Annotated in this window: 62 protein-coding genes (1 of these 62 running past the window's edge); 34 read left to right on the top strand and 28 right to left on the bottom strand. The window is 35.7% G+C overall.

The genetic code is table 11. The annotated features are described in order from the left end of the window. Positions 1 to 50, bottom strand: the start of a protein-coding gene (dapA, locus tag ACTF48_RS01125) for a 4-hydroxy-tetrahydrodipicolinate synthase (protein ID WP_438961296.1). 832 nt of this gene lie to the left of the window's left edge; only the first 50 of its 882 coding nucleotides appear in the window; its start codon is at positions 48 to 50; the stop codon falls past the left edge of the window. A 1-nt stretch (position 51) separates the two neighbouring features. Continuing rightward, positions 52 to 567: a DUF6913 domain-containing protein gene (locus ACTF48_RS01120; protein ID WP_438961295.1), complete on the bottom strand. Its 516-nt coding sequence runs from the start codon at positions 565 to 567 to the stop codon at positions 52 to 54. Between the two features lie 39 nt (positions 568 to 606). Between ACTF48_RS01120 and ACTF48_RS01115 the strand changes: the two genes are divergently transcribed. The 3 genes from ACTF48_RS01115 to ACTF48_RS01105 all read left to right on the top strand — a co-directional run bounded on the left by ACTF48_RS01115 (position 607) and on the right by ACTF48_RS01105 (position 3,925). Continuing rightward, positions 607 to 1,392, top strand: a complete 786-nt coding sequence (locus tag ACTF48_RS01115) for a 5'-nucleotidase C-terminal domain-containing protein (protein ID WP_438961294.1) — start codon at positions 607 to 609, stop codon at positions 1,390 to 1,392. 22 nt (positions 1,393 to 1,414) lie between these two features. Next, entirely contained in the window at positions 1,415 to 2,341 is a 927-nt protein-coding gene (locus ACTF48_RS01110) for a bifunctional metallophosphatase/5'-nucleotidase (protein ID WP_438961293.1), read from the top strand. Between the two features lie 300 nt (positions 2,342 to 2,641). Beyond that, positions 2,642 to 3,925 carry an ammonium transporter gene (locus tag ACTF48_RS01105; protein WP_438961292.1) on the top strand — a complete coding sequence of 428 codons (1,284 nt, stop codon included), beginning with the start codon at positions 2,642 to 2,644 and terminating at the stop codon, positions 3,923 to 3,925. Here ACTF48_RS01105 and ACTF48_RS01100 read toward each other — a convergent pair. The 6 genes from ACTF48_RS01100 to ACTF48_RS01075 all read right to left on the bottom strand — a co-directional run bounded on the left by ACTF48_RS01100 (position 3,918) and on the right by ACTF48_RS01075 (position 9,661). Beyond that, complete coding sequence (locus ACTF48_RS01100) at positions 3,918 to 4,721, bottom strand: hypothetical protein (RefSeq protein ID WP_438961291.1); 804 nt, start codon at positions 4,719 to 4,721, stop codon at positions 3,918 to 3,920. The genes ACTF48_RS01105 and ACTF48_RS01100 overlap by 8 nt on opposite strands. 292 nt (positions 4,722 to 5,013) lie before the next feature. Continuing rightward, a complete protein-coding gene (ligA, locus tag ACTF48_RS01095) occupies positions 5,014 to 7,068 on the bottom strand; it encodes an NAD-dependent DNA ligase LigA (RefSeq protein WP_438961290.1) in 2,055 nt (684 codons plus the stop codon). Further along, positions 7,068 to 7,484, bottom strand: a complete 417-nt coding sequence (locus tag ACTF48_RS01090; protein WP_438961289.1) for a PIN domain-containing protein — start codon at positions 7,482 to 7,484, stop codon at positions 7,068 to 7,070. Before ACTF48_RS01090 ends, ligA begins: the two co-directional genes overlap by 1 nt. Beyond that, positions 7,474 to 7,710: a DUF6364 family protein gene (locus tag ACTF48_RS01085; RefSeq protein ID WP_347195492.1), complete on the bottom strand. Its 237-nt coding sequence runs from the start codon at positions 7,708 to 7,710 to the stop codon at positions 7,474 to 7,476. The genes ACTF48_RS01090 and ACTF48_RS01085 overlap by 11 nt, the downstream gene beginning before the upstream one ends. A 349-nt stretch (positions 7,711 to 8,059) precedes the next feature. Beyond that, positions 8,060 to 8,905 carry a peptide chain release factor N(5)-glutamine methyltransferase gene (prmC, locus tag ACTF48_RS01080; protein ID WP_438961288.1) on the bottom strand — a complete coding sequence of 282 codons (846 nt, stop codon included), beginning with the start codon at positions 8,903 to 8,905 and terminating at the stop codon, positions 8,060 to 8,062. Positions 8,906 to 9,184: 279 nt separating this feature from the next. After that, positions 9,185 to 9,661, bottom strand: a complete 477-nt coding sequence (locus ACTF48_RS01075; protein WP_438961287.1) for a GNAT family N-acetyltransferase — start codon at positions 9,659 to 9,661, stop codon at positions 9,185 to 9,187. Between the two features lie 146 nt (positions 9,662 to 9,807). Here ACTF48_RS01075 and ribD point away from each other — a divergent pair, with 146 nt between their 5' ends. From ribD to ACTF48_RS01060, 3 genes are read left to right on the top strand one after another with little or no spacing between them, the layout of a single operon-like run. Beyond that, a complete protein-coding gene (gene ribD, locus ACTF48_RS01070) occupies positions 9,808 to 10,821 on the top strand; it encodes a bifunctional diaminohydroxyphosphoribosylaminopyrimidine deaminase/5-amino-6-(5-phosphoribosylamino)uracil reductase RibD (protein ID WP_438961286.1) in 1,014 nt (337 codons plus the stop codon). Then, entirely contained in the window at positions 10,818 to 11,684 is an 867-nt protein-coding gene (locus tag ACTF48_RS01065; RefSeq protein ID WP_438961285.1) for an EamA/RhaT family transporter, read from the top strand. Before ribD ends, ACTF48_RS01065 begins: the two co-directional genes overlap by 4 nt. A 5-nt stretch (positions 11,685 to 11,689) precedes the next feature. Next, positions 11,690 to 12,295 (top strand): IMPACT family protein, encoded by a 606-nt coding sequence (locus ACTF48_RS01060; RefSeq protein ID WP_438961284.1) that lies wholly within the window; start codon positions 11,690 to 11,692, stop codon positions 12,293 to 12,295. Between the two features lie 14 nt (positions 12,296 to 12,309). Here ACTF48_RS01060 and ACTF48_RS01055 read toward each other — a convergent pair whose 3' ends face one another. Continuing rightward, positions 12,310 to 12,714, bottom strand: a complete 405-nt coding sequence (locus ACTF48_RS01055; RefSeq protein WP_438961283.1) for an acyl-CoA thioesterase — start codon at positions 12,712 to 12,714, stop codon at positions 12,310 to 12,312. Positions 12,715 to 12,906: 192 nt separating this feature from the next. Here ACTF48_RS01055 and dnaA point away from each other — a divergent pair, with 192 nt between their 5' ends. Both dnaA and ACTF48_RS01045 read left to right on the top strand, forming a co-directional pair. Further along, the gene (gene dnaA / locus ACTF48_RS01050) at positions 12,907 to 14,334 is read left to right on the top strand and encodes a chromosomal replication initiator protein DnaA (RefSeq protein WP_438961347.1); all 1,428 of its coding nucleotides are present in this window, start codon (positions 12,907 to 12,909) and stop codon (positions 14,332 to 14,334) included. A 9-nt stretch (positions 14,335 to 14,343) separates the two neighbouring features. Next, complete coding sequence (locus tag ACTF48_RS01045) at positions 14,344 to 14,811, top strand: low molecular weight protein-tyrosine-phosphatase (protein WP_438961282.1); 468 nt, start codon at positions 14,344 to 14,346, stop codon at positions 14,809 to 14,811. 84 nt (positions 14,812 to 14,895) lie between these two features. On the opposite strand, the gene ACTF48_RS01040 is transcribed toward ACTF48_RS01045, so the two are convergent. Genes ACTF48_RS01040 through ACTF48_RS01030 form a run of 3 tightly spaced genes read right to left on the bottom strand, consistent with a single transcriptional unit; the run spans position 14,896 to position 17,961 of the window. Beyond that, a complete protein-coding gene (locus tag ACTF48_RS01040) occupies positions 14,896 to 15,945 on the bottom strand; it encodes an AMP-binding protein (RefSeq protein ID WP_438961281.1) in 1,050 nt (349 codons plus the stop codon). A gap of 6 nt (positions 15,946 to 15,951) precedes the next feature. Continuing rightward, positions 15,952 to 16,914 (bottom strand): lysostaphin resistance A-like protein, encoded by a 963-nt coding sequence (locus ACTF48_RS01035; protein ID WP_438961280.1) that lies wholly within the window; start codon positions 16,912 to 16,914, stop codon positions 15,952 to 15,954. Positions 16,915 to 16,917: 3 nt separating this feature from the next. Continuing rightward, positions 16,918 to 17,961, bottom strand: coding sequence for an o-succinylbenzoate synthase (locus ACTF48_RS01030; protein WP_438961279.1), 1,044 nt, complete (start codon positions 17,959 to 17,961; stop codon positions 16,918 to 16,920). 128 nt (positions 17,962 to 18,089) lie between these two features. Between ACTF48_RS01030 and ACTF48_RS01025 the strand changes: the two genes are divergently transcribed. Further along, complete coding sequence (locus tag ACTF48_RS01025; RefSeq protein WP_438961278.1) at positions 18,090 to 20,561, top strand: DUF7619 domain-containing protein; 2,472 nt, start codon at positions 18,090 to 18,092, stop codon at positions 20,559 to 20,561. A gap of 162 nt (positions 20,562 to 20,723) precedes the next feature. Here the strand turns inward: ACTF48_RS01025 and ACTF48_RS01020 are convergent, their stop codons facing one another. Next, on the bottom strand, positions 20,724 to 21,176 hold the full coding sequence (locus ACTF48_RS01020; RefSeq protein ID WP_438961277.1) for a DUF4442 domain-containing protein: 453 nt from the start codon (positions 21,174 to 21,176) through the stop codon (positions 20,724 to 20,726). A gap of 158 nt (positions 21,177 to 21,334) precedes the next feature. On the opposite strand from ACTF48_RS01020, the gene ACTF48_RS01015 reads away from it, so the two are divergent. The 4 genes from ACTF48_RS01015 (at position 21,335) to ACTF48_RS01000 (ending at position 24,819) form a co-directional block, all read left to right on the top strand. After that, positions 21,335 to 21,829 carry a DUF4870 domain-containing protein gene (locus ACTF48_RS01015; RefSeq protein WP_438961276.1) on the top strand — a complete coding sequence of 165 codons (495 nt, stop codon included), beginning with the start codon at positions 21,335 to 21,337 and terminating at the stop codon, positions 21,827 to 21,829. Further along, entirely contained in the window at positions 21,826 to 22,167 is a 342-nt protein-coding gene (locus ACTF48_RS01010) for a PadR family transcriptional regulator (protein WP_006795574.1), read from the top strand. The genes ACTF48_RS01015 and ACTF48_RS01010 overlap by 4 nt, the downstream gene beginning before the upstream one ends. Then, complete coding sequence (locus ACTF48_RS01005; protein WP_438961275.1) at positions 22,164 to 23,885, top strand: PspC domain-containing protein; 1,722 nt, start codon at positions 22,164 to 22,166, stop codon at positions 23,883 to 23,885. The genes ACTF48_RS01010 and ACTF48_RS01005 overlap by 4 nt, the downstream gene beginning before the upstream one ends. 115 nt (positions 23,886 to 24,000) lie before the next feature. Beyond that, the gene (locus ACTF48_RS01000; protein ID WP_438961274.1) at positions 24,001 to 24,819 is read left to right on the top strand and encodes a GIN domain-containing protein; all 819 of its coding nucleotides are present in this window, start codon (positions 24,001 to 24,003) and stop codon (positions 24,817 to 24,819) included. 162 nt (positions 24,820 to 24,981) lie between these two features. Here ACTF48_RS01000 and trxB read toward each other — a convergent pair whose 3' ends face one another. Continuing rightward, positions 24,982 to 25,959 carry a thioredoxin-disulfide reductase gene (gene trxB / locus ACTF48_RS00995; protein WP_438961273.1) on the bottom strand — a complete coding sequence of 326 codons (978 nt, stop codon included), beginning with the start codon at positions 25,957 to 25,959 and terminating at the stop codon, positions 24,982 to 24,984. 439 nt (positions 25,960 to 26,398) lie between these two features. On the opposite strand from trxB, the gene ACTF48_RS00990 reads away from it, so the two are divergent. The 6 genes from ACTF48_RS00990 (at position 26,399) to ACTF48_RS00965 (ending at position 31,412) form a co-directional block, all read left to right on the top strand. Then, positions 26,399 to 26,947 (top strand): cupin domain-containing protein, encoded by a 549-nt coding sequence (locus tag ACTF48_RS00990; RefSeq protein ID WP_438961272.1) that lies wholly within the window; start codon positions 26,399 to 26,401, stop codon positions 26,945 to 26,947. Positions 26,948 to 27,005: 58 nt separating this feature from the next. Beyond that, a complete protein-coding gene (gene nhaC, locus ACTF48_RS00985) occupies positions 27,006 to 28,526 on the top strand; it encodes a Na+/H+ antiporter NhaC (protein WP_438961271.1) in 1,521 nt (506 codons plus the stop codon). A gap of 412 nt (positions 28,527 to 28,938) precedes the next feature. Further along, positions 28,939 to 29,574, top strand: coding sequence for a peroxiredoxin (locus ACTF48_RS00980; protein WP_438961270.1), 636 nt, complete (start codon positions 28,939 to 28,941; stop codon positions 29,572 to 29,574). 80 nt (positions 29,575 to 29,654) lie between these two features. Beyond that, complete coding sequence (locus ACTF48_RS00975; protein ID WP_438961269.1) at positions 29,655 to 29,966, top strand: thioredoxin family protein; 312 nt, start codon at positions 29,655 to 29,657, stop codon at positions 29,964 to 29,966. Beyond that, positions 29,947 to 30,195, top strand: coding sequence for a DUF6952 family protein (locus ACTF48_RS00970; RefSeq protein WP_438961268.1), 249 nt, complete (start codon positions 29,947 to 29,949; stop codon positions 30,193 to 30,195). The genes ACTF48_RS00975 and ACTF48_RS00970 overlap by 20 nt, the downstream gene beginning before the upstream one ends. 326 nt (positions 30,196 to 30,521) lie before the next feature. Then, positions 30,522 to 31,412 (top strand): DUF6268 family outer membrane beta-barrel protein, encoded by an 891-nt coding sequence (locus tag ACTF48_RS00965; protein WP_438961267.1) that lies wholly within the window; start codon positions 30,522 to 30,524, stop codon positions 31,410 to 31,412. 130 nt (positions 31,413 to 31,542) lie between these two features. On the opposite strand, the gene ACTF48_RS00960 is transcribed toward ACTF48_RS00965, so the two are convergent. Further along, positions 31,543 to 32,109 (bottom strand): hypothetical protein, encoded by a 567-nt coding sequence (locus ACTF48_RS00960; protein ID WP_438961266.1) that lies wholly within the window; start codon positions 32,107 to 32,109, stop codon positions 31,543 to 31,545. Between the two features lie 96 nt (positions 32,110 to 32,205). On the opposite strand from ACTF48_RS00960, the gene ACTF48_RS00955 reads away from it, so the two are divergent. Further along, positions 32,206 to 32,916, top strand: a complete 711-nt coding sequence (locus ACTF48_RS00955) for a DUF4197 domain-containing protein (protein WP_438961265.1) — start codon at positions 32,206 to 32,208, stop codon at positions 32,914 to 32,916. Positions 32,917 to 32,948: 32 nt separating this feature from the next. Here the strand turns inward: ACTF48_RS00955 and ACTF48_RS00950 are convergent, their stop codons facing one another. Beyond that, on the bottom strand, positions 32,949 to 33,740 hold the full coding sequence (locus ACTF48_RS00950; protein ID WP_438961264.1) for an ABC transporter substrate-binding protein: 792 nt from the start codon (positions 33,738 to 33,740) through the stop codon (positions 32,949 to 32,951). Then, positions 33,740 to 33,892: an SsrA-binding protein gene (locus ACTF48_RS00945; protein WP_438961263.1), complete on the bottom strand. Its 153-nt coding sequence runs from the start codon at positions 33,890 to 33,892 to the stop codon at positions 33,740 to 33,742. Before ACTF48_RS00945 ends, ACTF48_RS00950 begins: the two co-directional genes overlap by 1 nt. A gap of 443 nt (positions 33,893 to 34,335) precedes the next feature. Between ACTF48_RS00945 and ACTF48_RS00940 the strand changes: the two genes are divergently transcribed. From ACTF48_RS00940 to ACTF48_RS00930, 3 genes are all read left to right on the top strand, one after another. Further along, complete coding sequence (locus tag ACTF48_RS00940; protein WP_438961262.1) at positions 34,336 to 34,713, top strand: hypothetical protein; 378 nt, start codon at positions 34,336 to 34,338, stop codon at positions 34,711 to 34,713. Between the two features lie 330 nt (positions 34,714 to 35,043). Continuing rightward, the gene (locus ACTF48_RS00935; RefSeq protein WP_438961261.1) at positions 35,044 to 36,390 is read left to right on the top strand and encodes a dihydroorotase; all 1,347 of its coding nucleotides are present in this window, start codon (positions 35,044 to 35,046) and stop codon (positions 36,388 to 36,390) included. Between the two features lie 23 nt (positions 36,391 to 36,413). Then, positions 36,414 to 37,250 carry a DUF6671 family protein gene (locus ACTF48_RS00930; RefSeq protein WP_438961260.1) on the top strand — a complete coding sequence of 279 codons (837 nt, stop codon included), beginning with the start codon at positions 36,414 to 36,416 and terminating at the stop codon, positions 37,248 to 37,250. 71 nt (positions 37,251 to 37,321) lie between these two features. On the opposite strand, the gene ACTF48_RS00925 is transcribed toward ACTF48_RS00930, so the two are convergent. Then, complete coding sequence (locus ACTF48_RS00925; protein ID WP_438961259.1) at positions 37,322 to 38,161, bottom strand: 1,4-dihydroxy-2-naphthoyl-CoA synthase; 840 nt, start codon at positions 38,159 to 38,161, stop codon at positions 37,322 to 37,324. Between the two features lie 33 nt (positions 38,162 to 38,194). After that, complete coding sequence (locus ACTF48_RS00920) at positions 38,195 to 38,461, bottom strand: hypothetical protein (RefSeq protein ID WP_438961258.1); 267 nt, start codon at positions 38,459 to 38,461, stop codon at positions 38,195 to 38,197. Between the two features lie 282 nt (positions 38,462 to 38,743). Here ACTF48_RS00920 and ACTF48_RS00915 point away from each other — a divergent pair, with 282 nt between their 5' ends. Together ACTF48_RS00915 and ACTF48_RS00910 are read left to right on the top strand one after the other, a co-directional pair. Then, the gene (locus ACTF48_RS00915; protein WP_438961257.1) at positions 38,744 to 39,154 is read left to right on the top strand and encodes a DUF2452 domain-containing protein; all 411 of its coding nucleotides are present in this window, start codon (positions 38,744 to 38,746) and stop codon (positions 39,152 to 39,154) included. 206 nt (positions 39,155 to 39,360) lie between these two features. Beyond that, a complete protein-coding gene (locus tag ACTF48_RS00910; protein WP_438961256.1) occupies positions 39,361 to 39,795 on the top strand; it encodes a c-type cytochrome in 435 nt (144 codons plus the stop codon). Between the two features lie 138 nt (positions 39,796 to 39,933). Here ACTF48_RS00910 and ACTF48_RS00905 read toward each other — a convergent pair whose 3' ends face one another. From ACTF48_RS00905 to ACTF48_RS00890, 4 genes are all read right to left on the bottom strand, one after another. Continuing rightward, entirely contained in the window at positions 39,934 to 40,269 is a 336-nt protein-coding gene (locus ACTF48_RS00905) for a DUF2853 family protein (protein ID WP_438961255.1), read from the bottom strand. 59 nt (positions 40,270 to 40,328) lie between these two features. Next, positions 40,329 to 41,999: a 2-succinyl-5-enolpyruvyl-6-hydroxy-3-cyclohexene-1-carboxylic-acid synthase gene (menD, locus tag ACTF48_RS00900; protein WP_438961254.1), complete on the bottom strand. Its 1,671-nt coding sequence runs from the start codon at positions 41,997 to 41,999 to the stop codon at positions 40,329 to 40,331. 333 nt (positions 42,000 to 42,332) lie between these two features. Continuing rightward, positions 42,333 to 43,409: a chorismate-binding protein gene (locus tag ACTF48_RS00895; RefSeq protein ID WP_438961253.1), complete on the bottom strand. Its 1,077-nt coding sequence runs from the start codon at positions 43,407 to 43,409 to the stop codon at positions 42,333 to 42,335. A 20-nt stretch (positions 43,410 to 43,429) separates the two neighbouring features. Next, on the bottom strand, positions 43,430 to 43,849 hold the full coding sequence (locus tag ACTF48_RS00890; protein WP_438961252.1) for a hotdog fold thioesterase: 420 nt from the start codon (positions 43,847 to 43,849) through the stop codon (positions 43,430 to 43,432). A 34-nt stretch (positions 43,850 to 43,883) separates the two neighbouring features. Here ACTF48_RS00890 and ACTF48_RS00885 point away from each other — a divergent pair, with 34 nt between their 5' ends. From ACTF48_RS00885 to ACTF48_RS00865, 5 genes are read left to right on the top strand one after another with little or no spacing between them, the layout of a single operon-like run. After that, a complete protein-coding gene (locus tag ACTF48_RS00885; RefSeq protein WP_438961251.1) occupies positions 43,884 to 44,099 on the top strand; it encodes a hypothetical protein in 216 nt (71 codons plus the stop codon). 38 nt (positions 44,100 to 44,137) lie between these two features. Then, entirely contained in the window at positions 44,138 to 44,527 is a 390-nt protein-coding gene (locus tag ACTF48_RS00880; RefSeq protein WP_438961250.1) for an alpha/beta hydrolase, read from the top strand. Position 44,528: 1 nt separating this feature from the next. Next, positions 44,529 to 45,101: a non-canonical purine NTP diphosphatase gene (locus tag ACTF48_RS00875; protein ID WP_438961249.1), complete on the top strand. Its 573-nt coding sequence runs from the start codon at positions 44,529 to 44,531 to the stop codon at positions 45,099 to 45,101. 60 nt (positions 45,102 to 45,161) lie between these two features. Then, a complete protein-coding gene (locus ACTF48_RS00870) occupies positions 45,162 to 45,956 on the top strand; it encodes a carboxypeptidase-like regulatory domain-containing protein (protein WP_438961248.1) in 795 nt (264 codons plus the stop codon). Positions 45,957 to 45,984: 28 nt separating this feature from the next. Then, positions 45,985 to 47,022 carry a M28 family metallopeptidase gene (locus ACTF48_RS00865; RefSeq protein WP_438961247.1) on the top strand — a complete coding sequence of 346 codons (1,038 nt, stop codon included), beginning with the start codon at positions 45,985 to 45,987 and terminating at the stop codon, positions 47,020 to 47,022. 104 nt (positions 47,023 to 47,126) lie between these two features. On the opposite strand, the gene ACTF48_RS00860 is transcribed toward ACTF48_RS00865, so the two are convergent. Continuing rightward, positions 47,127 to 48,641 (bottom strand): DEAD/DEAH box helicase, encoded by a 1,515-nt coding sequence (locus ACTF48_RS00860; protein WP_438961246.1) that lies wholly within the window; start codon positions 48,639 to 48,641, stop codon positions 47,127 to 47,129. Positions 48,642 to 48,794: 153 nt separating this feature from the next. On the opposite strand from ACTF48_RS00860, the gene ACTF48_RS00855 reads away from it, so the two are divergent. Continuing rightward, on the top strand, positions 48,795 to 49,415 hold the full coding sequence (locus ACTF48_RS00855; RefSeq protein WP_438961245.1) for a YqaA family protein: 621 nt from the start codon (positions 48,795 to 48,797) through the stop codon (positions 49,413 to 49,415). Positions 49,416 to 49,814: 399 nt separating this feature from the next. Here ACTF48_RS00855 and ACTF48_RS00850 read toward each other — a convergent pair whose 3' ends face one another. The 3 genes from ACTF48_RS00850 to ACTF48_RS00840 form a co-directional block, all read right to left on the bottom strand. Continuing rightward, on the bottom strand, positions 49,815 to 50,687 hold the full coding sequence (locus tag ACTF48_RS00850) for an OmpA family protein (RefSeq protein ID WP_438961244.1): 873 nt from the start codon (positions 50,685 to 50,687) through the stop codon (positions 49,815 to 49,817). A 471-nt stretch (positions 50,688 to 51,158) separates the two neighbouring features. Continuing rightward, a complete protein-coding gene (locus ACTF48_RS00845) occupies positions 51,159 to 52,172 on the bottom strand; it encodes a glycosyltransferase family 2 protein (protein WP_438961243.1) in 1,014 nt (337 codons plus the stop codon). Beyond that, a complete protein-coding gene (locus ACTF48_RS00840; RefSeq protein WP_438961242.1) occupies positions 52,169 to 52,612 on the bottom strand; it encodes a type I restriction enzyme HsdR N-terminal domain-containing protein in 444 nt (147 codons plus the stop codon). Before ACTF48_RS00840 ends, ACTF48_RS00845 begins: the two co-directional genes overlap by 4 nt. A gap of 33 nt (positions 52,613 to 52,645) precedes the next feature. On the opposite strand from ACTF48_RS00840, the gene holA reads away from it, so the two are divergent. The 3 genes from holA (at position 52,646) to ACTF48_RS00825 (ending at position 55,062) form a co-directional block, all read left to right on the top strand. Next, positions 52,646 to 53,653, top strand: a complete 1,008-nt coding sequence (gene holA, locus ACTF48_RS00835; protein WP_438961241.1) for a DNA polymerase III subunit delta — start codon at positions 52,646 to 52,648, stop codon at positions 53,651 to 53,653. Further along, positions 53,653 to 54,675, top strand: a complete 1,023-nt coding sequence (gene menA, locus ACTF48_RS00830) for a 1,4-dihydroxy-2-naphthoate octaprenyltransferase (protein WP_438961240.1) — start codon at positions 53,653 to 53,655, stop codon at positions 54,673 to 54,675. The genes holA and menA overlap by 1 nt, the downstream gene beginning before the upstream one ends. A gap of 189 nt (positions 54,676 to 54,864) precedes the next feature. Continuing rightward, on the top strand, positions 54,865 to 55,062 hold the full coding sequence (locus ACTF48_RS00825) for a hypothetical protein (RefSeq protein WP_438961239.1): 198 nt from the start codon (positions 54,865 to 54,867) through the stop codon (positions 55,060 to 55,062). 327 nt (positions 55,063 to 55,389) lie between these two features. Here the strand turns inward: ACTF48_RS00825 and ACTF48_RS00820 are convergent, their stop codons facing one another. Beyond that, positions 55,390 to 56,220 carry a tyrosine-type recombinase/integrase gene (locus tag ACTF48_RS00820; protein WP_438961238.1) on the bottom strand — a complete coding sequence of 277 codons (831 nt, stop codon included), beginning with the start codon at positions 56,218 to 56,220 and terminating at the stop codon, positions 55,390 to 55,392. Between the last annotated feature and the right edge of the window lie 242 nt (positions 56,221 to 56,462).

The following is a 56,462-nucleotide window of genomic DNA, read 5'->3' as shown; positions in this document are numbered from 1 at the left end:
TTTTTAAATGGAGTAATTAAAGCCACACCTGTACCTATTAATTCTTGCATGTTACTGAGTTAATATTTTTAAATATTTCTGTAATTCTTTAAAAAAAGCACTATAATCATTAAGCGGAACATCTATAGAAAGATCAAATAAAGATTCATCACTTAAAACCCTATAAGCAACCTTTAATCGAGATGGCAAAGCCAGACTTATAAAGTCAAGCAAATCATTCTGTGTATCATAATAATTAACCTGAAGGTCAAAAGGTCTTTTAATCAATTCTTTAATCTCATCATCAGTAATCCCGCCAGACCATTTAATAAGTTTACGATCTACTAAATGCGCGCCTTGCACGGTCGATTTATTTTTATCACGAACATAAGCAACAAGAACCACAGACTCTTTTTTAATTCCTAATTCCTTTGCCCATTTATAAAAAGGCTCAAAATCAACTGTTTGCTCACCATTAAAAATCACCACAAGCGATTCTGGCCATTTAATAAGCGGCCTATCTTGCAAATTTTGCAATTTCTTAATCTCCTTGCGCAGCCAGCGTCTCTTAATTCCGTTAAAAATCATGTACTTTTACTAACATTACAAATGTAGTACAAATAGGTTATGAAAACATCCATTTATAAACGGGCTGGAAAAGCTTTTTTCTATCTCGCTTTCGCGAAAGCGTTATTCATCACAACATCTTGCAAACCAGACCACCTACACCTGGTAAAGGTAGAAGCATCACAGACCTCTATAGACAGCACCCTGCAAAGCGTAACTGCCATTGAGGACTACATTGCTCCCTATAAAAAATCCCTAGATGCACAAATGGATGAGCAATTAAGCTACAACCCAGTTTCTATGCATAAAAATGATTTTGAACTCAACACTCCTATAGGGAACATGATGGCCGAAATTGTGATGAAGCAAGGAAACCCTATTTTTTTAAAACGATCTGGTGAACAAATAGACGTAGTACTCATTAACCACGGCGGTATAAGAGCTCCACTTCATAAAGGAGCAGTCACCATGCGCAGCGCTTATGAAATCATGCCTTTTGAAAATAGTATCGTAGTAGCGCAGCTCAATGCAGTACAAATGACATCTCTGATCAACTATCTAGTAAAAAGAAAAAGAGCTCACCCCATAAGTGGTTTAACAATTAAATTAGATAAAAACGGCAAGCTCCTAGAAGCCCTCATAAATGGAAAACCACTGAGTGATAATGAACATTATTATGTAGCAACAAATGACTATTTATATAATGGCGGTGATAACATGAGCTTTTTTAAAGACACACCTATCACCCAGTTAGATTACAAAATTAGAAACGCCATGATTGATTACTTTAAAGAAACTGACACCTTAAAGTTTAAACGAGACGATCGATTTACAATGGTTCACTAAAAGAGCAGACAACAAGAATAACATGGAAAGAAGAAAATTTATACGCAATACAAGTACAGGAATCGTGGCAGGTGCAGCGCTATGGTCTAATTATGCACTTGCAAACTCCATTTTTACAGGACCAGAACTAGAACCTGGAACTAAGAAAATCACAATACTTCACACTAACGACACACATTCCCACATAGAACCTATTCAAGGTGGTCGTAATGATGGTCGTGGCGGCGTGGCACGACGCGCGGCAATTATTAATAAAGTGCGAGAAGAAAACCCTAACACCTTACTACTAGATTGTGGCGATATTTTTCAGGGAACACCCTATTTTAATTTCTATGGTGGTGAGCTAGAAATTAAACTCATGAGCATGATGGGTTATGACGCAGCTACGATAGGAAATCACGATTTTGACAATGGAATAGATGGGTTATACAAGCAATTACCGCATGCCACTTTTGACTTTGTAATTTCTAATTATGACTTTTCAAATACCATCATGGATGGGAAAACATTGCCACATAAAGTGATTGAAAAAGATGGCGTGCGCATCGGTCTTTTTGGCGTTGGGATTCAATTAAGCGGTCTTGTAGATCCTAAAATGTTTAAAGAAACAGTATATCACGATCCTATAGAAGTAGCTAAAGATCAGGCACGTATTTTAAAAGTAGAAAAAAAATGTGATATCATTATTTGTATGTCGCATTTAGGATATGCTTATAAGCATGATAAAGTTTCTGATTTAAAACTGGCTGAAGCAACTTCTGATATCGACCTAATTATAGGAGGTCATACACATACCTTTCTAGATGCGCCTGAGATTGTAAAAAATGCCATGGATAAAGATGTTATGGTGAATCAAGTAGGTTGCTATGGAATTAATTTAGGTCGTATAGATTTTTACTTGAATGAAGGGAAACTCAACAACAATCAAAACACTATTTACAGTATTTAACACCCATTTATATTTTTAATGTCGCTCAAATAAATTGGTGTTTTTTGATTTTTTGAAATACAGAATTATTTAAGTAGCAGTATCTATGGGGAAGCTTTAAGCAAAAAGTGAATAAAAAAGAACAAACTCCTCAAAACACGATAAAAAATCAAATAAACCCCATCAAAAATAGGGTTGAAATACAAAAAAAATAAACCTAATTATGATTCAACCCTATATTTTCAAGGGTTAATAGATGATTTTTATAAATATTAAACTTTTCAACCCTATATTTGAATCAATAATTCAATACGTATAGTTATGGGTAAAAAACTTAATTTTATAGTTCTCACCTTTTTAGTTCTTATCAGTTTAATATATAGTACGCCCTATAAAGAGCTCGGCGATATGAGTGCCATAGATAGCGGTGATACGGCATGGATGCTTATCGCATCAGCATTTGTATTATTAATGACACCAGGACTTGCCTTTTTCTATGGTGGTATGGTTAATAAAAAATCTATGATATCTACTATGTTACAAAGTTTTGTAGCACTAGGAGTAGTTAGCGTTATTTGGGTTTTATTTGGATTTTCACTGGCATTTGGCGAGAGCTGGCACGGTATTATAGGAAACCCGATGACCTATTTCAATTTTAGAAATGTAGGTCTTGCGCCTCATCCAGATTTTGCTGGAACGGTACCATTTTTAGTTTTTGCTTTATTTCAATTGAAATTTGCCATCATCACACCAGCACTCATATCTGGAAGTTTTGCAGAACGCGTGCGTTTTAGAAGTTACATTCTTTTCATGGTTCTATTTACCATATTCATTTACACACCACTAGCACACATGACCTGGCATCCAGATGGATTACTACGCAATCTAGGTGTCCTCGATTTTGCTGGTGGAACTGTAGTCCACATGAGTGCCGGTTTTGCAGCACTTGCTGGAGCTGTTTATTTAGGAAAACGTAAAAAGATTACTCACGACCCAGCAAATGTCCCTTATATCATTTTAGGTACAGGACTGTTGTGGTTCGGTTGGTTCGGATTTAATGCTGGTAGTGCTCTAGCTGCCAATGCTGATGCAGCTATCGCCTTTGCAAACACAAATATCGCGAGTGCTACAGCCATGATTACCTGGATGTTTTATGAACGTTTTAGAAATCGTAAAATGAGTGCTGTAGGTGCCTGCATAGGCGCCATTGTAGGTTTAGTCGCTATTACACCAGCCGCAGGGTTTGTGACTATTTCTCAAAGTATTTTCATAGGTTTTGTAGCAGCTATAACAAGTAATCTCGCTATTTCTTGGTTTTCAAAAACTGGAATCGACGATACGCTAGATGTGTTCCCTAGTCATGGTGTAGGCGGTATAGTGGGCATGATCTTAACAGCCGTTTTTGCAAAAGATGTAGGACTCGTCGCTGGTGAAACAGAAACCTTTATATGGCATATCACAGCTTTGGTTGCTGTTGCTGTATTCACCTTTGGTGGAAGTCTCGCCTTTTATAAAATTGTAGATATCTTAATTCCTGTGCGCGTGAGACTGGATCAAGAAGAACGTGGTTTAGATGCTAGCCAACATGGTGAAGAAGTTAGTTAATGCGTTTAAACCCTTTTTCTGGAAAAGCAACATCATAGCTTACTGGCGACTCTTCCATATAATCAAAACAGCTTTGTATTTTCTCGCTGTCGCTGTAGATTAATTTATCTTCTTCATTTAATCGTAAATAGAGCATATATATTTCTTCTCCAGCGCCGCACATACCACGACCATTACCACCAGGTCTGCTAGGTACGGCTATTTCTATCAATAAATGGTTGACATCGTTAAATATCTTTTGCCCTACAACATCTACATGATAGGCATATTCAAATCCTAAAACTCCTATATCTAAAAGAACGCGATCATCTTTAGTTAAATAAACCTTTTGATCGCCCAGTTCCCAAAACTTCTTTTGTGGATCGCCTTGAAAGGTAACTTTTAATCCAGTAGTAGAATCTTGCTTTTGCCAGTTGAGATTATTAAATAATCCATTTTCTGTAGTTCCTGTAAAGACCTCATCAAAGGCTATGATATGACAATCAAATTCTTCTGTGATTTCAGTTTCAAAATCGCTATCATATTTGGCATAAATTTTAAAATTTTCATCCTCAGGATAGCTGGAATAATAGAATAAAATAGGAATAGAAACATTACTGCTATCGTATTTGTACCAGCCTGTATATTCATGCTCGTATTCACAAAAACCAGTATATTCTACATACATAGTGATAGGATACTCACCTATAAATCCATGAATAAGCATGGTGTCATTTGCAATAATTTTTGAGGAATAGGTTTGCGCTTGCGCGAAAGCGAAACATAACAACGTCCCTAATAATATTAACTTCTTCATGCTATTTAATCATATTTAAAAAATCCTACTCACTAATCATAGTGATGCCTAGCTTTCCAATATCCTATCCTAAATCCTTTCTAAAGGAAAGGACTTTAAAAAATCCTCTTGCTCTATTTGAACAACATAAAAATATGGTGCAATAAATTTTCATAGGTGCGGACACGATCAAGATCATGTGAAATTTCATTTATAGGTGCGGACTTAAGTCCTCACCTATAAGTACGAAAATTATGTGTTTGACCTTTTATGATAAAACCGCACCTATGAATGAAATAATAAAACTAAATCTCTAAACCATCCCTAAAAACTCTTGCTCACTAATCATCTTTATCTCCAGTTTTTCAGCTTTGGCAAGTTTAGATGGCCCCATATTTTCTCCTCGTATGAGAAAATCTGTTTTACTGGAAAGCGAACTACTTACCTTACCACCATTATCTTCTATGAGTTTTTTAAGATCGTTTCTAGACATTTCAAATATTCCAGAAATGACAAAGCTTTTACCGACTAACTTATCTGTCTGACCTTGTAATTGTTCTTCACTTAAGGCAAATTGTAATCCAGCATCTTTTAATCGTTCCACCAGTCGCATGTCCTCTTCATTTTGAATAAACTCAACAATAGACTGTGCTATGCTCGTTCCTATTTCTGGAACTGCAGTAAGTTCTTCTATTTTTTTATCGGTAGCGCTGGTGAGGTCTGCAAATAGATCTAAGTTTTCTTTTTCTGGTGCTGCTGGCATGGCTAGTAAAGCGTCTATATTTTTATAATGCTTAGCCAGTTTTTTTGCCATAGTTTCTCCGACATACCGTATCCCTAGCGCAAACAACACACGCTCAAAAGGAACGGTTTTACTAGCTTCAATTCCTTGCACCATATTTTCAGCACTTTTTTGTGCCATACGCTCTAGCGGTAACACTTGCTCTGCGGTCAGTTCATATAAATCGGCATAGTTAGTGATTAAGCCTGCATCTACTAATTGACCTACGGTTTCTGCTCCTATCCCATCGATGTCCATCGCTTTGCGAGAGATAAAATGCTCAATCCTACCTTTTACTTGTGGTGGACAGCCCATTTCGTTAGGGCAATAATGCTTAGCATCGCCTTCTTTTCTAATTAGTTTGGTTTCACATTCTGGGCATTGTGTGGCATAAATAGTTGGTTGTGAATACTCCGATCGTTTAGCTAAATCCACCGCAACGATTTTAGGTATGATTTCGCCGCCTTTTTCTACGTAAACCTCATCACCTACTCTTATGTCTAGTTTTTCAATCTGGTCTGCGTTGTGCAAGCTCGCACGACGTACTGTTGTTCCTGAAATCTCAACAGGTTCTAGATTTGCGACTGGTGTTATGGCTCCTGTACGACCTACTTGATAGGTGATTTCTTCTAGTCGTGTAGCAACTTGCTCTGCGGCAAATTTATATGCCATGGCCCATTTAGGAGCTTTGGCGGTAAAACCTAATTCTTCTTGCTGGCGCAATGAGTTGACCTTTACTACTACTCCATCAGTTTCATAAGGTAACTCTTTGCGTGCTGTGTCCCAGTGCTTAATAAACTCAAAAACTTCTTCTATACTCGATGCTAGTTTTGATTCTGTTGGAGTTTTAAAACCCCATTTTCGCGAAAGCGTTAAACTATCAAACTGTGTTGTTATAGGTAAATTATCGCCAGCGAGCTGATATAACAAACAGTCCAGCGGTCTTTTTGCCACCTCTGCACTATCCTGTAGTTTTAAACTACCACTAGCCGTATTACGAGGATTGCGGTACAACTCCAGTCCTTGTGCAGCGCGTTCTTCATTCATTTTATGAAATCCATCCCAAGGCAATACGATCTCACCACGTATTTCAAACTTAGCAGGAATATCATCGCCTTTTAACTGTAACGGCACTGATTTTATGGTGCGCACATTTGCGGTCACGTCATCTCCTTGATTTCCATCACCACGAGTTACGGCTTGTGTAAACTTACCATTTTCATAGTGTAACGAAATACTAGCGCCGTCATATTTTAACTCACAAGTATACTGAATGTCGCCGTCCACGATTTTTTTAATGCGCGTTTCCCAATCCTTTAAGTCCTCGATGGAATAAGAATTATCCAGCGAGTACATACGGTTGATGTGCTTTATGGTATTGAAATTCTTAGTAATCTCTCCACCTACACGTACTGAAGGACTAGTCGCATCATAAAACTCAGGATGCGCAGCCTCTAGCCTTTTTAATTGCTCCAGTTTTTTATCAAATTCAAAATCTGATATCGTGGGATTATCGTTTACGTAGTAATTATAATTATGCTCACGCAATTCATCACGCAAGGATTCTATTTGAGTTTTAACGTCCATTAGTTGTTGAATGGGTTGATGATTTGAAGGCCTTCAATAGACTGACCGTTATTGAGGTCTTCTGAATATAATCGTGTACAGTTATTTTCTATTGCGGTAGCTACTATTAAAGAATCATAAAAAGACAATTGATATCTAAATTTAATTCTGATAGCTTCTTTAATTATATCCTCACTGATAACACCTACTTCTAGATTAGCCAAACGATTGACGTAATCTAACAATTCATTCTTATCTAAAAGACTCTTTTTAATTGCAACATTTGAAATTTCCTGAATTACCTGTGTTGATATTACTATTCTAGTCTCTTTCTCAAGTGATAAAAGTGTTTGTTTTGACTTTTCAGACCTTATATCTTCTGATTTGTTCAAAGTATAAATAAAGATATTTGAATCAATAAAACTTCTATCTTTCATTTGCTTCATCTCTATCAAAATCAAACTTACCTACATATTTACCATGCTCTTCAGCGAAATTAAGAAGCTTATCTACAGAAGACTCATATTTTTTAGGCTTCCTAACGTTGTTTTCAAGAAATTCTCTTATCACTTCATTCAAGGATTTCCCTTGCTTCTTTGCATATTCCTTACTCGCTTCTATCAGCTGATCTGATAATCGTATCGTTAAATTTTTTGTTGCCATGGTTCAGTTATTTGTTAACTGTTAATAGTTGCTCCGAAACCTTTTCCCCAGCCTTAAAGGGTGAGGTTTCTAATCAAAAAGTATATCAATTTATTTTTACTGATGTAACTCTTAATCACTCTTCTGTTTTCGCACCCTTAAGTGTTGAGGAAAGAAAAACAAATATACAATTTGCACAGCAGCTGTGCAATTCAAATTTAAAGGTAAGAATATATTGATAGTTCCGTAACCTTTTCCCTAACTACTTCCACAAGAACAGCGCATGATCTAAAGCGTGAGGTTTCTATACCTGCTGTAAGTTTTGATGTTCCTTAATCGATATTAAGGATTACAGTTTTTGAGTTTGATTTCAATTTCTTTCACACTTCATCATCCTATAATTACCGCTTAAATCTCTATAAACATGAGAGGTAAAACCTAGCTCAGTGGCTAGAGATTTCATTTCGGCAGCTAGATATTGATTGATTTCAAAATACAGAACTCCTTCTGGTTGCAGAGCTTTTTTAGCAAGTTCCATAATCTTACGGTAGAAAATTAAAGCATGATCATCATCTACAAAAAGAGCTAGATGCGGCTCGTTTTCTAATACATTTTTATGGATCTCTACCTTTTCTAATTCCCGCACATATGGCGGATTGCTAACAATGACATCATACTTCTCTGGTAGTTCTTCAAGTACTAGAACATCTTGTAACAGCATTTTTACAGGTGTTTTTAAACGGTCGGCATTTAATTGCGCCGTAGTAAGTGCTTCTTTTGAAACATCCATTACAGTCACGCTACAGTCTGGTTTTGAAGCTTTTATAGATAGTCCTATACAGCCAGTTCCTGTTCCTATATCTAGAATATTTAAATAAGATTCGGTTTTATGATTTTTAATAATCATGTGAACCAGTTCTTCTGTTTCTTGTCGAGGTATTAATGTATGTTCATTAACAGCAAACACATGCCCATAAAAATGAGCTTTACCCGTGATGTATTGCACCGGCTTAGAAGTACATAATTCTCTCAAAGATTTTTGTAATACTTCTACTTGTAAATGACTCAGCTCTAAGCTATCATTCATTAAAAAATAAGTGCGCGACCAGCTGAATAGATCTTCACAAAGGATTTGTAAAATGCTGTGAATCTCATTTTCTGGATAAAGAGGTGCCAGTTGTTCTTGGTAAAGAGATTTTAGTTGATTCAATGTCATTTGGTAAAGGTAAAATCATTTTTCAACCTTTCTGATCAAATTTCTGCAAACTACAATTTACCCACGTATATATTCCTTTTAATCCGTAAACTTCGATAGTCAGATACAGATTCTAAGAAAAGGAGTCTTTTCATTTTTAATTTAGGTTTAGAAAACGAAACCTTTTCCCCAACCCTGAAGGGTGAGGTTTATATAAAGTTCTTAAAAAAAACTTGATAAAACTGCACTCGAACTGATATTGAGACACATAAAAACAGGCTCTACATCAAGTGCGTAATGTCAGAATCTTAAAAGCATCTGAACTGGACATGAAAAATGACCAGTATCACCTAATGGTGCATCCAGTAATTTAAACCCAACATGTTCATATAAACGTTGAGCCATATACATATTATCCATAGTTTCAAGGTAAACACTTTCAAATTGTAATTCTTTGGCGCGTTCTAAACAGACTTGCATCATTTTCTTGCCATAACCCTTTCCACGCACTTCTGGTTTAAAGTACATTTTTTGTAGTTCGCTCACATTACCCTTATAATTATCTAGTGGTGCAATTCCTGCTCCACCTGCCACTACTCCATTGATTTCAAGAACGTAGTAGGCTCTGCGAGGTTTTTGGTATTGCTCATACATCGCTTGAGTAGCAGCATCGCTGTAAGCGGTTCCTATTTTAGGCGCTCCATGTTCCATGATAGAAGCTTGAATAATTTCTTTAACAGCTTGATTATCTCTAGGAAGAATTTTACGGATTTTCATAAAGCTAATTTAAAATTAAAATTCACTTCAATTATCAAAACGTTCTCAAACTCTTGCTCGAACTTATACCAATTTACATCTTGAATTGTTTTTGATTTTATTTTTGATGTTGCTTTAAATTTTAATTAGGTCTTACCTTTGCTCAAATGACTACTCACGAGAAATACATACAGCGTTGCCTACAACTGGCTCAAAACGGTTTGGGGACTACATATCCTAATCCGCTCGTGGGAAGTGTGATTGTTTCTGAAAATGATAAAATTCTTGGTGAAGGATGGCATCTCAAATCTGGAGAACCGCATGCTGAAGTAAACGCTGTGCGTGATGCAGAGCAAAAGAGTTGTGGTAGAGACGCTTTCGCGAAAGCGACATTATACGTCAATCTAGAACCATGTTCACATACAGGTAAAACACCGCCATGCGCCTCTATGATTGTACAAAAAGGATTTCAAAAAGTAGTGATAGGAACGCTGGATCCACATGATAAAGTTGCCGGAAAAGGAATTTCTATTTTAGAAAATGCAGGAATCGAAGTTGTGGTAGGTGTTTTAGAAAATGATTGTAACGAACTCAATAAACGATTTTTTACATTTCACAAAAAACGACGTCCTTATATCATCCTGAAATGGGCCGAAACTGCTGATGGTTTCATAGCTCCAAAACAGAAAAACGAGCAAAAACCTGTATGGATTACAAATTCCCACTCACGACAGCTAGCACACAAGCTAAGAGCTGAAGAACATGCAATTTTAGTAGGTGCTAAAACAGTGATCGATGATAATCCATCGCTTACCTGCCGGGACTGGTCAGGAATTAACCCTACCCGAATAGTGCTTGATTCTAAAAACAGTATTACTGATGATTATAAGGTAATGAATCATGACGCTGAAACCCTAAAACTTACTTACAGCTCCTCAAAGATTTATGAAATCGTTGAAGAACTCTATAAAAAGAATATACAATCTATTATTGTGGAAGGTGGATCAACGACTATTCAATCTTTTATAGACACTGGTTTATGGGATCAAGCCTATCAATTCATGGGAACTGAAGTCTTATTCTATCAAGGATTAAAAGCTCCTGTTTTAAATGGAAATTACCGACTGCAAGAGCGCAAACAGATGAATAATGATGTTTTAAAGATTTTCAGAAACGTATGATCTGGTTACTTTTAAGCATCGCTACCTCTAGTTTACTTTATGTCATATTTAAGTATTTTCAAGTCTTTAAAGTAAATACACTGCATGCGATAATTGTAAATTATCTGGTAGCTTTTATTACCGGATTTATAGCCTATGGAAGTGTTCCAGATGTAGAGGTAATTGTAAAGACTTCGTGGCTGTATTATGCACTTTTTCTGGGTGTGTTATTCATCACTATTTTTAATGTCGTGGCATTAACAAGTCAAAAAAACGGCTTATCTGTAGCTGCTGTGGCCAGCAAAATGTCTCTAGTTATCCCAGTAATAGCTGGTTTCTGGTTGTATAATGAATCAGTAGGATGGATTAAAATCCTGGGGATTTTACTTGCGTTAGTGTCAGTTTATTTAAGTTCGGTAAAATCTAAAAGTGGCTTAAAGCTGGATAAAGGCTTATTAATTTTACCGGTTTTATTATTTTTAGGAAGCGGTATTATTGACACCACTTTAAAATATGCTGAGAAAACTCATGTTCCTGATGGAGAGGAACCGCTTTTTAGCGCTGTTTGCTTTGCGATGGCGTTTGTCGTAGGGATCGCTGTTTTAATTTATGAAGTCTTTAAAGGACGTTTCTTGAAAATTAATTCTGTAATCGCAGGTATTGCCCTAGGAATTCCTAACTACTTTTCTATTTTCTTTATTATTAAAGCACTCAAAAGTGGTATGGAGAGTAGCATCTTGTTCCCTATTAATCACGTGGGCACTGTTCTTTTAACGACTCTATTTGGATTGCTTATATTTAAGGAACGACTTATTTTTAAAAACTATTTAGGTATTGTACTCGCGATTATTGCTATTCTAGTGATTGCTTTCGCGAAAGCGTAACCATTATGAAAGATTCTTATAAAACCATTATCACGCCTACTGAAGAAATTCTATACAAAGATCGCGGAAGCAAATTTTATGGTAATGCATTTCCTTTAACTAACGATTATCAAGTAAATGACCTCATCGCTCCATTGCGCAATAAACACCCTAAAGCAGGACATCATTGTTATGCATGGAAATTAGGTCCCGATGATAATAATTATAGAGCAAACGATGACGGCGAGCCTAGTCACAGTGCTGGAGATCCTATACTAGGACAGATCAACTCTCATGAATTAAGTGATATTCTGGTGGTAGTTTCAAGAATATTTGGAGGAACTAAACTAGGAGTAGGCGGCCTGATAAGCGCATACCGAGAGACCGCAAGAATTACTTTAGAAACTGCTGAGATCAAGTTACGCACTATAACTGCCGAAGTAAAAATAAATTTTGAATATGCTCAAATGAGTCAAGTAATGCGTTTTATAGATGAGCATGATTGTAAAATAAAAAAGCAAGAGCTAACCGAGCACTGTATAATAACTATTGCAGTTCCAAAATCTCAACAAGAAAAAACAGTGGCACAAATCAATAAATTATACCCTATAAGAGCACAAGCAGTTGAGTAAAAGATAATTTTATTTTAAAATAATCTTTTACAAGCAGCTAGAAAATCTGGAAGTGGTTTAGTAGGTCTAAAAGTATTACCATCAGTAAACACCAAAGTCAGATCTGCTGTAGCGCAAATATCTCCTTTAAAATTAATAATTTCATACTCAAACAACACTCTTGTTGTAGGTATGTCTTTAAGAATTGTTTTTACCGTAATCTCTTCACCAAACTTGATCGGTTTTTTGTACTTGATATCGATTTGATAGACCGGAAGCAATACTTTTTGACTCTCCATTTTTGCATAGGAAAACCCTAAAACATCTAACCAGTCTAACCTAGCTTGCTCCATATAAATCAAATAGTTAGAATGATGAATAATCCCCATTTGATCTGATTCTACGTATCTGGTTTTAATTTTTGTAAGTGTACTCCTCATTATTTTTGTAATATTATTTTCACATCAAAGGAAATCAGTTTCCTTGCAACAAAATTTTCAATAATTCAAACCCTTTTATAGTTTTTTTTAAGGTTTTTTATGCACATATTTGTAGGTCGATTAAAAAGAAGTGATTTCACATTATTTTCATTTTTAAACGATCTTTTTTTAATCACTAATGTAACTTATTTTATGACAACTACGGCAGCATCGGTATGGGGAAATTGCCTACTATTTATAAAAGATAATATTAATCCACAAGCTTATAAAACATGGTTTGAACCAATAAACCCTGTAAAGCTCACAGAGACGGCTTTAAGTATTCAAGTTCCAAGTCGTTTTTTTTATGAATGGTTAGAAGAACATTATATAAAGTTACTAAAAACAGCCCTAACTCGCGAGCTAGGTGAAGGAGCAAAGTTAATTTATGCCATTAAAATGGAAAATACTTTAAAAGGTATGGAGCCATTTACTGAAAAAATACCTAGTAGCAATCGCTCTATACAATCCTCACAATCTGTAGATGCGCCAGTGAGAAGTAAGAGTCCAGAATTAAAAAACCCGTTTATTATTCCTGGAATAAGAAACGTAAAGATCGAGTCCCAATTAAATCCATCTTATAACTTTGACAGCTTTCTTGAAGGAGATTCTAACAGACTAGCGCGTAGTGCTGGTATGGCGGTCTCTAACAAACCTGGAGGAACTTCTTTTAACCCATTATTGATTTTTGGTGGTGTAGGGTTAGGTAAAACTCACTTAGCACACGCTATAGGTGTAGGTATTAAAGAAAATTATCCAGATAAGACTGTTCTATATATAAGTGCTGAGAAATTTACACAACAATATATAGAGTCTGTCAGAAAAAATAATAGAAATGATTTCATTCACTTCTATCAAATTGTTGATGTTCTTATCGTAGATGACATTCAGTTCTTTGCTGGTAAAGCGAGTACTCAAGATGTATTCTTCCATATTTTTAATCACTTACACCAGAACGGTAAGCAAGTGATTCTTACCAGTGATAAGAAGCCAGTAGATATGCAAGATATTGAACAGCGCTTACTTTCTCGTTTCAAATGGGGACTTAGTGCAGAACTTAATCACCCAGATTATGAAACTCGTGTTTCCATCATTCAAAATAAACTGTATCGAGATGGTGTAGAAATGGATGAAGATATCATTAACTACCTGGCTGATAATATTAAAACTAACATACGTGAATTAGAAGGTGCTATCATTTCTTTAATAGCGCACTCCTCTTTTAACCGCAAGGATATTACTATAGATCTGGCTCGCAAGATTGTAGAAAACTACGTTAAGAATACTAAACGTGAAATCTCTATTGATCAAATACAGCAAGTAGTAAGTGATTATTTCCAAATGGATGTAGAAACCTTACAGTCTAAGACCCGTAAACGTCATATAGTACAAGCTAGACAACTAGCGATGTACTTCTCTAAGAAAATGACTAAAGCCTCTCTAGCAAGTATAGGTTCTCAAATAGGAAAACGTGATCACGCCACCGTACTTCACGCTTGTAAAACAGTTGATAATCTAGCCTCTACAGATAAGCAGTTCAACAAATATGTTGAAGACTTGAGTAAAAAGCTGACTAATTAAGAATTATTGATGAGCAATAAGACATCTATTTTAATGGTGTGCTTAGGTAATATTTGCAGGTCTCCACTTGCCGAGGGAATTCTGCGTTCTAAACTTAATTTTACTAAGTTTAATATAGACAGCGCTGGAACTAGCGGTAGCCATCGTGGTCAAGCTCCAGATAGACGATCTATAGCTGTAGCCCAAAAGAATGGCATAGATATATCAAGTCAGGCGAGTCGTAAACTAACAACTGCTGACTTAGAGACCTATGATTACATTTTTGTGATGGATAATTCTAATTATAGAGACACCATTGCACTTGCACAAAACGAAACGCAAAAAGCCAAGGTTCACAAAATTCTAGATTGGGCTTTTCCTAATGAAGACCTAGATGTTCCCGATCCTTATTATGGTGGCGATTCTGGCTTTGATAACGTTTATCGCATGCTAGATCATGTTACTGATGTCATAACAAGTAATTTACAAGGTAAGTAACAGGTCATCATTTAACCCGAGTACTCCTAAGAAAACAAGAATAGGAACTTGAAGTCTATGCACTCCAAATTATTATGTTCCATGTTATTTTCTAAACAACCTTTCTAAGGTAGAGCGCTTATCTACTTTTTTAGTATGCGTTTCTTCAAAAACATCTACAAAATAAACCTCTCTAGGCACTTCATAGGTATCTAAATGATTAAAAGAATCATTATACTTAGACTCTTTTCCTTCCACAATAAGCACTACTTTTTCTCCTAAATCTTCATCATTCATTCCCGTTATAAAGAAACGCTGCGTGATATGTGCTGCTAGTTTCTGCTCCACTTGATCAGGATGAATTTTAATTCCACCACTATTGATCACATCATCGATACGTCCTAAAATTCTAAACTGTCGTTCATTAACGAGATCTACGATATCATTAGTGACTAAGTTTTCTTTCCCTAAAGATGCTGCATTAATAACTAAACAATCTCTATCATCTTTATGAAAAGTCACATCACCTATAGCTGTATACTGGCCTTCTAAATCGGGATATAACTCTTTAATAGCCACATGAGAAGCCGTTTCAGTCATTCCATAAGAATGATATGCTCTGGTATGTTTGTGCTGTAAATCATTAATCAATTGTTCTCGTACCGCTGCTCCACCTATGAGAACAGTTCTCGTTTTATGAATATTTTTTAAAGACTTAGTAACTTGTAAAGGAGTCATGGCCGTAAAGTCATAACGTTTATCAGCTTTTTTCAACGGTTTAGAGCTGGGTTTTACTAAATCTATTTCCCAACCGAGCATGAGGGCGCGCACCATCATCATTTTACCTGCGATATAGCTTAATGGTAAACAGCAAAGCGCCTCAGTTCCTGGACCTAATTCAAAATGCTGTCCAGTCATTTGAGCACTATGAATCATGTGCTGTTTATTAAGTTTATACTGTCTAGGAGAACCTGTAGAACCACTAGTAAAAACGGTCATGACCTCAAAATCGTCGAGCCAGTTTAATAAAAAGTCACCTACTTCTTTTTCCCATTCTTCACCTTCTTTTACATAAGAATAAGCAACAGTCATCACTCCATTATAGTCTAGTTTGCGACCATTAAGTTTAAAACTTGGGTGTATTTTGGGAATCATATTTTTCTAATCTTGAAATTCATTTACCTCAACCTTATTTTCTTTCAGCGCAAAAAATTCTTCTTTACTCATTACTCGACCAAATAGCTTTTCCTTCCAGTTAGACCATTTGTATATTTTGCCCAGAATAATCAGTATTACTGGATAACCTATGAGAATGGGTAACATATCTATGAGTCCAAAACTAGGTGCAGAAACATCTAGGAAAACAGAATCAGTCTGAATAGCTGTCCAGGTAGAGGTCACCATAAGAGCTGCAGTAATATTATTTGCAGCATGAAAACCTAGCGCTAGTTCTAAACCTTCATCCATTAAGGTCATAGCTCCTAGTAAAAAACCTGTACCTATGTAAAAAATCATCACTTCCATACCTAGTTTTTCTACCTCAGGATTTGCTGCGTGCATCACACCAAAAAGAATAGAAGTAAGCATAAAAGGAACCCATCTATTTTTAGTAAGAATACCTAATCCCTGAAGCAATTGCCCACGAAACAAATATTCTTCAAAACTAGTCTGAAAAGGAAACAATAAAAAAGAAACTATAACTAGTGGAATAAATTGAGACCAATTCAAATTATACTGAAAATTCTCTGGTGCGCTATACACACTTAACAATATCATAGCAATAGAGACAACAGACCAAAAAATAAACATCATAAAAATGCGTTTCCAATCTATTTTCTTACGACTTGTTGTTAAAGCTGTTAACGACTGCTGGTGAACAAATTTCACCCATATAAATATGGCTACAATTCCCGCAACAAATATTAAAAGGTTCAGAATTAAAAATGGCATTTTACCCATCATTTCAATCATTTGAGCCATCATTTGTTCTACAGACTGCCCTTGATTTTCTACTAACATTAAAGTAGAAAAGTAATTAAATACCATAAAAAGCATAAAGCCTACCGGTATGAGAAAAAAATTCCAAACTCCTAATTTGCCTTTATAACCTTGTTCTATATACATTTCTTAAAAATTTAGTGCATTAGTATCCCATTGAGAGATATTGTTACATCTCAACGTTCCGTTTTTAATTTCTAGTGGTGCCGTAATATTATTAGTATACAAACCACCAGTTCCTAGTCCTTGCGGCATATCATTTCCTAATGTGTAAGTAAATTGAGCAATCGCATTTAGTCCTACATTTGATTCCAGCGCACTGGTCATCCACCAGCCCACATTCTTTTCACCTGCGATATTAATCCACTCTCTACAACTTTGAAAACCACCTACCAGAGCCGGTTTTAAAATAATATATTGTGGTTTTATAGTTTCAACACATCGCTCCTTTATAGCCATATCATACAGTCCTATTAATTCTTCATCCAGAGCAATGTCTACAGGAGACTGCTCACACAGCATTGCCATTTCTTGCCATTGTCCTTGTGCAATAGGTTGTTCTATGCTATGTACTTGATATTTATGAAGCAATTCTAGCTTGCTCATAGCATTTTGAGGAGTAAAAGCTCCGTTTGCATCTACTCTTATGGTGACTTCGCTTTCGCGAAAGCGTGATCTTACAGCCTCAAGCATCTCTAATTCTTTATCAAAATCTATAGCACCTATCTTAAATTTAATACAATTAAAACCGCTTTTCAATTTCTCCTCCAATTGTTGAAGCATGAAATCCTGGTTACCCATCCATACTAAACCGTTAATATTGATCACATCCTCACCAGCCGTAAACATAGATGGGAATAACGTGAACATGTCTTGAGACTGTAGGGATTTTAAAGCCATTTCATAGCCAAATAATATAGAAGGCCACTCTTTTAATTCTTGAAATAAATCAGCTGGTTTTTGAGAAATGTTATCGCACAACCACTGTAATTTTTGCTCATAGTCTGGGCGATCATCTATGGAAAGCCCCTTGAACAGATTGCACTCGCCTATTCCTTTTTTAACTCCATTATCTAGATATAAAAAATAAGTTTCCTTCACTTTTAAAACACCTCTAGAGGTGCCAGCTGGCTGTTTAAATTTAAGTATGTATTTTTTAAAGTATGCTTGCATAGACGCAATATAATCATGATTCTACAGGGAATACTTAATCACTTCTTAAAAACTAAGTTGTATTTTTATAAAAATCTACGCAACCTTTTGCATTTTAATGCATCTTACTGGTAACCAACTTAAAAGCTATGAAAAGATTTTTACTTATCCTATTAATAGGGTGTTTTTCAAACCTTACAACTGCACAGTGCCCTACAGGTTTAATCACATTACTTAATCAAGCCGAGGTAGATAGTTTTCAAACCACTTATCCTAACTGCACACAAATTTTAGACGGCTTGCAAATAGGCCCTGATAATGGCAGTTCTAATATTACCAACTTAAATGCTCTAACTGGAATCACCCAGCTCGATGGTGGATTAAATATATTAAACAACCCATCACTTCAAGATTTAACGGCTTTTTCCACTTTAACTCAATTAGAGGACATTTACCTGTTCAATAACCCACAAATTACTAGCTTTAATGGATTGCAAGGAATCACTTCAATTAATGATATTAAACTAGAACAATCTTTTGTCACAGATTTTAGTGCGTTATCAAATATAGATGACGTACATAAATTATGGATTGTTGATGATACCGCTATTACAGATCTATCAGGTTTGAGTCAGTTGCTTATTCTTAATTTTCTAGAGTTAGATAACACTCGCATTACAAGCATTAACTCATTTGATTTAGTCGGCTACTCAGAGTGGATCACTATTAAGGATAATGACTTTTTAACTTCCATAAATGGTTTCGGCAGTGTGGATCTAGTAGATAACTTAACCATTTTAAGAAACACCCAATTAACGACATTAAGTCAGTCATTTCAATCCTTAGAAAACATTCAAGATAATCTTATTATTAAAGGAAATACTAATTTAATGGACTTTGGTGCTTTTAGCTCCTTAGAAAGTGTAGATACTATTCAACTGGATCAAATGCCTGGAGAGCAAGATTTATCTGTGTTTAGCTCGTTAACTTATTTGAGAGTATTAAGAGTTACACGTGTGAATAACATCACAAGCCTCAACGGACTTCAAGGAGTGCCTAGACTTACATTTATAAGTATAGAAAATAATCCTTTACTAAATTCTATAAATGCAATAGGTGGCAGTGATGCTATATGGTTAACAGGTTTGCGCATTATAGGAAATCCTCTTCTCGCTGTTTGTGATATTCCAGTAGTCTGTAATTATTTAGGAAGTTCTAATTCAAATGCTACTATAAATGGTAATGCCACTGGTTGCGCTAGTGAACAAGAAATAGCTGCAGCATGTGACCTCAATATTATAAGTGGTGTGGTTTATTATGACACAAATGGAAGTGGTGATTACTCACCAGCGACTGATGCCATTGTGCCGTTTTATAAAGTGTTCAGCACATCATCAAACGGGAACAGCACCACATTTACAAAAACAGATGGTACTTATAATAACTTTGTAGGTACTGGAGCCATAAATACAGATGTAGAAGACTTACCCATGTTTGCATTTACTCCAGGTAGCGGTTATAATGAGAACTTTACAGGTTACGGTAACCTGGGAACTGGGAACTTTGAAGCACAAACCACTACAACGGTTCAAGACGTAGCTATAGATTTTATAGCAAGTATAGAAACACGACCAGGATTTACCGCAGGCTATAAAATTATAGCAGTTAATAAAGGTTCTGTTCCTGTAAGTGGAACCATAGACTTACCCTATAACAGCAACCTGTTCACTTATCAAACTAGTGTTCCCGCGGCTACTACAGTATCACCTGGATTGCTTAACTGGTCTTATACCTTAGGACCGTTTGAACGACTGCGCATAGATGTAGAATTCTTAGTAGCTCAACCACCAGCGCTTATGGGTGGAGAATTTATTCCTTGGACTGTAACTATTAATCCTATCGCTGGAGATGCACTTCCAGAAGATAATACTTTTATCTATGAAAATGCAATTGTTAACTCCTATGACCCTAATGATAAAACTGTTTTTGAAGGCTCTGAAATTCTACCTACTGAATTAGATGACTATTTACATTATAGAATCCGTTTTCAAAACACAGGAACAGCAAGCGCTATTAACGTAAAAGTAACTGATACACTTTCTTCTAATTTAGACTGGGACACGTTTGAACCTATAGATATGAGCCATGACGTGGGCGAAATACACATTAAAAATAAACGTTTTGTGGACTTTGACTTTCCTAATATTAACCTGCCGGACAGTACAAGTAATGAGCCGTTAAGCCATGGATATATCTATTACCGCATCAAGCCTAAACAAAATTTAGTAGTAGGTGATTATATAGATAATAGAGCTCATATTTTCTTTGACTTTAATGAGGCGATTATAACTAACACTACTGTAACCACAGTGGTTCAAACACTTTCTGGAACAGATGAGGAATCACTAGCTATTAGTATATACCCTAATCCTACTCAAGACCAGTTGCATATTCAAACATTGAACACTATTGATATGGTTCATATTTACAACCTTCAAGGTCAAGAATTATTATCCTCAAAGAGTAAAGATATTAATGTAAGTGAATTATCTTCTGGCGTTTACTTTGCTCGAGTAAACTCTGGAAATCAATCTCAAGTATTGAAGTTTGTTAAGGAATAAAAGTTGTACTTAAATTTAAACTTTTAAAGTTATACCTAAAACACCCATCCTATCTTTCCCTCCAGGGAAGGAACTTTTTAAATTAAGAAAGTCTTTCATGAAAAATCAAAATTTCACGTGTTGAGAAGAAAATAGGCGATTTAGAACTTGAATTTTGGGATTTTAGTTTTTCCTCTTAACGGTCCATTCAAATTTAAAATGGCTCACTTCTACTCCTTCTTCATTCACACCACGAGATTCCATCCACACGGTTTGTCCTTCTCCAGTAGCTACGGTTTTTTCAATGGCTTGTTGAATGGCGTGTCCATCATTACAGGTAAATGTGATTTTTCCTGTTGCTTTTTTTGTAAAAACAGCTTCATTTCTGGCTACGAGCATGGAAACTCGCGCATCACTTTTCTTTATAAATGACATAACTAAGGCGCCAGTAGATAACTCTGCCGCCATGGCTTGTGTAGCAAAATACATGCTCTTAAACGGGTTCTGGTTAAACCATTTGTGACGCACTTTTACAGTACAAGACTCTTCATTTATAGTCTTACATCGCACACCTGACCACCATGCACTCGGTAGTTTTAAGAAGGTAAAAGCATTAATCTTTTGCGGTGTTATCATTTTTAACGTTTTGTGTAAATGTAATGAAAAGGCTTGTTATGATTACGCTTTCGCGAAAGCGAAATACAAAAAAACACTCTGTCATGAAAAATATATGGTACTTTGTATTGCATAATACTATCTTTTAGATATATATTTGCATAACTAAATAATAGGTCATGGAACATAGTATTCAAAATAATCATAGAAACCTGTCGACATGTATGCACTTGTTGAGTTTCGGTAAGTGGTTGTTTCCACTCGGGAATTTTATCCTGCCCATTTTACTCTGGATGGTAAACTCTAAGAAATCTAATTATATAGATCATCACGGGAAACAGGTGATCAACTTCCAGTTGAGCATGACACTCTACTCTATTGTACTGGCTATTATCGCAGCGATCATTTTAGTGGTTGCCCTTTCCTCTGGCGGGATAGATTTGATACAGCGCATGGATGGTAATGAATTTCCATTCAGTGAGGACATGGAGATTTTTGCGACCATGATAGGTGTGGGAATTCTTTTTGGCGGCGCACTACTTCTTCTGGGAATTATAGATTTAGTGTACACTATAAAAGGTGCAATGCAAGCAAATGATGGGGTGCTTTTTAAATACCCGTTAACGATTCCGTTTTTAAGCACAACAGCAGAATCTCATAAAACAACAACATGAAGATAGAAAACACAAAAGCGCAAATGCGCAAAGGCGTACTGGAGTACTGCATTCTATCCATACTTAAGGAAGAAGATGCTTATGTGGCAGAAATTCTAGACACGCTCAAAGACGCAAAGTTACTGGTTGTGGAAGGAACCATATACCCGTTACTGACTCGATTAAAAAATGCAGGGTTACTTAATTATAGATGGGAAGAAAGTACCAGTGGTCCACCACGTAAATATTACGGACTAACTGAAACTGGAAAAATTTTCCTTAAAGAACTTTCCAGCACTTGGGATGACCTTAAAAATGCTGTTAACCTGGTAACCACTACAAAAACTAAAAAATCATGAACAAGACCATAAATATAAACCTCGCAGGGCTGTTCTTCCACATCGATGAAGATGCCTATAATAAATTACAAAAATACTTAAGTGCTGTGCGTCGCTCTTTTAGCAGTATGCAAGGCTCAGAAGAAATTATGAGCGACATAGAATCTCGTGTGGCAGAGCTATTTCTAGAAAAAAGAGCCAATGATCAGCAAGTCATCTCCATTACTCATGTAGAGGAAGTGATCTCCATCATGGGACAACCTGAAGATTATGAGGTAGATGAAGAAATCTTTGAAGGTGAACGTAAATCTACGGCTCAAGAAATGAAAAGCAGACTGAGTAAACCTCTATTTAGAGATACACTTAATGGATATATAGGTGGAGTTTGTTCAGGACTAGGTCATTTTCTAGGTATAGATGCGATATGGGTAAGAATCTTTTTTGTATTGATTTCTTTTATCTCTTTCCCTTTTAATGTCCTTGCTTATATCGTCTTCTGGATCATTGTTAAAGATGCAGTAACTACTAACCAGCGTCTTGCGATGATGGGTAAAGAAGTAAACATTTCTAACATAGGAGAAAACTTTAAGTCGGGTTTTGATGATGTAGTCGATGGGCAGACCGACGCCGACTACAATATCGTAGGTCAAAAAGGAAAAAGAGGAACAGTAAAGTTCTTTAGCTTTTTAGGAAGGTTTATAATGGGAGTTTTTACCGCTATAAGTAAAATTATAGGGCTAATTATGTTCCTACTAGGAGCTACTGGGTTAATTGCTCTATTCTTTAGTCTTATAGGGATAGGAACGGCACAGCTGCAAAGCGATGATTTTATGATGCTTATGAATATGAGTATTCCTTCAAGTATGTCTACCTGGTGGATTTACCTCACGGCATTCTTTTTAGTAGGAATACCGTTTCTAGTCCTATCCATTTTAGGACTCAGATTATTAGTGTCTAACATGGCTTCTATAGGTCGTACTGCAAAGGTTGTGATCGGGTTACTTTGGGTAGCCTCAGTCATAGGGTTGTGTGTAATTATAGCCAGTATAGGAACTTCACAAGCTTTTGAAGGAAATGTGAATACCCTAGATAAATTTAGCGTGAATAAAGAGAAAGTATTCCAGTTAAATATGAAAAACAGCACCCATGAAGGATACGATAACATATATATCAACGGTTCTCACTTTAATATAGGTGACTATGATGGTGTAAAACAAATACGTTTAATGGGTATAAAAACTGCTATAGCAGCGACCACTGATAGTGTTGCCTCTATAAATGTAAGATATAAGGCAAAAGGCTCTTCTATTCTTGAAGCCAAAGATGCGGCTTCTCAAATAGTCTACGACTATCAAGTAACCGACTCTAGTCTAACACTTAATGATTACTTCCTATTAAGTGGTGGGAACTTAAACAATCATAAAATCGAAATCATCGTGAATTTACCAGAAGGGACAAAAGCCCGTATGAATAATGAGTTTGCAAGTCATTATAGAGAATATATAAGTAACGATGCATTCTCTCTAGGAAGTAATGATTCATACACATATCAAATTAAAAATGGGAAAGCGGTTTGTTTAGATTGTCCTATCATAGATAAAAATGAAGAAAGTAACAATGATTCAAGTGATGATAGCAACTGGAAATATGAAGAAGATAATGATACAGATGAAAGAAGCACTCTTAAAACGACGGTCAATTTAGAAGCTATAAAAATAGAGACTGAGGAGAGTTATTAATTTATAGAATCATTTGATCATCAACTTAATTTTAAGATATTATTGTTGACTAGAAAACCGTTCCATTCATTTGGAGCGGTTTTTGTTTTACCTTTGTTAAACAAATTAAGTTAACATGAAAAAATTATTACTCTTAGTGCTGATCATAACTGGTGCAATTTCTCAAGCACAAGAAAAAGTAAAAGGGAATCGGGAACCTAGTACTGTTATTACAGATCTAAAATCTTTCAACACTATTGAAATAGGTGGTGATTTTGAAGTTGCCATCGTGGAAGGTCCTCAGGCCCAGATAGAAATAACAACAGATTCTAACCTGCATGAATTTATAGAAGTAAACGTGGCTAATGGCACCTTTAACATCTCGACAACTGCCATCATACGCTCTAAGAAAGAAATGAGCATAAGGTTAATTTACCCTGCTGGATTAACTAAAATCATAGCAAAAGAAAAAGCAGAAATAAGTGCTATTACTGAGCTTAAAGCAGATCAACTTGAAATAAATATTCAGAATAATGCCAAATTATTTTTAACCGCTAGCATAGGACAACTGACCTTAAACCTTAAAGGTGACACAAAATCTGAGTTGAACCTAAGAGGAAATGAAGCAATCATAAATTTAACTGATAAAGCCGAAATTAAAGCATTACTTACATATCAAAACTTAAACTTGAGCATGAGCGGTCGCTCAGATGCAAAACTAGAAGGTGATATTAAAACAGGTACTTTATTACTAGAAGATAAATCAGATTATCATGGAGATAATTTAGTCTTCAATAATCTTAATATGAAGGCCACACATAACACTAATTCTGAAATTAATGTAAAAGACGAGTTATCTCTTGCTGCAAGTGACGATGCCAAAGTTGAACTATTCAATACACCTAAGATCATCCTCGAGAAGTTTATAGGTAAAACACAGCTGATTAAGAAGTAAATAAAATACAGCAAAGTCATTAAGAGTAGCGCAAGCGAGGAAGTTATCTGATTTAGTAGATACGATAAGCAGATTAGCACGCTACACTCACAATGACGATAATATAAAATAAACCCATAAAAAAACCTCGCGATGCGAGGTTTTTTATGGGGTAGAAAGGGATTAGTAACTACCTCCTATCACCTCTTCTACGATTCCTACTTCAGCAAGATAGCGCTCAGCATCTAGTGCTGCCATACAACCGGTTCCTGCAGCAGTAATGGCTTGCCTATACATTTTATCTTGTACATCTCCACTAGCATAAACTCCTGGTAAGTTTGTAAATGTAGTACCAGGCTTAGTAATTAAATAGCCAGCATCATCCATATCTAGCTGACCTTTGAAGATATCAGTATTAGGCTTGTGCCCTATCGCAATAAATAAACCTGTGATTTCTATATCGTGTTTTTCTTTAGTTTGATTATTTACGATACGTAAACCTTCAACCACCTGTTCACCTAGAACCTCATCTACCTCAGAATTGAACAGTACTTCTATATTAGGTGTATTTGCAACTCTGTGTTGCATCGCCTTTGAAGCACGCATTTCGCCTTTACGAACAAGCATGGTTACTTTAGTACATATGTTAGATAGATAAGTAGCTTCTTCAGCAGCGGTATCTCCTGCACCTACTATGGCTACATCCTGTCCTTTATAAAAGAACCCATCACAAACAGCACAAGCACTTACTCCACCACCACGTAACCGTTGTTCACTAGGTAAACCTAAATATTTGGCCGTTGCACCTGTAGAAATAATTACTGTATGCGCTTCAATTTTAGTTTTACCGTCTACAATAGCGGTATGGATTCCGCCCTTTTCAGTGGAAAAATTCACCTCAGTCACCATTCCTATGCGCACCTCAGTGCCAAAACGCTCTGCTTGTTTCTGTAAATCTACCATCATGGCTGGCCCATCGATACCGTCTGGATAACCTGGGAAATTATCCACCTCAGTAGTAGTTGTTAACTGTCCACCTGGCTCCATTCCTGTGTATAGTAATGGTTTCATATCTGCGCGTGCAGCATAAATGGCTGCTGTATATCCTGCTGGTCCTGAACCTATAATCAGGCACTTTACTCTTTCTATTTGTTCTGACATGTTGTAAACTTTGATTGGTAAAAATAATGATTCTATAACCTTTATAGTTCAGCTAGTGATCACTATTTATTATCAGTTTATTAAAGTTTTAAATTGTTGGGCTTTTGAGACGTGAGCTGTGAGCTCTGAGCTCTGAGCTTTGAGTTGTTGGGTTTTGAGATTTGGAATTTAGATTGAATTAAAACCATACCTCTACTTTCTCATGAGATCACCTTATAATTCTTAGCCTGATTTTTATAGTACCAGTTCGAGCGAAAGTCAAGAACGTTTTTTGAATTTATAAAGTCTTAATAAATAGTTTCTTTTTCACTTAAAATTATTTCTGTAGTTACGGCTATGCAAAGAACTTTAAGCTTCAACTAAACAAAAAATGAATCAATTTATTTTAACGACATTATAAACACAAACTTGGTATTAGTTATATTTTTGCTCTTTAACTATGAGTAAAACCTACATCAATCCTGTCACAAAAGAACGTGCCACTATCCTGGAAACCAGTGCTCAAACTCATGGTTCTTATACTTACATAGAAGTAGAATTACAACCAGGTGGTAGTAATCCAGTACATTACCATCAGTTTTTTACAGAGCAGTTTGAGCCTGTAAGCGGTGCTCTAGGTGTTCACTATCTGGGTAAAGAGATGTTATTAGAACCTGGATCTATTTTTAAAGTTCCTATCATGGATCACCATCGATTCTATAATCCTGGAGATGAACCTATCATTTTCAGAGCAAAATTAGAACCTGGACAGCCTGGATTTGAAAATTTTATGGCAGCACTTTTTGGACTCGTGAGTGATGGGAAAACCTTTGGCAAGAACCAGATTCCGTTCAATCCTTTTTATGCCATTATTTTACTCAAATGGGGAGACACACAGGTAGATAACATTCTATTTAGACTATTTAAACCCTTGTTAGAGCTGTTATATACGCTTTCGCGAAAGCTAGGATACGAGAAAAAATTGCTCCATAAATACATTCACAGATAAACAAGAACTTGCAAAGGCGTTTTCAAAATCGTAACATTACAAACCGATAAAAAATTACATGGAAAGCCAAAATATCAACCAAGAGGACGAAAAAATTATTATAAATTATAAGCTTAGCATCTGGGAAGCGCTTATTCCTGTGGTGGCTTTAATAGCTATGCTGGCTTATAATGTATTTGTTTTTGGAGATAGCGCGCTAGGTGGAACTAATCAGTTTATTCTTATTCTAGGTGGTGCAGTGGCTGCTATAGTAGGTTTTAAAAATAAAGTATCTTATAAATCCATGATCGAGGAAGTGGCTCAAAATTTAAAGTCCACCACTGGTGCTATTCTTATATTATTAATGGTAGGCGCGCTCGCAGGAACCTGGCTTGTGAGCGGTATTATCCCTACAATGATTTATTATGGACTGGACATATTAAACCCGACTATTTTTCTGGCAGCTTGTGTGGTTATTTGTGCTGTTATATCAGTAGCTACAGGTAGTAGCTGGACCACTAGTGCTACCGTAGGTATAGCATTAATAGGAATCGCTGGAGCGCTGGGAATAAGTCCAGGAATGACTGCTGGTGCTGTGCTGAGTGGCGCTTATTTTGGTGATAAATTAAGTCCGCTTAGTGATACTACTAACCTTGCTCCGGCTATGGCTGGAACAGATTTATTCACTCACATTAAATACATGACTTACACCACGGTTCCTACCATTATAGTAACACTCATCTTTTTCATTATTCTAGGTTTTACAAACGACACCACTGGTGTTGCTGATGTCTCAGAATATCAAGCTGCGATAGACGCTACTTTTAATACTACACCATGGTTGTTTTTAGTTCCGATTGCAGTTATTGCTATGATCGTAAAGAAGATTTCTCCTTTAATTGCATTATTAATCGGGACCTTGTTAGCAGCAGTATTTGCATTAATTTTTCAACCCGATTTAGTTTTAAGTGTTTCAGGACTTAAAGAATGGAGCTTTGAGGCTGCCTATAAAGGGATCATGAATTCTATCACCGTAAAAACAGCAGTAGCACCAGTTTCTGATAATCAGCAGATTGTTGAGGAACTCGCTGGGCTTTTTGAAGGGAAAGGAATGGAATCTATGCTAGGAACGATATGGCTCATTATTTGCGCCATGGTTTTTGGTGGTGTGATGGATGCGATAGGTGCATTGAGTAGAATTTCAAAAAGTTTGTTAAACATGTTTAGCAGTACTTTTGGGTTGTTCTTTAGTACGGTAGCTAGTTGTCTAGCGATTAACGTTACTGCAAGTGATCAGTATCTTGCCCTGGTTGTACCTGGTAAGATGTATGAGAAAGCTTATCGCGAAAAAGGACTAGCACCAGAGAATCTTTCTAGAACACTAGAAGATTCTGGGACTGTTACGTCTGTTTTAATACCGTGGAATACTTGTGGAGCTTATCATAGTGGTACTCTAGGAGTAAGTGTGGCAGATTATTTTGTTTATGCCATTTTTAGTTGGTTATCTCCCATAACCACCTTAATTTTTGCTGCGTTGAGTATTAAAATAAGACAGCTGGTTGTAAAAGAACCGTCTCTTGCTACGGTAGGAGAAGATTAATATCAGAGCAGTTTTTCATGATCGGTTTATGTTTATAAAACCAGTAATCAACATTTTATAATTAGTAATGTCCTTGTAAAAAGAAGACTGTTACAAAAATTTAAGTGTTACCATCTATCTTAATTTTATAATAATTACAGAGTTACTAACTCGCTCATTTTTAATAAGTCTAAAATGACAGAATGGTGGAACAGCGGTTTTAACTATGCGGCTACTACCACAGAAAAAACAAGCGAGATCAAACCTGCTGAGGAATAGGTGTTCAAAATAAGAAAATACTATTCTATTGAATACACTTTATAAGAAACCTCTATAACATCATTAAGTTATAAGATTGTGAAACCTTCTCAAAAATAGCCATTGTAATGTATTTTTGTAATCTGAAAAACAATACAATTTAAAACAAATTACAATGGCAATAGTAGGAAGAAAATTTCCAAGTATCCAAGTAGATGCAATGAATGAAATGGGAGATACGTTCAAGCTGAACGTTCTTGAAGAGGCAAAAAACAACAACAAGAAGGTACTTCTTTTCTGGTATCCTAAGGATTTTACATTTGTTTGTCCTACAGAGCTGCATGCATTTCAAGCTGCTCTAGGAGAATTTGAAAAAAGAAACACCATGGTAATAGGTGCTTCTTGTGATACTCCAGAGGTACACTTTGCATGGTTAAACACTCCTAAAGATGATGGTGGTATTGAAGGTGTGACTTATCCTATCCTTGCAGATTCTAACCGCAATCTTGCAAACATGCTCGATATATTAGATATAGAAGAAGAATACAACGATGACTTAGAAGGTTACCTTCTTAAAGGTGATAATGTAACTTACCGTGCTACATACCTTATTGATGAAGAAGGTACTGTATTCCATGAAGGTGTAAACCACATGCCTGTAGGTCGTAACGTAAACGAATTCTTAAGATTAATAGACGCTTATGCTCACGTTCAAAAGAATGGTGAAGTATGTCCAGCAAACTGGGAAGAAGGTAAAGACGCTATGAGCGCAGACCGCAAAGGAACTGCTGCTTACCTTTCTCAGAACTAATTATTATTAATCCATAGAAACACAACCTTGAGGTTTCACGTAAACCCTATGGTTGTGTTTCTTCTTTAAAATAGTATCACATGCAAACTTTAGATCAAGATAACCTGCAGGAAATCGTTGCAAATAACGATACCGTAGTAGTTCAATATATGGCTAGCTGGTGTGGAAACTGCCGCTTAATGAAGCCTAAATTCAAAAAACTTGCTGCCGAAAACGAAAACGCAACGTTTTTACTAGTAGATGCTGAGAAGTTCCCTGAGTCACGCAAAATGGCGACGGTAGATAATTTACCAACTTTTGCAACCTTTAAAAATGGTGCTTTTGTAAATCAAGTACAAACTAACAAATTTGAGAACCTTAAAGAACTAGTTCATGAAGTTACCAATAATTAGACACCTTCAAAAAGGCACTACTCCAGAACAACTAGAAGCAACTCTTGAAGTTCTAGAACACTTCTCTGAACATAGAGCCGTTACTGAAGAAGAAATGGACGTAGTCGGAGAGTTGATTACAAATATTTGTGGAGCACTAGAAGTACATGCAAATGTAAATCAAGGAATGAGTGGCGTAGAAGCTGCCAATGCTTTTGCCCAAAAAGTAATGGGTTCTATAGACCAGTAGCATACCTCCTATTTTTAATAAACACCTTACATCACCGCATGATAAGGTGTTTTTTTATGCCTAAAAAAGATATCAAAAAGGTAATAGTGCCAAAAGAAATAATTAAATAGTCTAAAGATTTTTAATTTAAATTTTAGAGTACGAGGCAAAAAACACAGGCATAGCCATAACTACAGAAATAATGTTAAGTAAAAAGTAGGTAAAAAAGAAACTATTTATTAAGACTTTATAAATTCAATTTGGTATAATTGTATGAACATGAATTTTTATGACCTATTATTGTGGTTTATTTAATATTTTTACTTTTCAATGACATATCCTTAATTATGAAAAACAATATACTCTTAGTACTTTTAGTTTGCGGTTTAAGCATTACATCTGCCCAGAACTATTTAGACATCGCTCGTTTGAATGTATCTAACACTACTCTAGAAGATTTAGAACAAACTCACGAAACTAATATTACCAATGTAAATTTAGAATTTCTACTTCCTACTCCTATTAACGATAAAACGATTCTAATTACAGGTCTAACTGCTGAAAATACCAGTATGGTTCTGAGCAATGGCTTGAATAGAGAGAACCTTATCATGACTCGCTTAAACCTAGGAGCAAAAGTTTACCATTCTAGAAAATGGACAGGAACTTATTTATTATTACCTAAGATAGCCTCAAACTTAGGCGCAGAAGTTGCAAACGCCGATTTTCAAATAGGTGCTATAGCCCTACTAGAATACAGACATAAAAACAGATTTAGAACTAAATATGGTATTTACAGCTCCTCAGAAGAGTTTGGTACCATAATCACTCCTTTATTAGGTGTATATTACAGAACACCTAACAATAAATTCTACATAGACGCTGCCTTCCCTATACGTATGGAAGCAAATTACAACATCACTAAAAAATTCAGCCTAGGAGCTGACCTACGTACTTCTATAAAATCTTATAATTTAGGATTAACTAATCGTTACGTTCAAGAAGAGTCTATACGTGGTGGTTTATATGCCTCATATTCATTAATGGATGACAAACTTATATTAAGAGCCAAAGCTGGTCTAGACACTACAGACTATGGTCTTTATAACTCAGGTGATCGTGTGGGCGCACAAATACTCACTATCCAGGTTAATGGTGATGATCGCGCGCGATTAAATAATGAATTTGACAGTAGTCTTTACTTTGGTTTTGACGCGATATACAGATTGAACTTATAATTAAAGTCAACCTTTTATACCTATTTGTATTTTAGATGTTGTCTTAATAAACGATGAATTGAGATCAATTAAGAACACCTGATTCTATAAAAGAATCAGGTGTTCTTTTTTTGTGTAAAAAATAAGGGATCTAGTTTGACGCTTTTAAAGTACCGCGCTGCGGTCTCGTATCGCCTCTTCTCATATAAACACCTGTAATCACCTCATCATCATTATCTACCTCATCTTCTAGGAACATAGTACTATGAGAAATCCCTTGCGCAATAAGTAGGTCTGCATTTGCGTCATTACCTATAATGGTCTTTTTAGTTTGAATAGAAGTAATAAACACCAAGGTAAAAAAGTGACTTCCTTTTCTAATCACAAAAAACTTTTCCTTTGGTTTCCCTTTTAAGACCATGGTATCGAGTAACACATTATCTTGATAAAGTTCTGCCATAATAGAACGCTCCTCAGTATAAGAAATAAAGACCTGATTGCCCTGCGCTATATTTTGCTTTTTATCAGGATTATGAATACATAAGTCGTTCCATAAACTATTCTCCTCGTCTCCTAGAATTCTGTTTTCATATAATCCCGTTAATGTCGTTGCATTTAAACTCATAGGGTTTTGAGAAATCTTATTACTGAGCCCTTTAGTGGTATAACAACTTGTGAGCAAAAGAGAAAAGACTATTAACTTAATAATTAGCTTCATTACGATCAGTTTTAAGTTTTAAGATGATCAAAATTTATACCATACCTGAAGTATTTCAACACTGCTATTTGCCATATCTTTGTAAAAAAATTCAACATGAAAAAAGTAATATTTCTATTCACCCTAGTATTCATCTTTAACAGCTGTGGTAGTCTCAACGAGATCGTTAATAACTTACCTCAAAGTAGCAGTGGCGTTCTTTCTCAAGCAGACATAGGTATGGGATTAAAGCAAGCACTAGATCAAGGAATCAATAAAGAGGTATCTAAACTCATGGCCAAAGACGGATTCTATAAAAATGAACTCGTTAAGATAGTACTACCAGAAGAACTTCAAAAAGTAGATAACGGTCTACGCAAAATAGGATTATCTGGTGTTGCTGACGAAGGCTTAAAACTACTGAACAGAGCTGCCGAAGATGCTACCAAAGAAGCCTTACCTATTTTTGTAGATGCAGTTAAAGGCATTTCTTTTAATGATGCAAAACAAATTTTACTAGGTGACCAGCGCGCTGCAACGACTTATCTCGAGAACTCAACTCAGCAAGCACTGTATGCTAAATTCAGCCCTATTATTAATAACAAGCTGGGTGAAGTAGGCGCAACAAAGCTATGGTCTGGTGCTATAACTAAATATAACGCTCTACCATTAACCAGTGATGTAAATCCAGATTTAACAGACTACGTGACACAAAAAGCACTTGAAGGTGTTTTTAAAATGATAGCTCAAGAAGAAACTCAAATACGTAGTAAAGTTTCTTCTCGTGGAACAGATTTATTACAACGTGTATTTGCGCTCCAAGACTAATTTTAGCACTTATGCTTTATACCCGATTGAATTTATAAAGTCTTAAAATATTCAGGCGCGTCTTTGAGCCTGCTTCCATACCAGGAGAAGTAAGATCCATCTACATTTAAATAAATAGGCTGTTTTAATTCCGCTTTCGCGAAAGCGTGTTCCAGCTCCACCCTATCTGCTTCACTAAAAGCATAAGGCTCTGAGGAAAACAGAATCACCTCTGGTTCCAGGTTCACGATGTTATCTAATGTAAGCTCTGGATAACGAGTAAATGGCTGCATAATATTCATAAAGCCTGCATGCTGCATCATATCATGAATAAAAGTATCATTACCTATGGTCATGTAAGGCTCTTTCCATATCAGGTATAAGGCATTTTGAGAAACCACTTTTTGTTTTTCAAAATGATTAAAATTTATTTTGATCGTATTTATCAATGATTTTGCCTTAAAAGAAGTTCCTGTGAGTTTCCCTAGATCGGCTATCATTTCTAGAGAATCTTCTAGGCTTGCAATATCAGAGACATAAGTAGGAGCGATTTCCTGACAGGCCAGCACGATTTCTTTAGTATTCTCCTCTTTATTACAAATAATTAAATCAGGCTGTGCCTCTAGCAATCTAGACATGACTACCTTTTTAGTGCCGCCCATAATTGCTATACGATCTTTTAAACCTACCGGAAAATCACAAAATCTAGTAATTCCCACCAGATGTTCCTCCAGTCCTAAATCTACTAATAGCTCTGTTTGGGATGGAACCAAAGATATGATGCGCAATGGACGCTCATTTAACGCTACCGTACGGTAACACTGGTCTGTGATAGAAATAAACATTAATCTAGTGCGTTTTTAGTGACCCATAACCTATAACCGAAGATCATCATTTGCCATTTACTGGCTTTACTGAGATCTAATCTACGTTTTGTAAAGCTGGGCATAATAGCTTTATTAACCTGGGCTAGTATTTTAAAGAGCTTTTTTCTCATGTTGCAAAGGTATTTTATACCCATTTAGTTTTCAAAAGTAGTTATAAATGGCTTTAAATAATGGTGATTACCTATTATAAATATTATAGTATGTGTACGCCTAGCGATTACTGTATGATACAGACCGTTTTTTAGTTCCTTGAAGGTTTGAAATCTTTTACTTTTAAAGGTGTTTGTGATGTATTACCATATTTGATCACATGGATTTAGTTCGGGATTATAGGATGTTATCCTTAACAAATAGTTCTGTACAACTGGCAAGAACATCATATAAAGCAAATCAAACATTTTAAAAGCTTATTGCGAGGCTGTGATGTAAGAAAATATCTGTATTTTTACTCAGACAATGTAATAACCAAAGATATAGCGGGTAGCTGCTAAAAGGTTTCAATCGCCTGGTATCTTTGGCGTTGTAAAACATACAACCCAAAATTACGCTTAAAATGAAGGTTTACGGAAAATGTAAAAGTTGCAAAAACGAAATTGGATACCGAACTAATGCACATACGCGAGTTGAATTTGCAATGCAAGACGGAGAAACGAAAAAAATGAATTGCAAAAACTGCGGAACAAATACCGAATTTCACGTTGATGAATTATTTGCCAAACGTTCTAATATGCCATATTTGATTGTTGCATTAGGAGTTTTATTGTTAGTAATAATAACTTTATATTTCCTGTTTTTTAGTGATAGCGAATATGTAATTTTAGCTTTTGGACTTCCATTTGTGGTATATTTTATATTAACTAAACAAGACCAAACAAGAGTTTCTGATTTTAATAATCGAAAACTAAAAGGTAGAACTCACAACATAGGATAAAGTACGTTTTACAGCAAAGAACTGAGGTAAAAAACAAAACTTTTCTTCATTAATTTGAGACACTATAATTCTAGGCTCGTAGATTCATTCATTAGATTCTAGAGCCTTTTTTATTACTATAATCTTCTAGTTATCGAGGCAACACTGAAACGTGAGTTTCATCATAAGGCCTTCCCGATGTTGCGATAGCAAAACATTGTTTAAGGAGACTAATGGTCCACATGTGCCACTATTGCTTTTTAATTTATTATCTTGATAGCCCAAAAGCAGGGTTCATTAAATCCCTTAATGATCAAGTAAATAGCAAACAATCTTAACAGTAATAGAAGAATGGAAGAAAGCATATTAATTAAGAATTCAACAATTGTAAATGAAGGAAAATTATTTATCGCTGACGTACTTTTAAAAGACGGGCTCATTGAAAAAATCGGGAATATTAATATTCAACCAGATTATAAACTAGTGGATGGAACAGGAAAACACCTTTTCCCAGGTATTATAGATGGTCAGGTTCATTTTAGAGATCCAGGACTTACTCATAAGGGTGATTTATACACTGAAAGTAAGGCTGCTATAGCTGGTGGCGTTACTTCTTTTATCGATATGCCTAATACAGTTCCAAATATTTTAACCGTAGAAAGTCTAGAAGAAAAATATGAGATTGCATCAAAGAAATCCTTAGCAAATTACTCCTTTTTTCTTGGCGTAAACGGCGATAATATAGACGAGGTAATAAAAATAAATACCCAGCAATTTATAGGTGTATCAGATGACGGTTTATATTTCACAAAAAAGGGCAACTTACTAGCTGATAGTCCTGAGAAAATGGAAAAATTATTTTCAAACTGTAAATCCATCATAGCCATTCATTCAGAGAAAGAAGAAATTGTAGAAGAAAATGAAAGAATTTTTAGAGAAAAATATGGTGAAGATATTCCTGCAAAACTACATCCTGTTATTAGAAACACCAGAGGTTGCTATGAAGCTACAGAACGAGCTATACACCTAGCCCAAAAACATAATGCACGATTGCATATTTTACACCTAACAACTGAAGCGGAAACGCATCTATTTAGAAATGATATTCCTTTAGAACAGAAAAAAATAACCACAGAAGTATCTGTGCATCACCTTTGGTTTTCAGATAAAGATTATGATCGATTAGGCATGCTTATCAAGTGGAATCCTGCAATAAAAAGTGAAAAAGATAAACAGGGCTTAATGAAAGCACTACTTGACGATAGAATCGACATTATTACCACAGACCATGCTCCACATACAATAGATGAAAAACAACAGACCTATTTTAAATCCATGTCAGGAGCACCTATGGTACAGCATACATTAAATTGTATGTTAGAGTTTTATAAACAAGACCTCATTTCCCTAGAAAAAATAGTAGAAAAAATGTGCCATAACCCAGCTATTCTTTATAATATGACTAAAAGAGGTTTTATAAGAGAAGGCTATTATGCAGATTTAACCCTAGTGGATTTAAACAGTAAATGGATCGTATCTAAAGAGAATCTTTATTATAAATGTGGATGGTCACCATTAGAAGGAACAACTTTTCAAACTAAAATTTATCAAACATTTGTTAATGGTAATTTAGTTTATGATAATGGTCACTGGGATGAGAAAACAAATGGATTAGCCATCGAGTTTAGCAATAACTAAACTACTGCAAACATGCACAACATATGTTTCAAGGCAGAAACCTAGTAATAGCGACTAAACACAAAAAGGAAAAAGTAATTGCACCTATATTAGAACTTGAATTAGGTGTAAAATGTTTCCTTCCAGAGTCTTTTGATACAGATTCACTGGGTACTTTTACGGGAGAAGTAGACAGAAAAAAAGATCCTATAGCCACAGTAAGGGAAAAATGCTTAAAAGCGATGGAGTTAAGCAACTGCGATTTAGGAGTTGCAAGTGAAGGATCTTTTGGTCCTCATCCTTCTATCTATTTTGCAAATGCTGATGATGAGTTTTTAATTCTTATCGACAAAGCAAACGACTTAGAAATTATTGTAAGAGAAATAAGTTTAGAGACTAATTTTAATGGTGGGGAAATTAATAATGAACATGAGCTACTCGAGTTTGCTAAATTGACAAAATTTCCAACACACGGGCTCATACTTCGTAAATCAAAAAACGACATCAAAGGAATAGTTAAAGGACTTAAAAATGAAGAAGAATTAAAAACAGCATTTCATAAAACCTTTAAAGAATGCGGCAGCACCTATATTGAAACAGATATGCGAGCAATGCACAACCCTAGCCGTATGAAGGTCATTAAGCAGGCTGCTATAAAGCTTGTAAAAAAGATAAATTCCTTATGTCCTCAGTGTGAAACGCCAGGTTTTGCGGTTACAGATGCAAAAAAAGGGCTCAAATGCAATTTATGTGGTCTACCCACAAATTCCATATTAAGTTATATATATACCTGTAATAAATGTAAATTTATTACAGAAGAAATGTATCCTAATGAAAAAACAAAAGAGGAACCCATGTATTGTGATTACTGCAATCCATAGGTGAAAAACACATCTTTATATATTCTTTGAAAACGATATCACCTTAAATTTTAAGAGTGGTAATTAAGAAATTATGGTATATAACGATCTGTTCCCCAGTTAGGTTTACGTTTTTCTAGGAATGCTTCTCTACCTTCACGCGCCTCATCAGTCATATAGATCAAGCGTGTCATTTCTCCAGCAAACACTTGCTGTCCTACCATACCATCATCTGTGGCGTTCATGGCAAATTTGGCCATTTTTATGGCAATAGGTGATTTTTTAAGAATTTCCTGTCCCCAATCATAAGCTGTTTGATCCAGTTCCTCATGTGGTACTACAGCGTTTACCATTCCCATATCCATAGCCTCTTGAGCACTGTAGGTTCTACCTAGAAAGAAAATCTCACGAGCTTTTTTCTGACCTACCATTTTAGCTAGATAAGCACTTCCGTAACCAGCATCTACACTTGCTACATCAGTATCTGTTTGTTTAAAAACACCATGCTCTTTACTGGCTATAGTCATATCACATACGACATGTAAACTGTGTCCACCACCTACTGCCCATCCTGGAACGGCACAAATTACAACTTTGGGCATGAAACGGATCATGCGTTGCACTTCTAAAATATTCAACCTACCTGTTCCAGAATCATCTTTATACCCATCATTTCCACGCGCATTTTGATCACCACCGCTGCAAAACGCCCAGCCACCATCTTTTTGTGATGGTCCTTCTCCAGTAAGAATCACAACACCTATCGATAGGTCTTCTTGAGCATCATAAAAAGCTTTAATAAGTTCGGCCACTGTTTTAGGTCTGAATGCATTGCGCACTTCTGGCCTATTAAAAGCGATACGGGCTATACCATTGCACTTCTTATAAGTAATATCTTCAAATTCTATGGCAGTTTTCCAGTCTATGGACATAATTCTAATTTTTAAACAAATATAAGCCCTATCCTATTTATACCATACTCTCACGACCTCAATCATATAAACATAACCACCGCTCATATTGATTGTTTTGGTATTTGAATTCTTTTTATTGTACCTCATATTAGGCATGAGCATGGTCTCTACATTAATTATTTTAGAGTTATAATTCTTACGGATCCATTCATTAACCCGTTCAAGAACCTCTTTAGTAGATTCATATTCATTTCCCTTCCAGAAACTTTTGGTAATTACCTCAGGTTCAAAGTCTATATAGTTGATTTCATTTATCATATTCTATTAGTAGTCCAGCGGTTTGTTTTGTTACGCTTTCGCGAAAGCGGTTTCAAAAACCATTCATCTACTCAGACAGACCATTGATGAATTCAGAACTACGTTAAAGCAAATGCATGTGATGGAAAAAGGCAGTATAGTATATATTTATCATGTAATTCAAAGATTGTAGGGAATTGATGTATTACTTAAATCGAGATAGGCGCATCTATCTCGATTTTTTGTTTAAGAAAATGATGTTAATGTTGTACAAAACAAATTTGCAAGTTGTAAATTTGTCACATGAGCGAGAATAAAAAACCAGATTATGTAGTTTATGATGAAGAAAGCGGTACCTATAATGCCTCTTTACTTCCTTATTCTAGTGGTGTTGCTGCTCCTAAAATTACCACTCCAGATATCACCTCATGGAAACAGACTAATATTAATAAAGTCAACCATGAGATCAAATCACAATTTGACCAACTGAAAGCTGAATATGATGCCATGGTTAAAAAATATGAGGATAATCAACTGGTTTATGGTGCAAAATTCTCCTTTGAACCTATAGTAGGTGAAACTTATCATCTCTATTTAGGAAAAGACCGTAACCATTTCTTATCGGTCATCGCTCCAGCAGAATGTAACTGGGAATTTGTAGGTACTTATAGACTGTCTAGTGAGAAATTATGGGAGCAAATTGATGCCTCATAGGTTTTCAATAAAGTGAACAGCTATCATTACCTTAAAAGGCTAACTAGTCACTTTTCTATAGGACATTTAAAATACAAATCGTTATAAGATAGATGCGATAAAGAACTTATAAGCCATTAACGGCAAGCCCAGAACATTATAAATAACACAAAAGCTATTTAGTATTCAAAACTCCTTCGTATTTTTAAATCTCATAAAACTATAAAATGAGACCATTACTCCTATTTATCATTGCTATCGTAGTTACCAGCTGTGGAGAATCTAAAAAAGAAACCGTTACCACATCTAAACCTGTAAAAGAGGTTCAAAAAACACCACTGCAAATAAGCGTTGCTCGCGGAAAAGAAATTTATAGTGATAACTGCGTGAGCTGCCACATGACTAGTGGTAAAGGAGTCGCAGGTGCTTTTCCACCTCTTAATCCATCTAACTGGTTAACTGATAAACGCACAAAAAGTATTCACGCTATTAAATATGGTTTAAAAGGACCGATTAAAGTAAATGGTAAACCTTATGATAACATCATGCTCTCACTAGGTCTAGATGATCAAGAAATAGCCGATGTGATGAACTACACCATTCAAACCTGGAATAGCGGCGATATGGTTACTGTTGAAGAAGTAGCAGCTGTGGAGAAGTAAAACTTTAAAACATAATTTATACTAAATTGAATTTATAAAGTCTTAATGAACATAAACTGGTATTATTCCTTAGTGGAAATAAGTCACAAAAAAATCCCAATGCTCTCACATTGGGATTTCTAGTATATATAAAAGATTCTAGTTATAAACGGCCTCTTTACCGTGATGTACACAAAGCATGTAATAGATACAAGCGCGATACTTAGCGCGTTCACTCTTACCATACTTTTCCATAACAGCCTCTACTGATTCCATTAAGTTATCTCCAGATAGACCTAACTTCTTTACCAGGTAGTTATCTACCACACGTTGCATTTCTGAAGCTTCAGCACTTACAGTCTCTGCATCTTTATTATAAATAGATGGACCTAAACCTTTTGTTACTTTTCTTAGTAACTCTTCATCTAACTTTCCTCCTACTTTTTCCTTGTAAGCTGTAATGTACTTTTCTACTCTTTCTTCTAATTTACTCATTATATGATTTTTTACAGTTATAATTCTAAAAGTAAGAATTAAAAGAAAAGGCTAAAATTCTATTTTAAGAATTTAAAGTAGTCTAGAAGAACGGTATCATTTTCCAGTCTAGGTGTAAAAACTTCTAATAATTGGGGTTTTGAATTATCTTCTATAAAGGTTTTATACGCTTTCGCGAAAGCGTGTTCCTCATCTACCCTATGGTAATCTACACCATGCATGGCACATAAATGACTGGCATCTAGCTGGTGAGTGGTTTCAAAATAAGTCTGGAAATTATGATTCTCTTTATCACCTGGTAGGATTCTAAAAATACCACCACCGCTATTATTGATGACTATGATCTTAAAGCTTGATGGTATATAATTGTTCCACAAAGCATTACTATCATAGAAAAAACTCAAATCTCCTGTAATGAACACAGTAGGTTTTGAGCCTGCCACTGCGGCTCCTATTGCGGTGCTGGTACATCCATCTATACCACTGGTTCCACGATTAGAAAAAATAGCATGCGTTGCATTCATAGGGAATAACTGCGCATACCTTATCGTACTGCTATTTCCCAGTTGTAAAACGATATTGTTAGGCAATTGCTCAAATAAGAGTTTAAAGGCCTTAAAATCACTCCAAGGCATATTATGTAAATAAGAGACGCGTTTTTCTACGTAGGTTTTAAAAAACGCCAACCAGTATGCGCCATAATCACTATTTCCTGTAGATGGCTCTAACTGTGCTACCCAAGTTGAAGGGTTCATTTTAATATGACCAGATAATTTAAAAAAGGTATCATAAGCTCTACGATGTCCTATGTGATAATGGTGTTGCGGTTCAAATTTGCGTAAGAACTGCTTGATCTTTTTAGAAACAATCATACCGCCTATGGTTATAACCATGTCAGGCTGTAAGTATGCGATGGTTTCAGGATCCTTTTCTATGGGAGCGATTAAGGTATCTATTCCCCATATCACATTATCATGATTAATATTACAGCTTACCTCACTCATGATTAAAACTGCTGGATCTGCAGTTAATAAATCGAGATCTTCTTTTGAAAGTACGTTAGGATTTAAGGTAGATAAAATAATGAGTTTGCGACCAGCTTTACCCCATTGTTCTTGAAATTTTTGAGGGATAGAAGCTACTTCATTTTCTTTAATTGAAGTTTGAGAAGGTTGTATAATAGCCTTTTCTATAATGTTATAAAGTGGTTCTTCAAAAGGAACATTTATATGAACAGGTCCATTTTGTGAAACACTAGCTGTTATGGCTTTATGAATAAGTCGCTCATTAGTTGTGATAGCTTCTAGATCATCTAGCTTTTCTATCATTTCTAATTGGGTATCATAAATAATATGATTAGCATAGACGTGTTGCTGTTTTATAGTCTGTCCATCACCTATATCTATTTTATGTGGTGGCCGGTCAGCACTGAGCACGATAAGCGGTATCTCACTATAATATGCCTCAGTCACTGCTGGGTAATAATTTAAAAGTGCACTACCACTGGTGCAAACCACTGCTACTGGCTCTTTTAATTGTTGAGCTATACCGAGTGCAAAATGTGCCGCACAGCGCTCATCTACAATACTATAACAGGTAAAAAAGGGATCTTCTGAAAAGCTTAAGGTTAAAGGCGCATTTCTAGATCCAGGAGAAATTACAATATGTTGCACAGCTCTTTGCTTAAAGAGAAGTACGACTTGCTGCGCTTGTATAATATCTGAAATCATCACAACAAAGGTAACTTAGCCCTAAGCAATCATCAAATAAGAATTGCTAAATGAATGACAAAAAAACAGTTTGTAAATACTTTTTCCACTACTCCTTTTAAAAGCACAATTTTATAAGTTGCTATTTCTTTATAAAATTATACCAAAAAGAACAATGAAATAGCCCAACATTTCTGTGCATAGAAGTGAGCCATCGACCTATTTAAAGTGAAAAAGAAAGAATGTATTTGTCGTATTTTAAAAATAAATCAGCATGAAAAGGACAAAGGAATATGCTAAGTAATATAAGAGACATCATCAAGTTAAGAAAGATTTTTTATGTCTAAAAATGTTTTATAACAGCCTGTACATGGTATTTAACTTTGCCATGGTTTCTTGATACTCTAACTCACCATCACTTTTTGCAGTAACGCCACCACCTACATAGATAATTGCTTTTTCTTTGAACAGTTGCATGCACCTGAGGTTAACGTAGTAATTACGTTGAGCTCCATGCACCATTCCTATAAAACCAGTGTAATAACTGCGATCATAGTTTTCATTATCTAATATGAACTGCATCGCTTTATCACGCGGTAAGCCACAAACTGCTGGTGTAGGATGTAGTTGGGTTAATACAGCGTCTACATCTTTTGTACTTGATGTACCCTTAATAATAGTTTGCAAATGCAGTAAATGACCTGCTTTAACGGTTTCTAAATCGCTCTCTTGAATTGAAATCACTCCTGCAGATCGGAATTTATTTATAATATCATCTGTAACAAGTCGTTGTTCTTCCTTTTCTTTTTCTCCCCAGTTGTAAGTACTACTACCATCATCAATAGCCGTTCCAGCCAGTGACATGGTAAAAACTTGTACCGGAATAGAATTTGTACCTGACTGGAATGTTGTTAAACCTTCTTTTTCAACTTCAAGTAACAGCTCTGGTGTGGCACCAGTCCATGTTCCTACTTGTGGATGATAAAAGAAATAACCATTTGCAGTAGGATAAGTATCTAGTAATCTTTCAAAGATATTTAAGTCTGTATCCTTCTTAAGGAATTCCTGTTTTCTAGACAGTACAACCTTTTTTAAATTTCCTTTTTGAAGTTCTTTCATTCCATTTTCAAAAAGCTGGAGATACTCCTCTTTGCCATTCTCTGGCACTATTAATTCTTTACTAGACTTATCTATAACTCTAGCATTCCATTTGAAGTTCAACTCTTTATGATTAATGATATAAACCGCATTATTATCATTATGAAATTTTGAAAAAACACCATAAGACAAATTCTTATACGGCGATTTGTGCAAGATTTGATCCTTTTGAGAGATTACCTGCACTTGGTGTTGACCAGCTTTTTTAAGAGCTAGAAATGGCAACTCTTTATCTAATAACGACTGTAAATGTGATAATAATTTATGACGCAAGCTGAAGTGGTTTTAAGAAATTAAGATTCTTTTTGAATCGCTATCGTGGTTAATTTACAGATAGAAATCAATCGCTGCTGCTCATCAGTAATTTTTATTTCCCATAGTTGAGTAGTTCTACCCTTATGTAGAAAACGAGCTGTAGCAAACACATGACCATCTTTTTTAGATCGTGTATGGTTAGCACTAATCTCTATACCACGTATAGCAAACTCAGCTGTATTTAAAAACATATAGCTTGCAGCACTACCTACTGATTCTGCAAGAGCAACACTAGCTCCACCATGCAAGACTCCATCAGGTTGATGCACACGTGGAGTTACAGGCATGCGAGCTGTTAAAAAATCATCTCCTACATCTATAAAATCTATCTCAAGGGTTTCCATGAGTGTATTACGACATATCTCGTTACATCGCAATAGTATCTGTTCTTTGTCCATATCTTTACCAAAAATAAGCCACACAGACCACATTATGGTAAAAACAGTCTCTTATCAACACACAAATTCATACGAGATCCTACATCCAGTTACAGCAAATACTGAAAATATCTGGATTTGCTTTCACGGTCTGGGCTATCTAGCCACCTATTTTAAACGTTATTTTCAAAATATGGATGCTGCAAAAATGCTGTTATCGTTTTACAAGCTCCATCTAAATTTTATCAAGGAACTAACTTTAAACACGTAGGCGCTAGCTGGCTCACTCGAGTAGATACTACTCAAGAAATGAAAAACAACCTCAACTACATAGACGCTGTTCTAGAAAACGAGCAACTTCATAATGACCCTAGACTAGTCTTAATGGGATATTCTCAAGGCGTTTCTATTGCAACTCGTTACTTGAAACATTACAGTAAAGAAGTTAAAGCCTTAATTTTACATAGTGGTTCTATTCCTAACGAATTAAACCCTACAGACGGAAGCATTTTTAAAGAAAAAGCAAAGAGAATTATTCATATTTCTGGAACTCGTGATGAGTACGTTACTGCTCAACTTATTCAAAATGAAAATGAAAAAATAGAAAAGCTTTTCGGCACGAAATGTGAACTGCATAGACCAGACATTAAACATGAAGTCGCAACCGATTTATTAATTGAGATTTCAAAAACACTCTAATATGGATATCATATTTGCTACACATAATAAGAATAAACTTAAAGAAGTTCAAATTATGATGCCGCCACACATTAAATTGTTAAGCCTAGAAGATATAGGAATGAATGAAGATATTCCTGAAACATCACCTACCATATCAGGAAATGCGATTCAAAAAGTACAATTCATAAGAACTCGTTATAACTTACCCGTCTTTGCCGATGATACAGGATTAGAAGTACCTTCTTTAAATAACGCACCTGGTGTTTATAGCGCTCGTTATGCTGGAGAACAAAAGAACAGTCAGGATAACATGAACTTATTACTTCAGAATCTAGAAAATAAAAAAGACCGCAGTGCACGATTTATCACAGTGTTTGCGTTAGACATGGAACACAGCCAAACTATTTTTGAAGGAGTTTGTAAAGGCATGATTACTGAGCAGCGCATGGGTGAAGACGGTTTTGGCTACGACCCTATTTTTATGCCTCATGGTTTTGATAAAACTTTTGCACAAATGAGCTTAACAGAAAAAGGTGAGATAAGCCATCGTGGAATCGCACTTAAAAAATTAATAACTTATTTAAGTGAATGAAGTTAATTAATTAATAAAGCCATTTAAAAACCAATTCGTTAGATTATTTTAGCTCTTAGAATGAAAAAAATTACTTACCTACTTTTAACTTTACTATGCACCGCTTCATGGAGCCTACAGGCTCAGGATAGCGGCAACAAAGATGTTATACAAAAGATAACCTCAGTTTATGGTAAAGTACTCAACGCAAAAAACGATAGTATTATAAGCAATGTAAACATCGTTAACCTCAATCAAGTTAAAGGAACGATAACTAATAAAACAGGAGCATTTAAAATTCCTGCGCGTGTAAATGATACGCTGTTCTTTTCCTATTTAGGTTTTGAAACCATCACCATTAAAGTGACTGAGGACTGGCTCAAATTTGGTGATGTAACCATTTCAATGACAGAGAAAGGAATAGCCCTAGAGCAAGTGGACTTAAAAGCAGTAGCACTTACCGGATTTCTAGAAATAGATGCTCGTAAGGCTCCTATTTATAACAATCGTCGTTATAGTATAAGCGGCCTACCTAAAGCTTATGAAGCTGGTGGTGATGAGCCAGGTGCGGTAACTAAAGTTCTAGGTTCCATCTTTAATCCTGCAGACTTCCTCTATAATGTTTTTGGAAAAAAAGGAACTTCCATGCGCAAGTTAAGGCAGATCAAGGAACAAGATGAAATTAGAAACCTATTACAAAGTAAATACGATCGTGAGACTCTTATGAACCTGCTGCAAATGGATAAAGTAAGTATAGATAACATACTACGTAACTGTCAGTACTCTAAATCATTTATTGCAACAGCCAATGATCTTCAAATACTAGATGCAATCAGCGAGTGTTATGAAGAATATAAAATTTTAAAACGCAACTAAACTCAAACCCACATTGACCATTTTGAACATGAAACACACCTTTCTAGCGCTGTGCAGCGTTGCCCTTTTTATTTCTTGCTCTAGCAAAAAGAAAAATAATAGTGATAAAGGAAAAAGCGAGTTAACTATTTCAAACGATTATGCAAACATAGACGCTATGAAATATGCTAAAACGATCACCCTAGAAGAATTAAAAGAACAATTATACTTCTATGCTAGTGATGAAATGGAAGGCCGCAATACCGGTTCTCCAGGCCAGAAAAAAGCAGTAAAATACATTAGATCTAAGTATGAAACTATGAATGTTCCTGGCGGTAACACAGACGGCACTTACTTCCAGTCCGTTCCTGGGACATATTTCAATAAACCAGAGCTAAGTTCTGAAAACGTTTTAGCCTTCATAAAAGGAACTGAAAAACCTGAAGAAGTCCTTGTTATATCAGCTCATCTAGATCATGTAGGAATGGAAGATGATGAGGTATTTAATGGTGCTGATGATGATGGTAGTGGAACCATTGCACTCATAGAAATCGCCGAAGCTTTTAAACATGCTGCAGATGAAGGTTATGGCCCTAAACGTTCTATACTTTTCTTGCACGTTACCGGTGAAGAAATAGGTTTATACGGCAGTAAATACTATTCAGAAAACCCAGTTTATGCTATGGAGAATACCATTGCAAATCTTAATATAGATATGATAGGCCGCATAGATCCAGAACGTGAATCTAAATCTGATTACATTTACCTTATAGGTAGTGATATGTTAAGCCAGGATCTTCATGATATATCTGAAATGGCAAATGAGAAGTATATCAAACTGGATTTAGATTATAAATACAATGGTAAGGATGATCCTAATAGATTTTATTACCGCTCTGACCATTATAATTTTGCAAAAAACGACGTTCCAGTCATTTTCTATTTTAACGGCACGCATGAAGATTATCATAAAGCCAGTGATACTGCAGATAAAATTGAGTATAAACTGTATCAGAAAAGAACACAACTCGTTTTTGTTACCGCATGGGAACTAGCTAACGGAATAAACAGGCCTCAGTTAAATTAACGAATCGTTTTATAGTATTTGATAAAAAAAGCAGCTTTTGAGAAAAAGCTGCTTTTTTTATAAGTTAAATGGTAAGGTTTATACGCTTTCGCGAAAGCGTAATTCTAAGAATCTACACCGGCAAACTCTTGCTGTAAAGCTACACGTAATCTACGGTAGTAGTCCTCTTCTAACCAGTCCTTATAGTTATTTGTGTTATTTATGATACAGTAAGAATAACGACGTATTCTATCCTTAATATCATCTTTAAGTAATTTTGCCAGGATACGAGCGTCAAAAACATCTTCACTATTCTCTACACACCACTGAACGTGCTGCGCGATAGACTCATCGAGAACATACTTAGACTTGCGATTCTCTTTAGTGATGCGATTGTAAGCTTCTTTAACATCAAATGTAAAATCCTTGGTATTAGGAAACTCTGCTTTTACATGGGCAGGCATTCTGTAAACGAAATTGCGTTCTATCTCTTCATCAGACACAATGTTTTCTACATAAAAATCTGGTGATCTAAATACTTGCTGCCAGTCCACAGGCTCATTCCAAAGCCCAAAACGTGCCACATTATTTCCTAAATCTACTATATGGAACTCTTTTTTATCTTTAAAAATACGGGAACCACGACCTATCATCTGATAGTACAGTGTAAGTGATTTAGTCGCACGGTTTAAAATAATACAGTCTACACTAGGTTCATCAAATCCTGTGGTTAGAATACTTACTGAGGTGAGAATAGCATCTGGTTTATTTTTAAACCATTTTAAAATCTCTTTACGTTCTTCTTTAGTATTTGTATTATCTAAGTGTCTTATTTCTAGTCCAGCTCTTTTAAAGGTCTCTTCTACTTCTATGGAAGTACGTATACCATTATTAAAGATCAGTGTCTTTTTCCCTTTACAAACTTCATTATAAGATTGCAGCAGCTTTTCTTGCATGCTGGTATCTATATAAAGTTTCTCACTGGATTTAACCGTATAGTCTCCATTCATACCTATGGTAAGACCACTTAAACCTACATCATAAGTATGTGTAACAGCTTGAGCTAGAAAACCTTGTTCAACAAGTGAGGTAATGCTATCTCCTACGATAAGTTCTTTATAGTTATCTTTCATAGGTAACTTAAAGTTAGAACTTAAAGGAGTAGCTGTAACTCCTAAGATAAAACAGTGCTCAAAATACTTAAATAACTTCCTAAAACTATTATAGTGTGCCTCATCTATAATCACTAGACCTATATCTTCTAGTTCTAGCTTATCTTCCTGTAGCCTATTATTAAGTGTCTCTACCATTGCAACAAAACACTGGTATTCATTCTGGTCGTGGAGCTCTTTTACCTTAGAATTAATCATCTTATTCTTAACGTTAAAGCCGTTAAGCATCTTAGATGTTTGTTTACATAATTCAATACGGTGCGTGAGAATAACTACCTTCTTATTTTTCTCCTTTAAATACTTTCTTACGATCTCAGAAAAGATCACCGTTTTTCCTCCACCAGTAGGTAACTGGTATAGCAAATTATAATCGTCTGATTTATTATTAATTCGGTCAAAAATCTCTGTTAAATCACGTTTTTGGTAATCGTAGAGCGATTTAACTTTAACTTCAGGCATAGAGTTCATCAAGGGCTTTTTATTTTGAGGTGTGCAAAAGTAGGGCTTTTTAATACTTTTGAAAGCTCATTTTTCTGGCTTTAACTATTAATTTTTTCTTCCCATTTTATTAACAACACTTCAAACTTAAAAGTTTAATTTTGTAGTCTTGATTTAAGTGCAATGTCACATACCACAAAAAGACATAGAAGCAAGTTCCCTTTTACCAGAGCCCATCGTTATTATAAGCTCACTGGTTTCTATTCTTTTGTAACAGAAAGTATTAAAAAATCCATGCCACCAGTGCTGGCTGTAGTAGCGTTACTAGCCATAGTTCATTTTTTAGTGATGCCCGTTCCTGAGATGCTTGAAATGGCAGTACAAGAGTTACCTGACTATGGTGTTTTGGCATTTTTCTATGTTTCTGAAACTTTCTTAGGGCTTATCCCGCCAGAGTTGTTTATTGCCTGGTCTGGAAAAACAGCTGCTCCTATTTTAAATTTATCTTTACTTGCTTTATTCTCTTATCTAGGTGGAATGACTGCTTATTTTATAGGTCGTAAAGCGCTACAAATCCCTAGTGTTCATTATTATCTCGAAGTTAAAATGGCTAAACAGCTGGTCATGGCTAGAAAATGGGGTGGTATTTTAATCGCTGTAGGAGCTTTACTACCACTACCCTTTTCTATATCAAGCCTGGTTGCTGGTATGTTAAAATATGACTTTAAGTGGTGGTGCATTATAGGACTATTGCGTTTTATACGCTTTGTCATTTATGGTGCTGCTATCTTTCAGGTGGTTTAATCATTCTTTATTGCTTATTATTAATGACGAAGCAATATATTATTGCTGTTTCTTAACCTTTGCAGAGTTCTTATTCACAAGTTAGTTGTCTTAAACGTCATTGCGAGGAGTGATAACGATTTGGCAATCTGATGTGATACTTATGAAATGTAGGTAGCACTTATTTCCATCAACAGCAGTTGATGAAACGAATTCAGCATGACAGGTCGCATTATCAATTTTCAAAATATCATTGCGAGTGAGGTAAGAGCGTGGCAATCTGCTGGTCGTGTTCCTTAATTGTAGATTACTTCGTCGCTATCGCTTCTCGTAATGACGGGTTAAAAAATCACTTCCACAAAAAAACGCCTCAGTTTCCTGAGACGTTTTTGATATACTAATAAAACTTAATTCTAGAAACTAGTTCTTCTTTTGAGCATCTAGTTTAGCTTGTTCCATTCCTGACTCGATCATATCAAAAAACTGATCCAGTTTAGGTAATATAATAATTCTAGTTCTACGGTTTTTTGCGCGACCTTCGGCAGTGTCGTTGCTGGCGATAGGGACATAAAAAGAACGTCCTGCTGCGGTCATTCTCGCTGGATCTATGTCTTGATTTTCTTGTAAATAACGGGTTATAGATGCTGCACGCGCGGTACTTAATTCCCAGTTATCCTTAAATTTACCTGATGCGATAGGCTGGCTGTCTGTATGACCTTCTATCATTACATCCATGTTTACCTTATCTCTTAAAATAGTTCCTACTTTACCTAAAACATTAGAAGCATTACTGCTGATCTGGTCGCTACCGCTGGAAAATAATAATTTATCACTTATAGAAATAAAGACTACACCTTTTTCCACATTAACGTTAATATCCTCATCATTTACGTTACCTAGCGAGCTCTTAATGCTAGTTACTAGAGCTATGGTGACACTATCCTTTTTAGTAAGTGCATCATTAAGAGTCTTTATTTGTAAATCTTTTTCTTTAATGCGTTCTAGAGAAGTTTCTAGAATCTCTGCGTCTTTTTTAGAAAGTGTAGCAAGATCACCTACATTATTAAGTAAGGATGCGTTACTTTGTCTTAAATTTTGAATTTCGCTTTGTAAAGCACTTAATTTAGCCTGAGCAACTTTCTCATCAGACAGGCAAGCGTTTAACTTGACCGATGCGGTATCTAATAGTTCTTGAGTAGACTGCTGTTTAGCCAGTGCTGCTTCTAAATCTTTTTTTGAGGCGCAGGAAAAAAGTGTTCCTGCACACAACATCACTACGATTAATTTTTTCATGTCTTGTTTTAATTTTAGATTCAAAAATAGGGATTTGACATCTTTATACTTAACGGCTTAACAGTTATTTATTATGTAATCTAAAAAACTTGTGAATAGTAAATCATTATTTCTAATAAATTAACAATTAGTCGTGTGCGACTAAGACAAAAGATCGCTGTCGCCGATAGACTAAAGACTTTATTAACGTCAATTCAACCTGAGAATTTCATCAAAAAAATATAGCAGATTGAAAAACACCTATTTAGTAAAATCACTTTTATTTATATGAAATGATTTGGTAGCTGTGATAATCATCCATTTTTCAAACCTTTCCGACCAATATTTGCTTTGCTCATATTGCCCACCTTTCCTTATCCAAGGAAAGGAGCTTTTACTTTTAAATCAACTCAAGCACAATTCAACCTTTACACTCCCAGAAAATTATGAGAAGAAATTATCAGGAATCTGGAAAGGAGCTTTTTATTCTCATTAAGAAGATTTGAGTGATAAAAATTGCTTTTTATTTTCAACAAAATATTGATAAACAATAGAGTACACCTTAGACTTAGGCACGATAATTTTAGAGAATCGTTGTACTTCGGCTCTTTGCTTCCATACATTACCTAAGCCTAAATAAAACGAAATATGCGCTTTAAAAACAGCCATAAAATGAGCTGCTTTTCCTGAGAGCAAAAATTTCCATGCTGCAATGCCATCCAGCACCATGCGCAAGAAAATAATTCCTATCCACGATGAGCTATGATCATTCTTAACGATGTTAAAAAGACTGTTTCTAAAATTGTAATAAGTCTTTTTAGGATTCAAGGTGTCAAGTGTGCCACCGCCTAAGTGATAGACTTGAGAATCTACCGCAATGGCTATGCGATATCCAGCGTGTCGCAATCTCCAGCACAGATCTATTTCTTCTTGATGGGCAAAGTAAGACTCATCAAAAGCGCCTACTGCTCCAAAAGCTTTTTTCTTTACAAAAAAAGCAGCACCACTCGCCCAGTCCAGGTCTGTAGTAACGGCATACTGATTCTTATGTTCTTCTATACTATTAAAAATACGACCGCGACAGTAAGGATAAGCCAGTCTATCGAGATAACCACCAGCGGCTCCAGCATATTCAAAATGGCTGCGCTTTTTATCATCCAGTAATAAAGGTTGTGCAGCAGCAATTTCTGGATCTTGTTTAAATAACTGAATCACAGGTAACAGCCAGTCCTCTGTGACTTCTATATCATTATTTAATAAACAAACCAGTTCTTCTTCTACACTTTTTAGGGCAAGGTTATAACCACCGGCATAACCTCTATTCTCTGCCATCGCAATGATGTGCACGCTAGGATAGTTTTCTTGAACCCAGGCTATGGAGGAGTCTGTTGAGGCATTATCTGCCAGATAAAGGCTGTGGTTACCGCTGTATTTTACGACGCTAGGCAAGTAACGTTTTAATAACGCAAGCCCATTCCAGTTTAATATAACGATCCCTATTTTCATACCTGCTCTGGTAAATCTTCTATAAACGCATAGCGCTGTTGCTCATAATCCATAGTGCAAAAGTAATGCTCCATTCCATTAGTCACCATTAAATACTCAGATTCTAGTGCTAGATTGTAACGTGCGATTTGATCAAAAACGGTTTGATCTATCTTTATATGCGGTGCTTTACACTCTACCAGACAGTAAATAGAACCATCTTTATTAAAAACTATAATGTCATACCGCTTCTTAGTTCCTGCCACAACGAGCTGTTTTTCAACATTAATGAGACTGTGCGGTACACGCTTTCGCGAAAGCAAAAAAAACACCACATGCTGCCTTACCCATTCCTCTGGTGTGAGATGGACAAATTTTTTACGGATCTGGTCAAAAATCACTCGACCTTTTTCAGTACTTTTAACCCTGAATTTTCCAGCCGGTAGTCTTAATGGCGTCATACCGCAATATTACAAAAACCACCACGGCTCTTTATGAGTGATACCAGAAAAATTATAGAAGATATAAAGAATAGGAAACTAGCTCCTATCTACTTTTTATATGGCGATGAGCCTTATTTTATAGACGAGATAAGTGATTATATAGCAGATCATGTGCTGGATGAAGGCGAGAAGGGTTTTAATCAAATGGTGCTTTATGGCCGCGATATAGACATGGGCGAGCTGGTAGAAAATGCTAAGCGTTTCCCTATGATGGCAGAGTATCAAGTGATCATAGTTAAAGAGGCTCAAGATGTATCGCGCCACTGGGATAAGTTTGAGTCTTATGCTATGCAACCGCAACCTAGCACGATTCTCGTTTTTAATTATAAATACAAATCTCCTGATAAGCGCAAAAAAGTCTTTAAAGAAATGGCCAAAAATGCCGTATTCTTTGAAAGTAAACCGCTGTATGAGAATAAAGTATTGCCCTGGATTAACGGCCATTTAAAAAGTCGTGGCTACAGCATAGAGCCCAAAGCTGGTCAAATGCTGATAGAATTTCTAGGAACTGAGATTGCTAAAATTAAAAACGAACTCGATAAACTGATGATCATCGTTCCCGCAGGAACTACCATCACGCCACAACTGATTGAAGAAAACATAGGGATCTCTAAAGATTATAATAATTTTGAACTGCGCAAGGCGCTAGGAATGCGCGATGCAGTTAAGGTAAATCGTATTATCAATTATTTTGCTGAGAATCCTAAGGATAATCCGCTGGTGGTGACGGTAGGACAGTTGCACAGCTTTTTTATACAGTTACTCAAGCTGCATGCTATGAAGGATCGTAATCCTCAAAATGTGGCGCGAGCGATAGGTGTGAGTCCGTTTTTTGTACAGGAATATTTTACAGCGGCAAAGCACTACTCCATGAAACACTGCAGTCATGCGATCAAGATCATACGCGATATAGATATGAAGTCTAAAGGTGTAGGAACTAATAAAGCACAACAGCACGACTTGCTGCAAGAACTCACCGTTAACATCATGTATCCCTAATGAGCACTAAATTTAAAGCCTGGATCAGTGCTGCACGATTGCGCACGCTGCCGTTGAGTATTAGTGGAATTCTAGTGGGAAGTGCTTATGCTTATTATAGCAGTTTGGTAAATTTGAGAGATGTCGTTTTTGAAGGAGCAGAATCTCGAGAAATAATGGGTTATTTAATAGCTCACGATACTCTTATCATTACATTACTCGCACTCATCACCACATTAGGTTTTCAAGTGCTGTCTAATTTTGCAAACGACTATGGAGATGGCGTTAAAGGAACCGATAATGAAGATCGTGTAGGTCCTATGCGAGCGCTGCAAAGCGGACTGATCCAAGCACACGAGATGAAACGTGCGATGATTATCACTGCTGTACTTACCTTCATAAGTGCGATAGCTTTAATTTATGTGAGTCTTGGACTTGATCGTTTATTGATTTCGTTATTCTTTCTAGTATTAGGTATTGCAGCGATATGGGCAGCGATTAAATATACTGTAGGAGATAATGCTTATGGCTACCGTGGACTAGGTGATGTGTTTGTGTTTATCTTTTTTGGTCCTGTGAGTGTGATGGGTATTTTTTACTTGATTACTAAGTCACTGGACTGGAGCATGATCTTACCATCTATGACTATAGGATTATTAAGCGTGGCGGTTCTCAACCTTAATAACATGCGTGACATACAGAGCGATGCTAAAGCTGGTAAAAATACAATCGTGGTAAAAATGGGACTGGATACGGCTAAACGATTCCATTATGGATTGATTTATGCGGCTTTTTTAAGTGCTTTAATTTTTATAGCAGTGCTATATACAAATGAATTAGCTCATGCCGATAATTTAGAACGTGACGGCTTCATGTTATTTCTACTATTGCCACTACTTGCCTTTATTTTATTATTTGCTCATTTAACAACTGTTAGAAAAACAACTACTCCAGCACTACTCGATCCAGAGTTAAAAAAAGTAGCGCTTTCTACTTTTGCTTTTGCCCTTTTATGCCTTCTTTCTGTATGCATCGCAAGCTAAATTTATTATGCACTGCATAACATTTTGAGATTCAGCTGTTTAATTTTAACAGCATTAATTATAACTTTTGATTAACACTGGTCATTAACATATGTTAACATTAAATTCTAATTAATGACTTAAATTTAGACTGAAATTTAAAAAAATCGCTTTTGATAAAACATTACTTCAACTAATACCAGAATTGTTATGGCTAGAGCTATGTTTGAGTACACGAAGACTGTACTAGAGAAAGTTAGTTTTGATTCTAACCTTTTTTGTAAAGAATTACAAAAAGCGCTAGAACGTTTATTACCCTTTGAAATTGAGGAGTTAAAAATATGGATGAAACCTATGTTATTGCAAAACCCAGCACTGGCGACTTGCGTACCACTACTCCATAAATAATAATTCTTTAATTCCATTAAGAAATCCCATTCAAGCATGGCTTGAGTGGGATTTTTTTTGTGACCTGAAGTTTATACCAAAGGAATAATTAATACCAATTTACATTCCTAATGTCGCATATAATTCGTTTCTATTTCGCCTATAATTCAAATTAGTGAAACAATCATCTGAGTCAACTAAAAGCTTTTTACTTTAAAGGATTTTTACTTAACCCTTCACTCATTTCATTTTTTACGTAAACTTCTCTTAGTTAATTTCAATCCAGAAAAATTTTCAATACTCAGCTACAGAGATACATCTCAACATGGAAGTAACTTATATGAGGTATTACAAGAAATCTATAGGGCTTGGGATTTTATCTAGATTACGTGTAGTGACATGAGTATAAATCATGGTGGTTTTAAGGTTGCTATGTCCTAATAATTCTTTAATCACACGTACATCTGTGCCAGCATCCATAAGGTGAGTTGCATAAGCATGTCGCAGGCTGTGTAAGGTTACTTTCTTTTTAATTCTGGCTGTTTTGCAGGCTTTATGAAACACTTTTCTTAGGCTTTGTGCGTGGTATTGTGGTTTATTCTGGCCTTCAAAAAGATATACTTTAGGCAGGTATGCTTTATAATAATCCCGCAACATAGGTTTAAGAGAATCAGGAAAAGGTACATAACGGTCTTTATTATTTTTACCATCACGTATGTGAATGTGATTGCGGTGCTTATCTAGGTCTGTAATTTTAAGGTTAATAAGCTCACCGCTGCGCAACCCTAGTGCATACACTAGTGTGAGCATGGCGCGGTGTTTTAAATTATTACTAGCGTTAAGGATTTTTTTTACATCTTCTAGTGCTAGTACTACAGGCAGTGGTTTAGGTTTTGCACGAGGATAGACATTATTAAAATCCCAGGTAACGCGATGCATTTCTTTAAAATAAAGATTTAATGCAGCAATGAGCTGTTTATGCGTACTGATAGAGAGTTTTTTTTCTTTTACAACTTTACTAATAGCTTCTACCAGTTCATGATTTTCCATAAGGTCTATCGGGCTATTGATGCCTACAAATTTTTGAAATGCTATGAGCAACCCTATATAGGTTTTTATAGTATTAGGTGCATATTTTTTTATTTCTAAAAGTTTTTCAAAATCTCCAAAGGTTTGCATAAAGTCCTGAATTAAGATTATATGCAAAAGTACATAAAGGTTTGTATATACAGCACATTTAAGTTTGTAAAGAGTAAGAAAAGTATTAGATTTGTATATATAACCGTTGTGTGTAAGCTGAAAAAAAATGAAAATACTAACAATACTATTTGGAATTATACTTTTTGGATGTGCTTGGACACCCAAAACGGAAAAGGAATTGAAATTCTCCCAAAATGAGCTTTCAGCAGATTCTGAGGAAT

It is taken from the genome of Nonlabens sp. (genome assembly GCF_965660805.1).
Taxonomy (GTDB): Bacteria; Bacteroidota; Bacteroidia; order Flavobacteriales; family Flavobacteriaceae; genus Nonlabens.
The sequence above is the reverse complement of the archived record's forward strand: the minus strand, read 5'-3'. Positions and strand labels throughout refer to the sequence as shown.

Bases quoted from the DNA above. Each gene is read 5' to 3' on its own strand.
- ACTF48_RS01120 (WP_438961295.1), bottom strand. From the start codon at position 567: ATGATTTTTAACGGAATTAAGAGACGCTGGCTGCGCAAGGAGATTAAG.
- ACTF48_RS01115 (WP_438961294.1), top strand. From the start codon at position 607: ATGAAAACATCCATTTATAAACGGGCTGGAAAAGCTTTTTTCTATCTC.
- ACTF48_RS01110 (WP_438961293.1), top strand. From the start codon at position 1,415: ATGGAAAGAAGAAAATTTATACGCAATACAAGTACAGGAATCGTGGCA.
- ACTF48_RS01105 (WP_438961292.1), top strand. From the start codon at position 2,642: ATGGGTAAAAAACTTAATTTTATAGTTCTCACCTTTTTAGTTCTTATC.
- ACTF48_RS01100 (WP_438961291.1), bottom strand. From the start codon at position 4,721: ATGAAGAAGTTAATATTATTAGGGACGTTGTTATGTTTCGCTTTCGCG.
- ligA (WP_438961290.1), bottom strand. From the start codon at position 7,068: ATGGACGTTAAAACTCAAATAGAATCCTTGCGTGATGAATTGCGTGAG.
- ACTF48_RS01090 (WP_438961289.1), bottom strand. From the start codon at position 7,484: ATGAAAGATAGAAGTTTTATTGATTCAAATATCTTTATTTATACTTTG.
- ACTF48_RS01085 (WP_347195492.1), bottom strand. From the start codon at position 7,710: ATGGCAACAAAAAATTTAACGATACGATTATCAGATCAGCTGATAGAA.
- prmC (WP_438961288.1), bottom strand. From the start codon at position 8,905: ATGACATTGAATCAACTAAAATCTCTTTACCAAGAACAACTGGCACCT.
- ACTF48_RS01075 (WP_438961287.1), bottom strand. From the start codon at position 9,661: ATGAAAATCCGTAAAATTCTTCCTAGAGATAATCAAGCTGTTAAAGAA.
- ribD (WP_438961286.1), top strand. From the start codon at position 9,808: ATGACTACTCACGAGAAATACATACAGCGTTGCCTACAACTGGCTCAA.
- ACTF48_RS01065 (WP_438961285.1), top strand. From the start codon at position 10,818: ATGATCTGGTTACTTTTAAGCATCGCTACCTCTAGTTTACTTTATGTC.
- ACTF48_RS01060 (WP_438961284.1), top strand. From the start codon at position 11,690: ATGAAAGATTCTTATAAAACCATTATCACGCCTACTGAAGAAATTCTA.
- ACTF48_RS01055 (WP_438961283.1), bottom strand. From the start codon at position 12,714: ATGAGGAGTACACTTACAAAAATTAAAACCAGATACGTAGAATCAGAT.
- dnaA (WP_438961347.1), top strand. From the start codon at position 12,907: ATGACAACTACGGCAGCATCGGTATGGGGAAATTGCCTACTATTTATA.
- ACTF48_RS01045 (WP_438961282.1), top strand. From the start codon at position 14,344: ATGAGCAATAAGACATCTATTTTAATGGTGTGCTTAGGTAATATTTGC.
- ACTF48_RS01040 (WP_438961281.1), bottom strand. From the start codon at position 15,945: ATGATTCCCAAAATACACCCAAGTTTTAAACTTAATGGTCGCAAACTA.
- ACTF48_RS01035 (WP_438961280.1), bottom strand. From the start codon at position 16,914: ATGTATATAGAACAAGGTTATAAAGGCAAATTAGGAGTTTGGAATTTT.
- ACTF48_RS01030 (WP_438961279.1), bottom strand. From the start codon at position 17,961: ATGCAAGCATACTTTAAAAAATACATACTTAAATTTAAACAGCCAGCT.
- ACTF48_RS01025 (WP_438961278.1), top strand. From the start codon at position 18,090: ATGAAAAGATTTTTACTTATCCTATTAATAGGGTGTTTTTCAAACCTT.
- ACTF48_RS01020 (WP_438961277.1), bottom strand. From the start codon at position 21,176: ATGATAACACCGCAAAAGATTAATGCTTTTACCTTCTTAAAACTACCG.
- ACTF48_RS01015 (WP_438961276.1), top strand. From the start codon at position 21,335: ATGGAACATAGTATTCAAAATAATCATAGAAACCTGTCGACATGTATG.
- ACTF48_RS01010 (WP_006795574.1), top strand. From the start codon at position 21,826: ATGAAGATAGAAAACACAAAAGCGCAAATGCGCAAAGGCGTACTGGAG.
- ACTF48_RS01005 (WP_438961275.1), top strand. From the start codon at position 22,164: ATGAACAAGACCATAAATATAAACCTCGCAGGGCTGTTCTTCCACATC.
- ACTF48_RS01000 (WP_438961274.1), top strand. From the start codon at position 24,001: ATGAAAAAATTATTACTCTTAGTGCTGATCATAACTGGTGCAATTTCT.
- trxB (WP_438961273.1), bottom strand. From the start codon at position 25,959: ATGTCAGAACAAATAGAAAGAGTAAAGTGCCTGATTATAGGTTCAGGA.
- ACTF48_RS00990 (WP_438961272.1), top strand. From the start codon at position 26,399: ATGAGTAAAACCTACATCAATCCTGTCACAAAAGAACGTGCCACTATC.
- nhaC (WP_438961271.1), top strand. From the start codon at position 27,006: ATGGAAAGCCAAAATATCAACCAAGAGGACGAAAAAATTATTATAAAT.
- ACTF48_RS00980 (WP_438961270.1), top strand. From the start codon at position 28,939: ATGGCAATAGTAGGAAGAAAATTTCCAAGTATCCAAGTAGATGCAATG.
- ACTF48_RS00975 (WP_438961269.1), top strand. From the start codon at position 29,655: ATGCAAACTTTAGATCAAGATAACCTGCAGGAAATCGTTGCAAATAAC.
- ACTF48_RS00970 (WP_438961268.1), top strand. From the start codon at position 29,947: ATGAAGTTACCAATAATTAGACACCTTCAAAAAGGCACTACTCCAGAA.
- ACTF48_RS00965 (WP_438961267.1), top strand. From the start codon at position 30,522: ATGAAAAACAATATACTCTTAGTACTTTTAGTTTGCGGTTTAAGCATT.
- ACTF48_RS00960 (WP_438961266.1), bottom strand. From the start codon at position 32,109: ATGAAGCTAATTATTAAGTTAATAGTCTTTTCTCTTTTGCTCACAAGT.
- ACTF48_RS00955 (WP_438961265.1), top strand. From the start codon at position 32,206: ATGAAAAAAGTAATATTTCTATTCACCCTAGTATTCATCTTTAACAGC.
- ACTF48_RS00950 (WP_438961264.1), bottom strand. From the start codon at position 33,740: ATGTTTATTTCTATCACAGACCAGTGTTACCGTACGGTAGCGTTAAAT.
- ACTF48_RS00945 (WP_438961263.1), bottom strand. From the start codon at position 33,892: ATGAGAAAAAAGCTCTTTAAAATACTAGCCCAGGTTAATAAAGCTATT.
- ACTF48_RS00940 (WP_438961262.1), top strand. From the start codon at position 34,336: ATGAAGGTTTACGGAAAATGTAAAAGTTGCAAAAACGAAATTGGATAC.
- ACTF48_RS00935 (WP_438961261.1), top strand. From the start codon at position 35,044: ATGGAAGAAAGCATATTAATTAAGAATTCAACAATTGTAAATGAAGGA.
- ACTF48_RS00930 (WP_438961260.1), top strand. From the start codon at position 36,414: ATGTTTCAAGGCAGAAACCTAGTAATAGCGACTAAACACAAAAAGGAA.
- ACTF48_RS00925 (WP_438961259.1), bottom strand. From the start codon at position 38,161: ATGTCCATAGACTGGAAAACTGCCATAGAATTTGAAGATATTACTTAT.
- ACTF48_RS00920 (WP_438961258.1), bottom strand. From the start codon at position 38,461: ATGATAAATGAAATCAACTATATAGACTTTGAACCTGAGGTAATTACC.
- ACTF48_RS00915 (WP_438961257.1), top strand. From the start codon at position 38,744: ATGAGCGAGAATAAAAAACCAGATTATGTAGTTTATGATGAAGAAAGC.
- ACTF48_RS00910 (WP_438961256.1), top strand. From the start codon at position 39,361: ATGAGACCATTACTCCTATTTATCATTGCTATCGTAGTTACCAGCTGT.
- ACTF48_RS00905 (WP_438961255.1), bottom strand. From the start codon at position 40,269: ATGAGTAAATTAGAAGAAAGAGTAGAAAAGTACATTACAGCTTACAAG.
- menD (WP_438961254.1), bottom strand. From the start codon at position 41,999: ATGATTTCAGATATTATACAAGCGCAGCAAGTCGTACTTCTCTTTAAG.
- ACTF48_RS00890 (WP_438961252.1), bottom strand. From the start codon at position 43,849: ATGGACAAAGAACAGATACTATTGCGATGTAACGAGATATGTCGTAAT.
- ACTF48_RS00885 (WP_438961251.1), top strand. From the start codon at position 43,884: ATGGTAAAAACAGTCTCTTATCAACACACAAATTCATACGAGATCCTA.
- ACTF48_RS00880 (WP_438961250.1), top strand. From the start codon at position 44,138: ATGAAAAACAACCTCAACTACATAGACGCTGTTCTAGAAAACGAGCAA.
- ACTF48_RS00875 (WP_438961249.1), top strand. From the start codon at position 44,529: ATGGATATCATATTTGCTACACATAATAAGAATAAACTTAAAGAAGTT.
- ACTF48_RS00870 (WP_438961248.1), top strand. From the start codon at position 45,162: ATGAAAAAAATTACTTACCTACTTTTAACTTTACTATGCACCGCTTCA.
- ACTF48_RS00865 (WP_438961247.1), top strand. From the start codon at position 45,985: ATGAAACACACCTTTCTAGCGCTGTGCAGCGTTGCCCTTTTTATTTCT.
- ACTF48_RS00860 (WP_438961246.1), bottom strand. From the start codon at position 48,641: ATGAACTCTATGCCTGAAGTTAAAGTTAAATCGCTCTACGATTACCAA.
- ACTF48_RS00855 (WP_438961245.1), top strand. From the start codon at position 48,795: ATGTCACATACCACAAAAAGACATAGAAGCAAGTTCCCTTTTACCAGA.
- ACTF48_RS00850 (WP_438961244.1), bottom strand. From the start codon at position 50,687: ATGAAAAAATTAATCGTAGTGATGTTGTGTGCAGGAACACTTTTTTCC.
- ACTF48_RS00845 (WP_438961243.1), bottom strand. From the start codon at position 52,172: ATGAAAATAGGGATCGTTATATTAAACTGGAATGGGCTTGCGTTATTA.
- ACTF48_RS00840 (WP_438961242.1), bottom strand. From the start codon at position 52,612: ATGACGCCATTAAGACTACCGGCTGGAAAATTCAGGGTTAAAAGTACT.
- holA (WP_438961241.1), top strand. From the start codon at position 52,646: ATGAGTGATACCAGAAAAATTATAGAAGATATAAAGAATAGGAAACTA.
- menA (WP_438961240.1), top strand. From the start codon at position 53,653: ATGAGCACTAAATTTAAAGCCTGGATCAGTGCTGCACGATTGCGCACG.
- ACTF48_RS00825 (WP_438961239.1), top strand. From the start codon at position 54,865: ATGGCTAGAGCTATGTTTGAGTACACGAAGACTGTACTAGAGAAAGTT.
- ACTF48_RS00820 (WP_438961238.1), bottom strand. From the start codon at position 56,220: ATGCAAACCTTTGGAGATTTTGAAAAACTTTTAGAAATAAAAAAATAT.